The 57671-nt window shown below is 66.7% G+C and carries 50 protein-coding genes and 3 tRNA genes (2 of these 53 cut by a window edge); 26 read left to right on the forward strand and 27 right to left on the reverse strand.

The window, feature by feature from the left end:
• From IBX18_RS33940 to IBX18_RS33965, 6 genes are all read left to right on the forward strand, one after another.
• Positions 1-609 carry the 3' portion of a phosphoketolase gene (locus IBX18_RS33940; RefSeq protein ID WP_228542190.1) on the forward strand. It extends 1851 nt beyond the left edge of the window, so the window shows 609 of its 2460 coding nt (coding positions 1852-2460); its start codon lies beyond the left edge, outside the window; its stop codon occupies positions 607-609.
• A 167-nt stretch (positions 610-776) separates the two neighbouring features.
• On the forward strand, positions 777-1676 hold the full coding sequence (locus IBX18_RS33945; RefSeq protein WP_194837554.1) for a glycosyltransferase family 2 protein: 900 nt from the start codon (positions 777-779) through the stop codon (positions 1674-1676).
• A 79-nt stretch (positions 1677-1755) separates the two neighbouring features.
• Entirely contained in the window at positions 1756-3660 is a 1905-nt protein-coding gene (locus IBX18_RS33950) for a 3' terminal RNA ribose 2'-O-methyltransferase Hen1 (protein WP_194837555.1), read from the forward strand.
• On the forward strand, positions 3660-6275 hold the full coding sequence (locus IBX18_RS33955; protein ID WP_194837556.1) for a polynucleotide kinase-phosphatase: 2616 nt from the start codon (positions 3660-3662) through the stop codon (positions 6273-6275). The genes IBX18_RS33950 and IBX18_RS33955 overlap by 1 nt, the downstream gene beginning before the upstream one ends.
• Before the next feature lie 291 nt (positions 6276-6566).
• The gene (locus tag IBX18_RS33960; RefSeq protein ID WP_194837557.1) at positions 6567-6968 is read left to right on the forward strand and encodes a hypothetical protein; all 402 of its coding nucleotides are present in this window, start codon (positions 6567-6569) and stop codon (positions 6966-6968) included.
• A gap of 130 nt (positions 6969-7098) precedes the next feature.
• Positions 7099-8334, forward strand: a complete 1236-nt coding sequence (locus IBX18_RS33965) for a serine hydrolase domain-containing protein (protein ID WP_194837558.1) — start codon at positions 7099-7101, stop codon at positions 8332-8334.
• Between the two features lie 4 nt (positions 8335-8338).
• On the opposite strand, the gene IBX18_RS33970 is transcribed toward IBX18_RS33965, so the two are convergent.
• Entirely contained in the window at positions 8339-8734 is a 396-nt protein-coding gene (locus tag IBX18_RS33970; protein ID WP_194837559.1) for a DUF1801 domain-containing protein, read from the reverse strand.
• A gap of 68 nt (positions 8735-8802) precedes the next feature.
• On the opposite strand from IBX18_RS33970, the gene IBX18_RS33975 reads away from it, so the two are divergent.
• Positions 8803-9447, forward strand: coding sequence for a TetR/AcrR family transcriptional regulator (locus IBX18_RS33975; RefSeq protein WP_194837560.1), 645 nt, complete (start codon positions 8803-8805; stop codon positions 9445-9447).
• Here the strand turns inward: IBX18_RS33975 and IBX18_RS33980 are convergent.
• Both IBX18_RS33980 and IBX18_RS33985 read right to left on the reverse strand, forming a co-directional pair.
• The gene (locus IBX18_RS33980; RefSeq protein WP_194837561.1) at positions 9434-10867 is read right to left on the reverse strand and encodes an MFS transporter; all 1434 of its coding nucleotides are present in this window, start codon (positions 10865-10867) and stop codon (positions 9434-9436) included. The two genes, IBX18_RS33975 and IBX18_RS33980, sit on opposite strands and share 14 nt — an antisense overlap.
• A 42-nt stretch (positions 10868-10909) precedes the next feature.
• The gene (locus IBX18_RS33985) at positions 10910-11680 is read right to left on the reverse strand and encodes a trans-aconitate 2-methyltransferase (protein WP_194837562.1); all 771 of its coding nucleotides are present in this window, start codon (positions 11678-11680) and stop codon (positions 10910-10912) included.
• 307 nt (positions 11681-11987) lie between these two features.
• Between IBX18_RS33985 and hspQ the strand changes: the two genes are divergently transcribed.
• Both hspQ and IBX18_RS33995 read left to right on the forward strand, forming a co-directional pair.
• On the forward strand, positions 11988-12215 hold the full coding sequence (hspQ, locus tag IBX18_RS33990; RefSeq protein ID WP_194837563.1) for a heat shock protein HspQ: 228 nt from the start codon (positions 11988-11990) through the stop codon (positions 12213-12215).
• A gap of 75 nt (positions 12216-12290) precedes the next feature.
• Positions 12291-12956 carry a hypothetical protein gene (locus IBX18_RS33995; RefSeq protein WP_194837564.1) on the forward strand — a complete coding sequence of 222 codons (666 nt, stop codon included), beginning with the start codon at positions 12291-12293 and terminating at the stop codon, positions 12954-12956.
• Positions 12957-13017: 61 nt separating this feature from the next.
• Here the strand turns inward: IBX18_RS33995 and IBX18_RS34000 are convergent, their stop codons facing one another.
• Together IBX18_RS34000 and IBX18_RS34005 are read right to left on the reverse strand one after the other, a co-directional pair.
• Positions 13018-13491 carry a flavodoxin family protein gene (locus tag IBX18_RS34000; protein ID WP_194837565.1) on the reverse strand — a complete coding sequence of 158 codons (474 nt, stop codon included), beginning with the start codon at positions 13489-13491 and terminating at the stop codon, positions 13018-13020.
• Positions 13492-13598: 107 nt separating this feature from the next.
• Positions 13599-14519 carry an RNA polymerase sigma-70 factor gene (locus tag IBX18_RS34005; RefSeq protein ID WP_194837566.1) on the reverse strand — a complete coding sequence of 307 codons (921 nt, stop codon included), beginning with the start codon at positions 14517-14519 and terminating at the stop codon, positions 13599-13601.
• 1155 nt (positions 14520-15674) lie between these two features.
• Here IBX18_RS34005 and IBX18_RS34010 point away from each other — a divergent pair.
• The 3 genes from IBX18_RS34010 to IBX18_RS34020 all read left to right on the forward strand — a co-directional run bounded on the left by IBX18_RS34010 (position 15675) and on the right by IBX18_RS34020 (position 19174).
• Positions 15675-16862 (forward strand): cytochrome P450, encoded by a 1188-nt coding sequence (locus IBX18_RS34010; protein WP_306796533.1) that lies wholly within the window; start codon positions 15675-15677, stop codon positions 16860-16862.
• A gap of 18 nt (positions 16863-16880) precedes the next feature.
• The gene (locus IBX18_RS34015) at positions 16881-18107 is read left to right on the forward strand and encodes a cytochrome P450 (protein ID WP_194837567.1); all 1227 of its coding nucleotides are present in this window, start codon (positions 16881-16883) and stop codon (positions 18105-18107) included.
• A 131-nt stretch (positions 18108-18238) separates the two neighbouring features.
• Positions 18239-19174: a helix-turn-helix domain-containing protein gene (locus IBX18_RS34020; RefSeq protein ID WP_194837568.1), complete on the forward strand. Its 936-nt coding sequence runs from the start codon at positions 18239-18241 to the stop codon at positions 19172-19174.
• A gap of 197 nt (positions 19175-19371) precedes the next feature.
• Here the strand turns inward: IBX18_RS34020 and IBX18_RS34025 are convergent, their stop codons facing one another.
• On the reverse strand, positions 19372-21207 hold the full coding sequence (locus IBX18_RS34025; RefSeq protein WP_194837569.1) for an acyl-CoA dehydrogenase family protein: 1836 nt from the start codon (positions 21205-21207) through the stop codon (positions 19372-19374).
• Positions 21208-21323: 116 nt separating this feature from the next.
• Complete coding sequence (locus IBX18_RS34030) at positions 21324-22592, reverse strand: cytochrome P450 (protein WP_306796534.1); 1269 nt, start codon at positions 22590-22592, stop codon at positions 21324-21326.
• 1188 nt (positions 22593-23780) lie between these two features.
• Between IBX18_RS34030 and IBX18_RS34035 the strand changes: the two genes are divergently transcribed.
• Positions 23781-23981, forward strand: a complete 201-nt coding sequence (locus tag IBX18_RS34035) for a hypothetical protein (protein WP_194837570.1) — start codon at positions 23781-23783, stop codon at positions 23979-23981.
• 360 nt (positions 23982-24341) lie between these two features.
• On the opposite strand, the gene IBX18_RS34040 is transcribed toward IBX18_RS34035, so the two are convergent.
• A tRNA-Pro gene (locus IBX18_RS34040) sits at positions 24342-24415 on the reverse strand.
• 47 nt (positions 24416-24462) lie between these two features.
• Positions 24463-24536: transfer RNA gene (locus IBX18_RS34045), tRNA-Gly, on the reverse strand.
• Between the two features lie 913 nt (positions 24537-25449).
• On the opposite strand from IBX18_RS34045, the gene IBX18_RS34050 reads away from it, so the two are divergent.
• A complete protein-coding gene (locus IBX18_RS34050) occupies positions 25450-26400 on the forward strand; it encodes a GGDEF domain-containing protein (protein WP_107654751.1) in 951 nt (316 codons plus the stop codon).
• Between the two features lie 4 nt (positions 26401-26404).
• Here IBX18_RS34050 and IBX18_RS34055 read toward each other — a convergent pair whose 3' ends face one another.
• On the reverse strand, positions 26405-27217 hold the full coding sequence (locus tag IBX18_RS34055; protein ID WP_194837571.1) for an Fpg/Nei family DNA glycosylase: 813 nt from the start codon (positions 27215-27217) through the stop codon (positions 26405-26407).
• A 7-nt stretch (positions 27218-27224) separates the two neighbouring features.
• Positions 27225-27698 carry a ribose-5-phosphate isomerase gene (locus tag IBX18_RS34060; RefSeq protein WP_107654749.1) on the reverse strand — a complete coding sequence of 158 codons (474 nt, stop codon included), beginning with the start codon at positions 27696-27698 and terminating at the stop codon, positions 27225-27227.
• Between the two features lie 160 nt (positions 27699-27858).
• Here IBX18_RS34060 and IBX18_RS34065 point away from each other — a divergent pair, with 160 nt between their 5' ends.
• Complete coding sequence (locus tag IBX18_RS34065) at positions 27859-28920, forward strand: M48 family metallopeptidase (protein ID WP_373889247.1); 1062 nt, start codon at positions 27859-27861, stop codon at positions 28918-28920.
• Positions 28921-28965: 45 nt separating this feature from the next.
• Here the strand turns inward: IBX18_RS34065 and IBX18_RS34070 are convergent, their stop codons facing one another.
• Positions 28966-29613, reverse strand: coding sequence for a DsbA family protein (locus IBX18_RS34070; protein WP_194837572.1), 648 nt, complete (start codon positions 29611-29613; stop codon positions 28966-28968).
• Positions 29614-29826: 213 nt separating this feature from the next.
• On the opposite strand from IBX18_RS34070, the gene IBX18_RS34075 reads away from it, so the two are divergent.
• Genes IBX18_RS34075 through IBX18_RS34090 form a run of 4 tightly spaced genes read left to right on the forward strand, consistent with a single transcriptional unit; the run spans position 29827 to position 33246 of the window.
• Positions 29827-31062 (forward strand): NAD(P)/FAD-dependent oxidoreductase, encoded by a 1236-nt coding sequence (locus IBX18_RS34075; protein ID WP_194837573.1) that lies wholly within the window; start codon positions 29827-29829, stop codon positions 31060-31062.
• Positions 31062-31463, forward strand: a complete 402-nt coding sequence (locus IBX18_RS34080) for a YciI family protein (RefSeq protein ID WP_107654746.1) — start codon at positions 31062-31064, stop codon at positions 31461-31463. Before IBX18_RS34075 ends, IBX18_RS34080 begins: the two co-directional genes overlap by 1 nt.
• On the forward strand, positions 31460-32704 hold the full coding sequence (locus tag IBX18_RS34085) for an RNA polymerase sigma factor (RefSeq protein WP_194837574.1): 1245 nt from the start codon (positions 31460-31462) through the stop codon (positions 32702-32704). The genes IBX18_RS34080 and IBX18_RS34085 overlap by 4 nt, the downstream gene beginning before the upstream one ends.
• 56 nt (positions 32705-32760) lie before the next feature.
• A complete protein-coding gene (locus tag IBX18_RS34090) occupies positions 32761-33246 on the forward strand; it encodes an NUDIX domain-containing protein (RefSeq protein ID WP_194837575.1) in 486 nt (161 codons plus the stop codon).
• Between the two features lie 6 nt (positions 33247-33252).
• On the opposite strand, the gene IBX18_RS34095 is transcribed toward IBX18_RS34090, so the two are convergent.
• Positions 33253-34089, reverse strand: coding sequence for a phosphoribosylaminoimidazolesuccinocarboxamide synthase (locus IBX18_RS34095; protein ID WP_194837576.1), 837 nt, complete (start codon positions 34087-34089; stop codon positions 33253-33255).
• A 112-nt stretch (positions 34090-34201) separates the two neighbouring features.
• Between IBX18_RS34095 and pepN the strand changes: the two genes are divergently transcribed.
• A complete protein-coding gene (gene pepN / locus IBX18_RS34100; RefSeq protein WP_194837577.1) occupies positions 34202-36781 on the forward strand; it encodes an aminopeptidase N in 2580 nt (859 codons plus the stop codon).
• A 64-nt stretch (positions 36782-36845) separates the two neighbouring features.
• Here the strand turns inward: pepN and IBX18_RS34105 are convergent, their stop codons facing one another.
• The 4 genes from IBX18_RS34105 to IBX18_RS34120 all read right to left on the reverse strand — a co-directional run bounded on the left by IBX18_RS34105 (position 36846) and on the right by IBX18_RS34120 (position 39028).
• Positions 36846-37649 carry an SDR family oxidoreductase gene (locus tag IBX18_RS34105; protein ID WP_194837578.1) on the reverse strand — a complete coding sequence of 268 codons (804 nt, stop codon included), beginning with the start codon at positions 37647-37649 and terminating at the stop codon, positions 36846-36848.
• Positions 37650-37828: 179 nt separating this feature from the next.
• Positions 37829-38293 (reverse strand): DUF5130 domain-containing protein, encoded by a 465-nt coding sequence (locus IBX18_RS34110; protein ID WP_306796535.1) that lies wholly within the window; start codon positions 38291-38293, stop codon positions 37829-37831.
• Positions 38280-38585, reverse strand: coding sequence for a hypothetical protein (locus tag IBX18_RS34115; RefSeq protein WP_107660122.1), 306 nt, complete (start codon positions 38583-38585; stop codon positions 38280-38282). Before IBX18_RS34115 ends, IBX18_RS34110 begins: the two co-directional genes overlap by 14 nt.
• A gap of 71 nt (positions 38586-38656) precedes the next feature.
• Complete coding sequence (locus IBX18_RS34120) at positions 38657-39028, reverse strand: MerR family transcriptional regulator (RefSeq protein WP_194837579.1); 372 nt, start codon at positions 39026-39028, stop codon at positions 38657-38659.
• 59 nt (positions 39029-39087) lie between these two features.
• Here IBX18_RS34120 and IBX18_RS34125 point away from each other — a divergent pair, with 59 nt between their 5' ends.
• Complete coding sequence (locus IBX18_RS34125; RefSeq protein ID WP_194837580.1) at positions 39088-39858, forward strand: alpha/beta fold hydrolase; 771 nt, start codon at positions 39088-39090, stop codon at positions 39856-39858.
• On the opposite strand, the gene IBX18_RS34130 is transcribed toward IBX18_RS34125, so the two are convergent.
• On the reverse strand, positions 39855-41456 hold the full coding sequence (locus tag IBX18_RS34130; RefSeq protein ID WP_194837581.1) for a glycoside hydrolase family 13 protein: 1602 nt from the start codon (positions 41454-41456) through the stop codon (positions 39855-39857). The two genes, IBX18_RS34125 and IBX18_RS34130, sit on opposite strands and share 4 nt — an antisense overlap.
• Positions 41457-41590: 134 nt before the next feature.
• Positions 41591-42016, reverse strand: coding sequence for a globin (locus tag IBX18_RS34135; protein ID WP_194837582.1), 426 nt, complete (start codon positions 42014-42016; stop codon positions 41591-41593).
• A 232-nt stretch (positions 42017-42248) separates the two neighbouring features.
• On the opposite strand from IBX18_RS34135, the gene IBX18_RS34140 reads away from it, so the two are divergent.
• Positions 42249-42953, forward strand: coding sequence for an HNH endonuclease (locus tag IBX18_RS34140; RefSeq protein WP_228542192.1), 705 nt, complete (start codon positions 42249-42251; stop codon positions 42951-42953).
• Positions 42954-42973: 20 nt separating this feature from the next.
• On the opposite strand, the gene IBX18_RS34145 is transcribed toward IBX18_RS34140, so the two are convergent.
• Entirely contained in the window at positions 42974-43543 is a 570-nt protein-coding gene (locus tag IBX18_RS34145; protein WP_234390759.1) for a helix-turn-helix domain-containing protein, read from the reverse strand.
• Positions 43544-43622: 79 nt separating this feature from the next.
• Between IBX18_RS34145 and IBX18_RS34150 the strand changes: the two genes are divergently transcribed.
• On the forward strand, positions 43623-44357 hold the full coding sequence (locus tag IBX18_RS34150; RefSeq protein ID WP_194837583.1) for an AzlC family ABC transporter permease: 735 nt from the start codon (positions 43623-43625) through the stop codon (positions 44355-44357).
• On the forward strand, positions 44354-44665 hold the full coding sequence (locus tag IBX18_RS34155) for an AzlD domain-containing protein (RefSeq protein WP_147128886.1): 312 nt from the start codon (positions 44354-44356) through the stop codon (positions 44663-44665). The genes IBX18_RS34150 and IBX18_RS34155 overlap by 4 nt, the downstream gene beginning before the upstream one ends.
• Before the next feature lie 261 nt (positions 44666-44926).
• Here the strand turns inward: IBX18_RS34155 and IBX18_RS34160 are convergent, their stop codons facing one another.
• The 7 genes from IBX18_RS34160 to IBX18_RS34190 all read right to left on the reverse strand — a co-directional run bounded on the left by IBX18_RS34160 (position 44927) and on the right by IBX18_RS34190 (position 57118).
• Positions 44927-45592 carry a hypothetical protein gene (locus IBX18_RS34160; RefSeq protein ID WP_194837584.1) on the reverse strand — a complete coding sequence of 222 codons (666 nt, stop codon included), beginning with the start codon at positions 45590-45592 and terminating at the stop codon, positions 44927-44929.
• Between the two features lie 43 nt (positions 45593-45635).
• A complete protein-coding gene (locus IBX18_RS34165) occupies positions 45636-46103 on the reverse strand; it encodes an acyl-CoA thioesterase (protein WP_373889248.1) in 468 nt (155 codons plus the stop codon).
• Positions 46100-51049, reverse strand: coding sequence for an NAD-glutamate dehydrogenase (locus IBX18_RS34170; RefSeq protein WP_194837585.1), 4950 nt, complete (start codon positions 51047-51049; stop codon positions 46100-46102). Before IBX18_RS34170 ends, IBX18_RS34165 begins: the two co-directional genes overlap by 4 nt.
• 563 nt (positions 51050-51612) lie before the next feature.
• The gene (gene ettA, locus IBX18_RS34175; RefSeq protein ID WP_194837586.1) at positions 51613-53289 is read right to left on the reverse strand and encodes an energy-dependent translational throttle protein EttA; all 1677 of its coding nucleotides are present in this window, start codon (positions 53287-53289) and stop codon (positions 51613-51615) included.
• Positions 53290-53377: 88 nt separating this feature from the next.
• Complete coding sequence (locus tag IBX18_RS34180; RefSeq protein ID WP_194837587.1) at positions 53378-53869, reverse strand: single-stranded DNA-binding protein; 492 nt, start codon at positions 53867-53869, stop codon at positions 53378-53380.
• 177 nt (positions 53870-54046) lie between these two features.
• Positions 54047-55015, reverse strand: a complete 969-nt coding sequence (locus IBX18_RS34185) for a threonine/serine dehydratase (protein ID WP_194837588.1) — start codon at positions 55013-55015, stop codon at positions 54047-54049.
• Positions 55016-55084: 69 nt separating this feature from the next.
• Positions 55085-57118: a cytochrome c oxidase assembly protein gene (locus IBX18_RS34190; protein WP_194837589.1), complete on the reverse strand. Its 2034-nt coding sequence runs from the start codon at positions 57116-57118 to the stop codon at positions 55085-55087.
• Between the two features lie 82 nt (positions 57119-57200).
• Here IBX18_RS34190 and IBX18_RS34195 point away from each other — a divergent pair, with 82 nt between their 5' ends.
• A complete protein-coding gene (locus IBX18_RS34195; protein WP_199856568.1) occupies positions 57201-57587 on the forward strand; it encodes a DUF4345 family protein in 387 nt (128 codons plus the stop codon).
• Positions 57588-57656: 69 nt separating this feature from the next.
• Positions 57657-57671, forward strand: a tRNA-Arg gene (locus tag IBX18_RS34200); it runs 62 nt beyond the window's last position.

The following is a 57671-nucleotide window of genomic DNA, read 5'->3' on the forward strand; positions in this document are numbered from 1 at the left end:
GCGGACTGGCTTTCGGTGAACGACGCGGCGGAGCACTGCGCCCGCGGCATCGGGATCTGGGACTGGGCGGGTCACAACGACGAGCTCGGCACCGTCCCGGATGTGGTGCTGGCCTGCGCCGGTGACGTGCCGACACTGGAAACCCTTGCGGCGGCGGCGATTCTGCGGGATCGGCTGCCGACGCTGCGGGTCCGGGTGGTCAACGTGGTCGATCTGATGCGCCTGCAACCACAGGACGAGCACCCACATGGGTTGCCCGACAGCGAGTTCGACACACTGTTCACCCATGACCGGCCGGTGATCTTCGCGTTCCACGGCTACCCGTGGCTGGTGCACCGGCTCACCTATCGGCGGGCCAACCACGACGGGCTGCACGTGCGCGGCTACAAGGAACGCGGCACCACCACCACACCGTTCGACATGGTGATGCTCAACGATTTGGATCGGTACCACCTGGTGATGGACGTCATCGATCGGGTGCCGAGCCTGGGCGAGCGGGCCGCCGGGTTGCGTCAGGAAATGGTGGACGCACGCTGGGAGGCGCGGGCCTGGACCCGGGAGCACGGCGAGGACATTCCCGAAGTCGCCGACTGGAGTTGGCCGTACTGACCCCGCTGAGTGTGAACACCGGCGTATACTTCGCTGTCCGAGAACACCTTCAAAAGTGTTGCGGTGAAGGGTAGTTCGCCAACAAGTTCCTCGATGCCGTCGGGCGGGACGGTCCACGTGCTCGTTCTGCTCGATTGCGTCTTCGTCGAGGCCCAAGGGGGAAATCGATGTCGGCGTCAGCCGTACCTGCACGTAAGCCCGAGCTCGTCTCGGTCATCATCCCGGTGTTCAACGGACTGCCGGAATTGGACGAACAACTCGACGGCCTGGCCGAACAGGATTACCAGGGGCCCTACGAAGTGGTGATCAGCGACAACGGCTCCAGCGACAGCCTGGCCGAGCACATCGACGGACATCCGCTGACCGCGCGATTGCGGTTGCGCTACGTGGCCAGCTCCGCCACACCAGGTCCGTCGTACGCCCGCAACAATGGGGCGGCGCTGGCCCGCGGTGACTTCCTCGCCTTCGTCGACCAGGACGATCGCGTGCATCCCGGTTGGCTCAGCGCGATGGTGCGGACCGCCGCCGATTACGACGCGGTCAGCGGCGCCGTGGAGGTGACGACAATCAACACCCCGGAGGTGGCTCGCTGGCGACCGATGCCCGCGCCGGAGGACGGCTTCCCCACGCATTACCTGCCCTATGCGCACGGCAACAACGCCGGATACTGGCGCGCCGCCTTCGACAAGATCGGCGGATACGACGAGAGCCTCTTCGGCGGCGACGACGTGGACATCAGCTGGCGGCTACAGGAAGCTGGGTTGCGCCTGGGCCATTCGGCGGATGCTCTCGTCGCATACCGGCTACGCACGACCTACCGCGACACCTGGCGGCAAGCGCTCAACTACGGGCGCGGCGCCGTCGAGGTGTACGTCAAGCATCGGGCGGCCGGCTGCCCACGATTGCCGTTCCGGGCGACGTGGTTCTCGATTGTGCTTGTGCTGCTGCACAATCCGTTCATTCCGCTCACCAGGAACCGCGTCCCGCGCGGTTTGTGGACCCTGCACGCGGGCGTGCTCGCCGGGCGGATCCAGGCCGGCCTGCGCCACCGCACCTACTACGGATAACGGCAGCGAACCATGCCGGGGCCTGCTACGGGAATGAAACTTCCTTGCGCAGGTCCCGGCACTGGGCGACGATCGCTGCATGCTCCTGACGATCACCTGCACACCACCGGAGGACGCCGACTGGCCGGCGACCGACCTGGGGTTCTTGCTGCACAAGAATCCCGACCGGGTGCAGGCGTTCGAACAGTCCTACGGCACAGCACATGTCGTGTACCCGGAAGCGACCGCCGCCCGGTGCACGGTGGCACTGGTGCTGGAGATCGATCCGATCCGGCTGGTGCGCGGACGTTCGCGCGGGACACCGGATTTCAGTCTCGGCCAGTACGTCAACGATCGGCCGTACGCGGCATCGTCGCTGCTGTCGGTCGCGATCGGTGCGGTGTTCCGCACCGCGCTGCACGGGCGCTGCACGCTGCGCCCGGAGCTGGCGCAGACCGCGCTGCCGTTGCGCATCGAGTTGCCCGCCGTACCGTGCCGAGGCGGGGCGGAGGTGGCGGAGCGGGTATTCGCGCCACTCGGCTGGGCGGTGACCGCCACTCCCCTGCCGTTGGATCCGGCGTTCCCGGAGTGGGGTGATTCGCACTACCTGCGACTGGAGTTGTCTGGGACCGTGCGGTTGGCGGACGCGCTCTCCCACCTGTACGTGTTGCTGCCGGTCCTGGACGGGGCGAAGCACTACTGGTTGGCCGCCGACGAGGTCGACAAGCTGATCCGGGCGGGTGGTGGATGGCTGGCCGAGCATCCGGAGCGCGGATGGATCACGCGACGGTATCTGGCGCGACGGCAGTCGCTCGTGCGGACGGCGTTGGCTCGGTTGGCCGAGTTGGATGAGGTGGAGCCGGAGTTGCTGGACGCGGTGGAGGAAGTGGACGACGCGGAGGCGGTAGCGTCCAGCGACCTTGCGGCGGGTAGATCCGAAACCGGCTCCGCGCCAGCACAAGTGGCTTCCGGCGAGAGCGGATCGGCCCAGACACGGCCAGTCACCGAAGGCGATTCAACCGAAATCGACACTGCGGGTAAGGCCGCAGCCGGGCCGGGCGGACGAGTCGACACATCAGCGTCTGATCCACGGGGTGGTGGTGAAATCGCCGCGGGATACGTGGCGGACCTCGCCTCAACAGTGGCCGGTGCGCACGAAATGACCGTGGCTGGCGTAACCGACACGGACGCGGCCGGTGCGCACGACATGGCAGCCGCTGGCGTGCCTGACATGGCAGCGGCCGGTGTGCCCGACTTGGCAGCGACCGGCGGGTCCGACCTGGCAGCGACCGGCGGGTCCGACCTGGCAGCGACCGGTGCAGCCGACTTGGCTGAAACTCCCCCGGGCACAGTGTCGTTGGCCGTAGCACGGCGCGCTGCGGTGCGTGCCGCGCTGCACGAGGTCGGTGCCCGACGGGTGCTCGACCTCGGTTGCGGCGAGGGCACGCTGTTGCGAGAGCTGCTGTCGGACAGGATATTCACCGAGATCGTCGGTGTAGACGTATCGATGCGGGCGCTGCATATCGCTGAACGCAAGCTACGGCTCGAGCGCATGCCCGAACGCGTAGCGCAACGGCTGACACTGCGGCAGGGCGCGCTCACCTACACCGATGCCCGGTTGCGCGGTTATGACGCCGCGGTGCTGATGGAGGTCATCGAGCACGTGGATCCGCCGCGTCTCGGTGCGCTGGAGCATGCGGTCTTCGCGGCGGCGGCACCGGGGGCGGTGCTCGTCACGACGCCGAACGCGGAGGTCAATGTGCGCTTCGAGGGGTTGGCGGCCGGTGCTTTCCGGCATGCCGATCACCGGTTCGAGTGGACCCGTGCCGAATTCGCGGCATGGGCCGACGGCGTGGCGGCCCGGTACGGGTATTCCGTGCGGTTCGTGCCGATCGGCGTGGTGGACGCGGAGTTCGGGGCGCCCACCCAAATGGCAGTATTCAGCAAGGTCGAGTTCGACAATGCCACGGTCGCCGTGGTTTCTACTCGGGAAGGGGTGGCGTGATGGCAGAGCTCTCGGTGCCCGAGCTGTCCCTCGTGGTGTTGATCGGTAGCACCGGTTCGGGTAAATCCACGTTCGCGCGCAAGCACTTTCGGTCGACCGCGGTGGTGTCCTCCGACGCGTGCCGCGGCATCGTCAGCGACGACGAGAACGATCAGTCGGCCACCGCCGAGGCGTTCGCGCTACTGCACCACATCGCGGGCGTCCGGTTGCGGCGCGGCCTGCGCACGGTGGTCGACGCGACCAACGTGCAGGCCAAGTCGCGGCAGGAACTGATCGCGGTGGCCCGCGCACACGACGTGCTGCCGGTGGCGATCGTGCTCGACGTGCCGGATTCGGTGTGCCTGGAACGCAATTCGGCGCGCCCGGACCGGGCCTCGCTCGGCGCGCACGTGGTGGTCCGGCAGCAGCGCGAGTTGCGGCGCAGCCTGCGCGGACTGGAGCGTGAGGGCTTCCGCAAGGTGTACGTGCTGCGCGGCGTGGCCGACATCGAGGCGGCGACCATCGTCGACGAGAAGGCGTGGAACGACAAGCGCGAGCTCACCGGGCCGTTCGATGTGATCGGTGACGTGCACGGCTGCCGCAGCGAACTGGAAACGCTGCTCGGCGAGCTCGGCTATGTCCTCGAACGCGACGACGCGGGCCGGGCAATCGGCGCGCGGCACCCGGCGGGGCGTACCGCCGTGTTCGTCGGCGACCTGGTCGATCGCGGGCCGGACACCCCCGGCGTGCTGCGCCTGGTCATGGGCATGGTGGCGGCCGGAACGGCGCTGTGCGTCACCGGAAACCACGAGAACAAGCTCGTCCGCGCCCTCGACGGCAAGCAGGTGCGGGTGGCACACGGCCTCGCCGAGTCGCTGGCCCAGCTCGACGGCGAGGACGAGGTCTTCCGCAAGGCGGCCCACGAATTCTGCCGCGGGCTGGTCAGCCACTATGTGCTCGACGGCGGCAAGCTCGTCGTCGCGCACGCGGGGCTGAAGGAAGAGTTCCACGGGCGGGCGTCGGGGCGGGTGCGGTACTTCGCCATGTACGGCGAAACCACCGGGGAGACAGACGAATACGGTCTGCCGGTACGCTATCCGTGGGCCAACGACTATCGCGGCCGGGCAACCGTGCTGTACGGGCACACCCCGGTGCTGGACCTGCAATGGGTGAACAACACGCTGTGCCTGGACACCGGCGTGGTGTTCGGCGGCAGGCTGTCCGCGTTGCGCTACCCGGAGCGCGAGCCGGTTTCAGTTGCGGCGGAGGCGGTTTGGTACGAGCCGATGCGGCCGCTGGAGCCCACAGTAGCTGCGGTCGACGCGGTTGTGTCGGCTGCCGCCGGCGGCGTGGTGCACCGGGATCCCGGCGTGCTCGACCTGGAGGACGTGATCGGCCGCCGCGTCGTGGAGACCCGCTATCACGGCCGAGTCGGCGTGCAGGAGGAAAACGCCTGCGCCGCACTGGAAGTGATGAGTCGATTCGCGATCGACCCGCGCTGGCTGGTGTACTTGCCGCCGACCATGTCGCCGTGTGCGACCTCGGAGCTGGCGGGCTATCTGGAACACCCGGCGGAGGCATTCGCGTATTACCGCGCGGAGGGCGTCGACCGGCTGGTGTGCGAGGAGAAGCACATGGGGTCGCGGGCCGTGGTCCTGGTCGCCCGGTCGGCCTCCGCGGCGCGGGACCGATTCGGCGTGGACGACGGCGGCACCGGCGTGATCTACACGCGTACCGGTCGGCCGTTCTTCGATGATCCGGTGCACACCGAGACGCTGCTCGGCCGCGTGCGCGCGGCCGCCGAAACTGCCGGTCTTTTCGACGAGCTACGCAGCGAATGGCTATTGCTCGATACCGAACTCATGCCGTGGTCGGCGAAGGCGATCGGCTTGCTGCGCAACCAGTACGCCGCCGTCGGCACGGCGGCCCGGGCGGCGCTCGGTGCCACCACCGAGGTGCTTTCAGCGGTGGCGGAACGCGGACTGGATGTCGCGGCCCTGGCGGCGCGCACTGGAGCGCGCAAGGACGACGCCGCGGCTTTCACCGACGCCTACGGCCGCTACTGCTGGCCGGTCGACGGCATGGCCGGTCTGCGGCTCGCACCGTTCCAGATCCTCGCCGCCGAAGGATCGAATTACGCCGTGCGTGAGCATGATTGGCACCTCATGCTGATCGACCGGCTGGTCGCGGCCGACAGCGAACTGTTCGCGCCGACAGGGCGGATGTTCGTCGATCTGACCGATGCGGACAGCGTGGCAGCCGCCACCGATTGGTGGACCGAGCTGACCGCAGCAGGTGGCGAAGGCATGGTGGTCAAGCCGCGGCAAGCACTGGTGCGCGGGGCCAAGAAGGCCGAGGGTGCCACGGGCGACGGCAGGCTGGTCCAGCCCGGCGTGAAATGCCGTGGCCCCGAATACCTTCGGATCATCTACGGACCGGAGTACCTGCGCGAGCACAACCTGACTCGGCTGCGCACGCGCGGCCTCGGCCGCAAACGCTCGATGGCGTTGCGCGAGTACGCACTCGGACTGGAGGCATTGGACCGGCTGGCCGCGGGCGAACCACTATGGCGCGTACACGAAGCCGTCTTCGCGGTGCTCGCACTGGAGTCCGAACCGGTGGATCCGCGCCTGTAAGACGCCGTGGGCGAACCATGACCGGGTCAGCTGACAGTACGAATGCGCGGCGGACGCCCCCGCCGCGCTGGGTGGTGTCAGCACTGTCCCCCCACACGACAGACAGCCGTCATCGACAGCGCGGCGGCGATGGTGCGCGATCCATCGCTCGTCGGCCATGGTTGAAGCGCCGCCGAGTCGGGTAACCATCCTGTCGATGAGGCAGGATTCTGCCGCGGCATGGTTCCACGCCGCGATCTCTTCTGAGTGTGTTCGGCGACCTGTTCCCGCTACGCAGGAGGACGACGATCCATGGTGACTATTCGAAATTCCGCCCGCATCGCGACCGTCATCGGGGCCACCGCGTTGGCCCTCATGGCGGCCACCACGGTGGCCTCAGCCGAGAACTCCATCGACGTCAGTGGTGTCGGGCCGGTCAATATCGGGGTCGATTACACCTGTGAAGCCACGGCCGGCGTGGCAGCAATTCGGGCCATGGTGGGCGACCCGCAGGCCGACAGCCCCTCGGCCACCGGTACTCACACGGCGGTGACCTGCGACGGCAGCCGGCAAACCGCCGTTGTGCTGCTCACCGGAGCGAACGGCACGGACGCGCCGCTCTCGGCGGGACAAACCGTCCAGGTTCGCGTTGCGCTGGTCGACGGCGCAGACACCGTCGTCACTGGTCAGGCCAAGGTGGTCTCGCTGGCCTAGACCGAACTCGGGCTCCAACTGTCCCAGACCCATTGCACCCGGTAACTGATACACGTTACCGTGGGTGTTAGCAAGCTGCTTGCAACTGTTACCGCGGCGGCTTCGCAGGCGTACTGGACAAGGGAGTCTCATGCCGTTGGCGAGTTCGGACAGCACGCCCAGCACCGGGCACATGCTCATCGACGACCGCTTCACCGCCGTGGCCGCGAAGTTCTTCGCGATGTTCCGGCGCAAGCGGCAGGGCGGTGGTGCCTTCTCGGTCTACCTGCACGGCGAACCCGTGCTCGACATCTGGGCGGGCTGGGCGGACCGGGACCGGCGGTGGCGCGCCGATACGATCGCGCTGTCATACTCGACCGGCAAGGGCGTCGCAGCCACCATCGCGCACCGGCTGGCCGAGCGCGGCGTGCTGGACTTCGACGCACCCGTGGCGACGTACTGGCCGGAGTTCGCGGCAAATGGCAAGGACGCCATCACCGTTCGCGACGTGCTGAACCATCGCGCCGGGCTGCAGCGCACCCGCGGCCTGCTCGACGACCCGGCGGATCTGCTCGACCACGACGCCATGGCCGCCGCCATCGCCGCCTCCGCGCCGGATCCGCTGCGGCTGCGCGCATCTGGATATCACGGACTCACCTTCGGCACGATCGTCGCGGAGATCGCGCAGCGGGCCACCGGGCGCGAGTTCCCCGAGCTGATCCGAACCGAGCTCGCGGAACCCTTGGGCGACAACGACTTCTACTTCGGCGTTCCGCAGCACCAGCGGCATCGACTAGCCAAGCTGTCGCCGCGCCTCGGCATCGCACGCGTGCCGTTCGACCGGATGATCGCCCCGTTCGCCTCGCTGCGGGCGGTGCACTCGGCGCGCGGCGCGGTCTACGACGGCTGGGCGGACATGACGCTCGGTGACCAGCCCTACGATGCGATGATGCCCGGCTGGAACGGGGTTTTCACGGCTCGGGCGCTGGGCAAGATGTACGGCGCGATCGCCAACGACGGCATGATCGGTCATCGGCGTCTGCTCCGACCGGAGACCACCCGGCTGATCGCGCAGATGCCGCCGAACGGGCGGTTCGACTATGTACTCGGCGCCGCACCACATTTCGCGCTCGGGTATCACCGTGGCATCGTCGGCACCAGGCTGACTCGGCAAGCGTTGGGACACTTCGGCATCGGCGGATCCGGCGGCATCGCCATGCCCGCGCTCGGCCTTTCGGTCGCCTTCGTCACCAATCACCTCGGCAACCACGCCATGTCACTGGGTGATGCGCGGCTGCCGGTGCTCGCCGCACTCTCCCAGCGCGCCGCCAGAGGCGTGAAAGACACCAGCGGGCTGCCGGATACCCTCGACGTCGCGGTCGGCTGAGACGTCAGCTCTCGCGTTTCAGCTTGCGCCAGCCGCCCGCGCGGTTGTTGGCGATGATCTGCTGGAACATCGCGAGCAGCGGTGTGGCAGGGACCTTTTCGCCCTCGCGCACGGCGACGGTACGGGCGGTCTTGTTGTCGTGGCCCGCGGTGATGATGCCGTCGGGATCGGCAACAATGGCTCCGTCGTAGAGGAAGATGTTGACGTGGGTCTTCGCCGCGAGCAAGGCGCAGATATTGCCGTCGAGCACGAAGTACGGCTGCACGGTGCGCTTGATGGTCTCGACGACTTCCGGATCGGCGGCGTGCACCAGCTCGCGCACCTCCCGGCAGATTGCTTGCTGCCAGCTGGGCAGCGCGTCGATATAGGTGTCGACGCGCGGGTCGACCGCGTAGGACATGGGCCGATCCAAGCACAGATTCGGCGGTCCGATGACCGTTTCTCGCTAGCCTGAGTACGATCGACCGTATGGAAAGTGGCCCCGACTCCACGGTCCTCACCCGGCGCGAGCCGGCTGAGATCACCGATAAGCGCCTGCTCCGCGGCGCGAAGACGCGGCAGACCGTGCTGCGGCACGCGGTGGACATCGCCTCGCTCGATGGGCTGGCGGGCTTGAGCTTCGGCAGGCTCGCCACCGACGCGGGGCTGAGCAAAGCGGGCATCCAGACGCTGTTCAAGACCAAGGAAGCCTTGCAGCTGGCCGCCATCGACTACGCGCGCGACCTGTTCGTCGACGAGGTGATCGAACCGACCAGGTCCACCCCGCACGGCATTGCCAGGCTGCGGGCGCTGATCGAGAGCTGGCTCGCCTACGCCGCAACTCCCCTGTTCGCGGGCGGCTGCTTTTGGGTCGCGAACATGCCGGAGCAGGACAGCAGGCCGGGACCGTTGCGCGACGCGCTGCTGCGGGACCGGCAGGCGTGGGTGCACATCCTCGAGCGGGAGTTGCGCGAGGCGGTGCGCGCGGGCGACATCGCCGAGGTCGATCCGGAACTCGCCGCCTATCAGATCGATGCGGTGCTGTGCGCCACCAACACCGCGCTGCGCGTGGGCGAGCAGGACGCCATGAGCCGGGCTCGGCGCATCGTCGAGGGTTTCCTCACTTCGCCCTGACCGCAGGCAGTTGACGTACCAGCACCGAAATAACAATGGCGACAGCTAAATTCGCAATCGAAGACATCATGAACGCGTGCCCCGCCACCGCAGCGCCGGTGTCCGCGCCGGGCTGGAACGCGGCGAAGAAGACCGCGCCGATCACCGCGACGCCCAGCGCGCCACCGATCTGCTGGGCAGTCGACAGCGCCCCCGACGCCGTGCCGACAGCCGCCGGGCCGACCCCGGACAGCACCGTGTTGAGCAGCGGCGTGATGAGCAGGCCACCACCTGCGCATTGCAGCACGATCGTCGCAATCACCAGCGCCACAGGGAATTCCGAGCTCGACAGCAGCACCACCACGGTGCACAGATAACCGACCACCATCAAGATCGACCCGAGTTCCAGTACGCGCCGACCATATTTCGGCACGACGCGGCTCGCGACCATGCCGAAGACGAAGAACGTCGCCGCACCGGGCGCGTACACCAGACCCGCGCCGAGGGCGGACATGCCGAGGCCCTCCTGTAGCGAAATCGACAGCGCCAGATAGTAAGACGTGAGCAGCGCATACACGCACAGCACGAGCAGGATGCCCACCGTGAACGAGCGCTGAGCGAACAGAGCAAGATCCACCAGCGGGTCGCCACCCGCCTCGGCGACGCGCCGTTCGATCACCGCGAACAGCGCGAACGCGGCCGCGCTCGCCACGAAGCAGGCCCAGGTCCACCACGGCCAGCCCGCCTCGCGCCCTTGAATGAGCGGGAAGGTGAGCAGGAACAGCGCGGTACTCAACGCGAGTACGCCGGGAACATCCAGTCTGCGTGCCCCCGCCACGCGTGATTCCGGCACGAATTTCGCGGCGAGCAGGATCATCGCCACCCCGATCGGCACGTTCACCCAGAACACCGCGCGCCACGGCGCACCGAACAGATCCGCGCTGATCAGCAACCCGCCGATGAGCTGGCCGCCGATGCTGGCCATGCCGATCACCACACCCAGCACGCCGAAGACCTGATGCCTGCTGCGTTCCGGCACCAGCACAGCGATCATCGCGAAGACCTGCGGAACCAGCAGCGCGGCACCGAGTCCCTGCACGACCCGCGCCGCGATCAACGTGCCAGGGCCCGGCGCGGCGGCACACACGATCGAGGACAGCGTGAACACCGCCGCGCCGAGCAGGAAGATCCGTTTGCGCCCATACATGTCGGCGATGCGGCCGCCGGTGATCATCAGGACCGCGTAGCTCAGCTGGTAACCCGCCAGGATCCACTGGAGTTGCCCCTCGGTGGCACCGAGATCCGCGCGGATCGCGGGGCCGGCCACCACCACGATGTACGCGTCGAGGATGGCCATGAACATGCCGACCATGACCACCGACACCGCGGTCCACGGCACGACGGCCGGGCTGGTGCCGACAGATGGTTTCAACTCCGCCATATTGGGAACAATACGGTCGACCGTATGTTTATTGCAACAGCCTCAGGACGAGGGCTTGTGCGCCACCGCGAAGATCCGGCGGAACGGGAACCACGTCGTGCCGTCGGACCTCGCCGGGTAGGCCATGCGCAGGCGGGCCGCCAGCTCGGTACGGAACTCGCGCCAATCTTCGTCGTCCAGCTCGGCGCGAATCGGTCGCAGCGCGGTGCCGGTTACCCACTCCAGCACTGGATCCGGTCCCGAAAGTCGTTGCAGGTAAGTGGTTTCCCAGATATCGACGATGGTGTCGTCGGTGGCCAGTGCCGTCGCATAGTCGGCGGGCGTGGACACCGCGTCGGCGCTGCGCAGCGCGATCTCGGCCAGCTGGGCTTGCCAGCGCGCCTCGGTCGCCAGCGCGCGAATCTCCCGGTGCGACGGCGCGTCGAAGTTGCCGGGCACCTGCATGGCGAACCAGGCGCCGGACGGCAAAGCGGGCAGCCACTCCGCGAGCAGGCTCAGGTGATCCGGAACCCATTGCAGGACAGCATTACTGACGACGACATCGGTCTCGGGGTCCGGCGCCCAGTCGTGCACGTCGAGGACCCTGGCATTGATGCCCCGCTCCTGCGCTTCTTGCACCATCTCCGGCGAGGAATCGAGGGCGTCGAGTTGCGCGTCCGGCCATCGTTCGGCGAGCACACCGGTGAGATTGCCCGGCCCGCAGCCCAAATCCACTATGCGGCGCGGCTTTTCGGCGTCGATCCGGCTGATCAACTCGAAGAACGGACGGGCACGGTGATCGGCGAAATCGAGGTACTTCTTCGGATCCCACATACGAAACCCTTCTCGTAAACAGTACGAGCGTACTTAGTACGATTGTACTGTAAGGCAGTTGTCTGGATGTGGCCGACCGGAAGCAAACCGACCAGTTTCGGTGGGTCATTTCCGGGTAGTCGATACATCAACACCTACCCACAGATGTCCGCTCTCATCTTCGTTGCCGCGCAGCAAACCGATGGTTGCCGACCCGATCGCCTCCGAGCACCAGCCGCCGACGCCCCCGCCTGCCCCGACTCTCGTTCCTCAATGTTGTTGCACGCAAGACAGATACAGTGACCTGTATCGGAAAGGTGCGTGAATCATGACGGAAGCCAAATTCGCTGTCGGCGACCGAGTCCGCCACGTCTCCATCGGACGTCACGGCGTCGTAGACGCGGTCGACACGGAGTACTCGCCGGCCCACGACGAAAACGACCTCAGCCTCAACCCCTCCGTCCGTGACAGCCCGTGGTACCGGGTGACGCTCGAGGACGAGAACGGTCAGCCGGTAGAGACCTACCTATCCGAGTCCCAGCTGGATTCCGAATAACCCCTGAACCCGCGCGAAACACAGCGGGATGGTTGGTGCCCGGTTTGTGTCGGTCGGTGCCGCTAGTCTGCTGAAGTGGTCGGACCGGATTCGGCGCTGCGCCGACTGATGCGTGAGGCAGGGAAGCTGCTGCAGCCCTATGGCTTCCAGGGCTCGGATGACATGTGGGTGCGAGTCGTGCCCGGGGGTGTGGCGTCGGTCAGCCGCACCCGGGTGCTGCGCACGTGGACCGAAGGACAGCAGGTCCTGAAGTTCGGCCTGACCCTCGACGCGACACCCGCCGCCTGGTGGGAATTCCGCAACTGGCGCAATACACAGCTCGGTCGCCCACTCGTACCGCTGGAGCAGGCGACCGGCCCCGGGTTGATCAGTGACCACGGCATACCGGACGAGCTGACCCAGCCGTGGTCGCTGGGGGTCGACCCGGCAACGGCCGGCAGGCATGCGCTGGCGGCAGACGTCGACGCCATTCGTGCCGAGCTACCCAAGCGCGTGCACGCCTACGCGCGGCGCGCGCTACGACTACTGGAGCCGGACCGGTATCTGGACGAGTTGCTGGCCGACCCGGATCCGCAGGGTGATGTTTGGGAGGCGATCGTTGTGCTGCTCGCTGATCGCGGGCCTGGGCCGGAGCTGGAGGACGCGTGCGTTCAATTGCGGACGTACCTCGCGGCTCGAGACGAATCGGCGTACGCGGAGAGCCTCATCGAGTACGCGCAAGGCCGTGCCACGCTGGTCTAAGCCCTTTCGACAGCGCGATCCAGTTCTTCGAGAAGCGCCACCGTCTGCGGCGGCAGGATCCTCAACGCGTTGCGCCCAGTCGTACTCGAAGTCCCTCTGCGAACGTGTGCGCGGCCGCGAGATCGATGGCGTCGGGTCGCCCCTTCCGGATGCCGCCGACGAGCTTGAACGGTGCGTAGGTGTCGAGCGCACGGCACGAGAAGGTGTCGGCCACCTCGAAGCCCTTCTGCTCCAGCAGGCGGACCATCGGGCGGGAGAAGCGCTGCATACCGGCATCCGGAAAACCACTGCTGGCGAAGATGAATGCGGTGCTGCGCGGCTCCTGCGGGAGCGACTCGACGAACTCCCGCAGCTGGGCGTGGAAGGAGCCGAGGAAGATCCCCGAGCCGAACCCGACGAGGTCGTAGCCGGCCAGCTCGGCGGCATCGATGTGCCGCGGGTCGACAACCCGGGCTTGCAGCACCTGCCCCATGACGTCGGCGATCTTTTTCGTGTTGCCATGGGACACCGAGGTGCACACGATGAGGGCTTTCATGACGACGCTCCTTCAGGTTGCGTTGAACCGGACATGCTCTGAGACACCGCCCGATTCGCGACCGTGACATCCGGGCACCTGTGGTCTCCGCCACGCCGGGGGTTCGCTCAGATGTCCTGCGGCCGATCGAGGGGGCGCAGCACGTCGGCGGAGCGCAACTTGTCCGGGTTGCGCACCGCGTACAGGCCCGTGATGCGGTCCCCAGCGATTTCGATCATCAGCACGGTGTCGAGCTGACCGTCCCCGGACCTGAGCAGGATCGCGGGCAGCGCGTTGAAGTTGCCGAACTCGACGACCATGCCCGCCATGCTGTGCTGGGCAAGCTTGATGAGGAAGCCGGCGACCGCCGCGGCACCGGTGATCGGGCGACCGGCGACGATGGCTTTTCCGCCGCCGTCGGAGATCTGCACGACATCGGGGGCGAGCACGTCCATCAGGTTCTGCACGTCGCCGGTGCGGGCGGCGAGCAGGAACCGATCGAGCACCGCCCGATTGGTGTCGGCGTCGGCTTGGAAGCGTTTGCGGCGCGCCTGCACGTGTTCGCGGGCCCGGTGCGCGATCTGGCGCACGGTGGTGTCGGACTTGCCGATCATGTCGGCGATCTCGACCAGGCTGTGGCCGAACACCTCCGACAGCAGGAACACCGCCCGCTCCGTCGGACTCAACGTTTCCAGCACCAGCAGCATGGCCATCGACACCGATTCGGCAAGCAGCACATCGTGACTGGCGTCGTGTTCGGTGCGGATCGGTTCCGGCAGCCAGTTGCCCACATAGTCCTCGCGGCGGCGGCGCACGGACCGCAACTGGTTGAGCGATTGGCGCGTCACGATCTGCACCAGATAGGCGCGCGGATGTTCTACCTCGTCCGGGTCGATGTCGCGCCAGCGAAGATAGCTGTCCTGCAAAACATCTTCGGCGTCGGCCGCACTGCCGAGGATCTCGTAGGCGATGGTGAACAGCAGCGGCCGGAACCGGTCGAACACGTCCAGCCCGCTGGTGACTTCGGTACGCCCGTTGGGCTCGCTCATCGGGCGGCCGTCAGGATCGGCGTGTGCACCGTATCGGCGCCGTGCGCCCCCATCGGCATCCCTGCTCGGCAACTCATTCTCAGGTGCTCCCCCACAAGTAGAGGCGGTGCGACAGCGTCCCCGACACCGACGATCCGCCCATGATCAACAGACACCAACGTATCGTCGGTGCGCAACCGCTCATCGGCGGCCACCGCCAGGCCACGGCGCAACGTCAGATCGGCATCCGAGCGAGGACCGTGATCGCGGAATGTGGGCAGCGATTTACAAAGAGCTGCAGGCAAAGTTGCGTAGGTGACCTACGGCGCCGTCGACAGCCTCGAAGGATTCGTCCCCGAGGCCGGATGATGGACAGCCCTTATCGATTCGCGACTGGCGTTGAAGAAGCCTTGCTGGAGGCGAGTCGGTCGTCGTCGTGGTCCAAGGAGAACTCGAACGCTACCCTGACGCATCGACGGCCGGTCGACCTGATTGGGACGCGCGTGGGGAATAGCGACCGTCGCAGCTCCAGCTTGTGCGACCGGTGATCGGTAGCGAGTCCCCGCCGATGAACTCGACTGTCTCACTGAAGAATTCGCCTCAATGCGACCACCATCGCCCAGTCCCCAGTCCCCAGTCCCCAGTCCCCAGTCAGCGGAGACAGCTGATCGACCACCCACCCGGTTCGCGGTCAGCGGCGCACCGACGGGGCCTTGATGCGTGGCTGCGAGCTGCTCACCAGAGCCGTGGTAGCACCACGGCGACAGCCGAGTGGCGCTACCACCCTGACGCCATCTGGCCACTCCACAGCGGCAGCCAACCGCACCTACGCATTGGACCAGCAACGCGGCCGCATCAGGCAACCCATGATCGCAGGTGCAACACCGGCTCTCCCACCGGTTCGCCCGTAGGTTCCCGGCATCAGGTGACAGAAAATGACCGCGAAATGACAAGAAACAGGTAGAGCTCTGCTGACGCCGCGACCTACTGTGCAAGATGGACCTGTCAAAGGTTGGGTGGGGGCGCACGCCGCCGCCGGCCTCGCGTTCGCGTCGGACACGAGGCCGCGGCGGCGGTCGCTTCAACCTGCGACTACTCCCCTAGGACCGGCAGACGTTGACTGTTGAGAGAGAAGCCATTTCCGAAACGGCACCCAGCGGTTTCCGTGGTCGACGCGTGCGTCTGTGGTCGGAGGAATTCGCGGTAGACCCGCACCGCGCCTATCAAGAGATGCGGCGCCGTTTCGGCGCGCTGGCGCCCGTGGAGCTGGCGCCGGGCGTCCCGGCCACTTTGGTCATCGGCTATCACGTCGCCCTGCGAATCCTCAACGATCCGGATCATTTCCCCGCAGATCCGCGCACTTGGGAACGCGAAATCCCCTCCGACTGCCCGATCCTGCCCATGATGGAATGGCGTCCCAACCCCATTCGCAGCGCCGGCCACGACCACACGCGCTACCGGTCGGCCGCGGCTGCGGCACTCGACCAGGTCGATCTGCACAGCTTGCACGCCATCATCGAGAAGATCGCCGTCGCGCAGATCAACTCGTTCTGCCTGGATGGGCGCTGCGATGTGGTCCACCAGTATGCGTTACCCGTCGTCTTCGGCACTCTCAATGTCATTCTTGGCTGCACCCCTGAGATCAGCCAACGCGCGGCGACCGGGATGGCGGCGATGTTCGACACCACTGCCGATGCCACCGAAGGCAACAGGATTCTGACTGAGGCGCTGCTGGAACTCATCGCGGCCAAACGCCGCACACCGGGCGCCGACGTCACGAGCTGGCTTGCTCAGCACCCTGCCGGGCTAGACGATGAGGAAATGCTGCACCAGCTGGTGTTGCTGTATGCCGCCGGCATCGAACCTCCACAGAACCTGATATTGAACACGTTGTTGCTGATGATGACCGATGACAGGTTCGCAGGCAGCGTCCACGGGGGGAGTCTTTCGACTCGCGACACAATCGACGAGGTGTTGTTCAGCGACCCTCCGATGGCCAATTACTGCATCACCTATCCGCGGCAGCCGATCCTCATCGATGATGTCTGGCTGCCGGCACACCAGCCGGTGTTGATCAGTATGGCCGCCTGCAACAACGATCCGGCAATCCGCACCGACGACATCACCGGCAACCGGTCGCATCTGGCGTTCAGCGCGGGCCAGCACGCCTGCCCCGCGCGAGAGCTGGGATATCTGATCGTGCAGGACGCGCTCGATCAACTGTTGGACGCATTGCCGGAAATGACATTGGCGGTGCCCTCATCCGAGTTGCTGTGGCGGCCGGGACCATTCCATCGGGCATTGTCCTCGCTACCGGTTACGTTCCCCAAGAGCCCACCGATCGATCTGGCCGACAATCCATAGTGCAGACAGGAGTTCTCGATGGATATCCACTCCGACCCAATCGTCCTCGATCCCGAGGGTTCGGACATCCAGGGCGAAATCACCCGCATTCGTAAGCAGGGCCCGGTTACCCTGGTTGAGCTCCCGGGCGGGGTCCGAGCATGGTCTGTCGTCGACGCGGCGCTCCTCAAGAAGATTTTATCCGGCGATGAGGTTTCGAAGGATCCGCGGCGTCACTGGCCGGCGTTCCAGAACGGGGAGATCCCCGCAGACTGGGAATTGGGCAACTGGGTGCAGGTCCCCAGCATGTTTACCGCATATGGCGACGATCACCGCAGGCTGCGCAAAGCCGTCGCGCAGGCATTCACCCATCGACGCACAGCTGCACTGGAACCTCGCATCAAGGAGATAGTCGAGGAGTTGCTGGCAAGTTTGGAGGCCAAGGCACCTGGTCAGGTGGTTGATCTGCGCGAAGAGTTCGCTTACCCGCTTCCGATTCGGGTGATCAGTGAATTACTGGGTGTACCTGAACGTCTGAACCAGCCTCTTCGGACGTGCGTGGACAGCGTCTTCGACACCGGCGTCAGCAAAGAGACAGCAATGGCAACGCAAGAACAGATGATCACGCTGCTTCAGGAGTTGGTCGCGTACCGACGCGCGAACCCCGATCAGGACATGACCACTGCCCTGATCCAAGCGGCCGACGACCCCGAAACCAACTTCAGCGAATACGAGCTCATCGGGACGCTCTACCTGACCGTCAACGCCGGACACGAGACGACGGTCAGCCTGCTCGACCAAGCGATATACCTGCTGTTGACGCACCAGCAGTACCTCACCGCTGCGTCCGACGGCAGGCTGAATTGGGACCAGGTAATCGAGGAAGTACTGCGATTCGAGTCCCCCGCAGCACACGTGCCGCTTCGCTACGCGGTCAAAGATATCAATCTGGGCGTTGCGTCTATTGCCACCGGTGATCCGATCCTCGTCTGCTATGCCGCGGCCAGCCGAGACCCTGAGGTCCACGGTGAGACCGCAGACAGATTCGATCCAACACGCGCGAGCGTCCGAGACCATATGGCGTTCGGGCATGGCGCCCACCACTGCTTGGGCGCGCCCCTCGCACGGCTGGAGGCGCGGGTAGCCCTTCCGGCGATCTTCGCGCGCTTCCCGACCATGGAGCTCGAATCCGAGGGGCTCGGGACAACACCGGGGTTCATTTCGAATGGGCATCGCCGGCTTCCAGTGCTGCTGAACTGCGCGTGAACGGCCGCGGTGTCGGATGCGGCGTCAGCTTACCGCGCACACTACGGGATGCTCGACACGACCCCTCGGCCGTCTTCTTTTAGTCTTGTGCTTAGTTGTAGCTTGCAACAGTAGTTGAATGGGGCGTCCATATGACCGGCGTGGAATATGAGAAAGAGGAATTCAAGTCCGATGCCACAGATCCAGCAGGGTCCTGGGATACATATCTGAAGGAAAGGCAGGGATCGGTAGGTTTGGCTTTCCGGGCCGACGACTTCCGTTCAACCGCATTTGCTCAGAGTGTCGGGAAATTGCAGATCGTCAAATTCACCACCAGCCCCCTCGACTATCGCCGTACCGCACGCAATATACGAGCCGACGGCGATGATCACAGCTATCGACTCCTCGTCCCGCTGCGTGGGCTCTTCAGGTTCGAGCAAGGTGATTCCAGGGAAATCTTCTACCCGGGCAAAGTCGGATTCTTCCGGTGGAACGAGCCCCTGTTCATGACACACGAGCAAGATATCAGTTGCCTCATCCTTACTGTTCCCGAAAATTCGGTCGACGACAAACAAGCCGCCGACGCACCGCTCGCACTGGATGAGAGACGTCCCTTGGTGCGAGCGCTGGACACACAAGTTCGATTACTTGTCGAGACCACGGGCTGGACGGCCGCAGACTACAGCGTCCAATTCTCCAGCGCGCTCATGCAACTCAACGGGGTACTCAACCCGTACCCGGAGGTCAAGTTCAGTGCGCGCGCGACAGAAGCTGAACGCGCACGACGTCTGATCGAACAGCACGCGCACGACTCCAGCGTAACCCCGGAAGTTATCGCCGAGATACTGGGCATCAGCGTCAGCACGCTGTACCGAGCATTGAAAAGAGCCGGCTACCCCTCGCCCGGTGCGATTCTGCGCACGGTCCGCGTCGAACGCGCACACCGGCGACTATCCGTTGCATTGCCAGTCGATATGGACAGAATCGCCTTCGACGAAGGGTTCAGCTGTACGCGCAGCTTCCGAGAAGCATATCGAGCGCACTACGGGCAAAGTCCGGCTCAGGCGCGCGAACAGCTGTTCGGCTGATGCGCTGACAGATAGCCTATCCGGCGGAAGCCGTACTCGTCACCAACTAGTTCGGCCGCCGACCTGCACGGGTGCCGCGTGCCAGTACTTGCACGGATGCCTCCGACACCCCGACCCCGTACCTCCTTCGTGGCCCTGCACCCCCGGATAGCATCAGCCAGGAAGCTGTCACGGAGCAGGGTGGCAGTGACGCGAGGTTACCGGAAGGTCGTATCGTCCCAGCCGGCGTACGCCTTCCACGCCTCGATGTAGTCAGCGGCGAACATCGGCGCGCCGGATAGGTGTGGTGTGTTGAAAGCCTCGATCAACAGCGGCGCACCGCCGACCAGAATTCTGTATTGGCCCACCAGCTCGTGCATGACGGTACCCGCCATCCGGGGCGACAGAAGCTGCTGCGCGTTGTACCAGTTACCGCGCGCTTCGATACAGCCCAGTGCGTAAGCTGCCGCCATTGACTCGATGAGCCCCTTTGCCACGGGGTCCGTGGCCGCGGCGGCTTCGGCGAGCAGAGCGGTCGCGGCGAGGCGCTCCGCGGTCGCCGAAGCCAGTTCGATGGCCGCGGAGTCCCGGCCCAGGACTACACCAGCCGGCTCATAGCAGCGGCTGCGGAGAGCCACGGCGATCACGTCTTCGCGTTTGATGAGCAGTTTGAGGTACCAGGGCAGCAACGCTGGTGTGTCAGGCAGCTGCAATGCGGTCAGGTCCAGCTTCGACTTCCCTGCGGTGACCTGCATGATTTGGTTCTCGCCTTCGGCGGTAATGATCGCCTCGAGGTTCTCGATCCAGTCAACAAGGTAGTTCGCGCGGAATGCGCCTTGGGCGGCCGCACGTTCGCGCATGACGCTGAGTACCTGTTTGGCTGCGTTGGATAGCAGGGGCTTCACCAGCATCGACCACAACGATTGCACGGCATCGGGTTCGACAGACTCCGCACGCATCTGGCGAACACGCCGGCCGAGCACGGTGGCAGCGTATGTCGCGGGCAAAGTGCGGACGAGGTCGAGCTGGACTGCGTCGCGCTCGCTCATCCGCTTGTCGCCCGGCTGGCGTTGGCGTGAGTAGTTAGCCAGTCCCGCTATAGCGGCTCTCGCGCTGGCGATTGCGGCAGTGGCCAGGTCCAAACGTCCGTTACCCAAGACACTGATCGCGGCGTGGAAGCGTTGGCGGGGCTCGAGTTCGCAGTGCAGCCGGCCATCCTCGCTCATGCGGGCCCACGTGCCACCCAACAGGGCCTCGCGCGGCAGCCAAACGCGGTCGTTGTCTTTGTCCCGGAACCGGATCATGGCGTGATCCATCGGGGCGCCGGGTTTGTCGGGTAGTCGCACGATTTCGACGCCGTCGGCCACCGCGCCGTCCGCTGTTCGCAGCCATACCAGGAAGGGCAACACTCCTTCGTCGCGGCCGTCGACGATGAGACGGGCGGTGACGACGGCGATCTTGGGAGTGCGGCTGTCAGCGACGTTGGGCATGAATTTCGCGCTCTGCGCCGATGGCGTTGTCAGTACGAAACCTCCGGTAGCGCTGTCCCAGGTGGCGCGAGTTTGTTGGTCGGCACCGTTGGTGCCCCCGAGTTCGGTCAACGCCAGGACCCCCAGCGCGGCGCCGGTGTCCAGCTCAGCCAAGCATCGCTGCTGGTATTCGGAGCCGTTACCGAGCGCGAGGATAGCGCCGATGGCAAGATCGAAATGCCCGGTCAGCACCAGTAGTAGTCGCGGCGAGGCGACTTGGGCCCAGTCGCACAACGCACCACGCAGCCAGGTGTCGGCTGCGATCTCGTGGCCCGGGCGGCCCAGCCCGGCGATCGCCGCTCGCAACAAGTCGGGGGCGAGCTCCGTTTCTTCACGGTAGGTTCTTTCTGAGCCTGGCAGATCGGCGAGGGCGACCACGACATCCCGGACCCGGGCGTAGAGCGCGGAGTGGGGGCCGAAGATCACCGTCTGCAGTCCCTCGACAGTCACTCGAGTGGAGGTGGATTCGGTTGCTGCCAGGGACAATTCGGTGGCGGACTGGGCGGGAAAATCTGCGATGGTCATGCGGCACCCTTCGAAACTGATCCAGAGAATCTCGACCCGGGACTGCCGACATTCGCGGACCCCCGGGTTTCATAGGCTCACAGTCCCCCCGGCCCACCTCGCTTTCTCTATTTCTCTTACGTTGAACTCGGCGGCGCCGACGCAGGGAAGACGACCGGCAGCGCGACCAGCGACCGGTGAAATCCGCCAGGGCGCCACTGCAGATCTTGTGCGGGCACCGCCAAGCGCAGTTCTGGCACGGCGTCGAGAAGCTGGTCGATGGCATCAACCGCGATGCGATAGGCGGCTGAGCGGGCATGCTGGGGGCATTGATGCGGGCCGGCGCCCCAACCCAGGTTCCAGCCGTTGCGGGAGTAGTCGCCGGTGTTGATCTGCGGATCGTTGCTGCACGCGGCCATGCTCGTGATCACGGGCTGATCGGCGGGCAGCCACACGCCGTCGACAAGGATCGGCTGCAGCGGATAAGTGATGCAGTAGTTGGCCAGCGGTGGGTCCATGGCCAAGATCTCATCCACCGCCGTACCGGTCGGGATGAACCCAGTTCCGCTGCCGTCGAAACGACTGTCGGTCAGGATGAGCACCAGCGTGTTGGTGATGAGGTTCTGCCCCGGTTCCATCCCCGCCGAGAAGCATGTCACGAACTGGTGGATCAGCTCGTAGTCCGACAAGCCCGCCGAGTGCTGGACCAGCCGGGTAGCGACATCGTCGCTGGGCTGGGCGCGTTTGAGCTGTACGAGTTTGAGGAACGCGTCATCGAACATGGCGTTGACGGTCTGGGTGTCGGTCGAATCGAACAGCGCCGCGCTCGCCGCGGCGATGTCCGCGCCGATTTCTGGTGGGCACCCGAGTATTTCGTTGAGCACCATGAAAACGAGCGGCTGGATGTAGGTGCTGATCAGATCAGCGGTCCGCTCCGATTCGGATCCGGACGACGGGAACGCGGCAACAAGCGACGCCGCTGCACGCTCGACCATGTCGTGCAGATCGTGCTGGTCGACGCCTTCGAGCGCATCGTTGGTGGCTGCCCGGTAGCGATGGTGCTCGACACCGTCGCTCCGCAACGCGTTGGGGCGCCATTCCACCATTGGCAGGATCGGGCAGTCACTGGGAACCGAGGTTTGCCAGCGCCGAGGATCGGCCGAGAAGCGATTGTTCTTGTCCTGCAGAATGGAAATCGCCGTGTGGTAGCCGATGACCAAGGTCGCGGAGACTCCTGGATAGATCTCGACTGGGACCAGCGAGCCGTAACGCTTGCGCATCTCGCGATAGGCACCATGCGGATCAGCGGCGAATTCCGCGCTGTAGAGCTGGACGCGGGAGTCCTGGGTGTCACCCAAGGACCTGTTGGCGCCGGGGCGGGGTTGTGTGTCCTGAGGGAACGTCACAGAGGGTTCCTCCTAGAGGCAAGAGCAAGTTGATGAGGTACCTCGCCTTCACGGCGACAGCACTCGACAGGCAAAGCAGAAGGGAGAGAGCTGAGTTGGACATTGGCCCGATGGCCGATGCCGGCTACTGCGCGTCAGGGAAGCGTAGGAGACGGCGCGCCGCCGGCAGTAATCTCGGGTCCGCTGGGGAAGCGATGAGTCCCGGCGAAATGTCTGCCCCGTGCAACCTAGTCACGTCGAACTCCCTGCTCATGCCCGTCAGTGGGGTGACAGGACAGACCGGTACGTCAAACATACTAATCCTCAGCATATTTCGATGGCAGCGTTTCTGCAGTGCAGTCCTCAGTCCAGCCAACCCAAGTGAATGCTTGTGGGCCATCCCGTGTCTGATGCCTCGTTGGCGGCCGGTGATCGCCGTTGCGTCGATCTCAACCCAGATAGCTAATGGTTTACTGAGGTTCGCTGTCGCAGGGTGGTCGATACCGAACCGCGTTCCTTCGTTGTGCGATCCAGTAGCCGGCACGGTAGCCAGACGGCGGAACCAGTCGGCGAAACTGGACCAGTACCCGCTGACATTCGACATACCCCGTCATGCGAGCCGCCGCAGCGCAATTGAGCTGAGCTGGACGTCGATGCCGATCCTGGCTTCTCGCGTCTACCGCTATACCTTTTCCGCACTTGTGGGCGCGGGGGCCAGAACGGCGCGGGTTCGGCGGTAGATCGCCGTTGCGGTATTCGCGCTGACAGAAAACGACCGAGAATTGACAAGAAGCTGGTAGAGCACCAGCGGCGATGCGACTTAGTGTGCGAGGCACCGAAAGACCGTTCGATCCGGCCAACGAGGGAGCGACTTCCCGAACCCAATCGCGGCACCGGATCGCTACCACGCGCGCTATCAGTCGACAGCTGCACGAATGGAAGTCTGCCAGCCATGATGAATCGTCCTTACGCCGGTGTTCTCGGCCACATGAGACGTCGGCGAACTGCTCGCCGCGGTCGAGATGGCGCGCGTGGCCGCGCCAAGGCGGCCCGGCTTGCGCGTGCTCGTACTCTGTCGGCTCGGCCTGTGGCGAGGGTTGCTCGCACACAGCCACCGCGCATATGGCAGCACCTGATGGGCGCTCGGGGATTGCTGACTCAATCCAACCCGGACCGAGCTGAACCTGACGAGATTCGTAGGTGATCAGGATGGAGCGTCACATCGCTGTCGAGTTCGGAGTTCAGGGGCTACCAGTGCAACACTATCGCGCCGAGGAGTCGGCGGCGGAGGCGTTCGCCGACGCCGTGCGGCGCCAGGGTCTCGCCCTGCGTGTCGAGATCGACGATCGGGTTACGGACACACTGAAAGAGCTTCCTTACCAACGACTTTTTCGGACCATGAGCAGATGACCGAGAGACGAGGTGTAGCCATGAGAACGATGCACCAAGCGGGTAGTGTCCGGACTGAATGCTCCCGATCGACCAGAGCACCACTTTCGCTACGACCCTGCGAAATCGGATGCCTACGTAGCCACCACACTGGCGTGGCTCGGTGACCCAGCAGCAGGGTCCTATGTCCGGCACGTGCTCACGACGCTGCGACTTCGCCGTGCTCATCCCGCGGTTGATTCAGCAGAAGCGGGCTGACGGTTGGCCACGGACCGGGGATGATTCGGCACGGGTCAGGCACGCACCCGAACTTTGGATCGGCACAAAGACCCTCAGCCTGTTTGAGCAGGCTGAGGGCCGGTTCGTGTCTCAACCAACACGTCGGGGTGACAGGATTTGAACCTGCGACCCTCCGCTCCCAAAGCGGATGCGCTACCAAGCTGCGCTACACCCCGTTGTTCCTCGCGGCGGGTGTCGGCCGCCGCCGAGGCTGAATTCCGTGTGGAGCGGGTGACGGGAATCGAACCCGCACCATCAGCTTGGAAGGCTGAGGTTCTACCATTGAACTACACCCGCAGGCATACGACATCGATGGGATCGCCACGATGTCGTGTGCGTTCCGACTGTACCGAACCCTGCTTTGTAATTGCCAATCAGCCCCCCGCGCAGCGGGTTAGCGCGGGGGTGTGTGCGGGTGTCGCCGCGCTGCCGCTGGTGCGTGCCGGATGGCAGCCGCCCCGGTCAGGGCGTGGCGCACCGGGGCAGAACTAAATGAAATTAAAAGGCTTCTGTTCCTGGAAACTCGGGCGTGTCGGATGGGAAGCGGGGAGCATATGGGACGCGTGACGACTCCTGTCGGGGGGAGCCGTGGCCCACGGGGTGGCCAGCAGTCACGCCCGACCGGTCGCGGAGAGGATGCCACCCTTGGGGACATCACGACTCGCCGATATCGCACTAGCAGTAAATTGCGCCGTGCGACCGACCGCCGGGTGTGCTGTGGGCAGGAAAAACCGGCTCCACACCTCCAGTGGGCAGAAGACCCGCAGACTCTCGGCTACTCATACCGCTACTTCGGCACCACGACCAGGCGGGCGGCCCGGCAGGCCGACCGCACGGCCCCAGGGCGCCGAGGCATCGCGAGTGGCCGAGGGGACCCGCCTGACGCACCGCTACAGCGTGTCGTCAGCGTGTCACGGCGCGACTTCTCAGCGAACGAAATCCAGGTGTAACGCCGACGCGTCTGTAGCGATCACATACCCGATCGCCATTCGCGAGGCATCGAGAACACGTTGCAAAACAGCGTATTTTGATGCCGAGTGGCTTGCTAGGATCCTTTTTGCCGGACGGGGGTATCTGGAAAGGGGGCGGTGAGCGTGCGCCGAGCGAGGTGGACACAACCGCGTAGCAGTGCGAACGATCGGGGTGACGTCGGCACCTGTGTCAGCACAGGGCCTCTGGGTACCGACGCCACCTGCGTCGGGTGAGTTCGATGTCGATCGATATCGAGCCCCCCGTCGCCGCGATGGCCCGCGCCTGGGCCCGTGCGGTGTGCGCCGAGCCGGGTACCGGCGCGGCGCCCCAACAGCTGGAACCGGTACTGATCGACATCGTCGAGCGCCTGCTCAGGCTGGCCAGGTCCGAGCCGTTCCCGGTGCCGGAGGCCCGGGTGCTCGGGTCCAAGCTGGCCGAGGCACCGTTCGACCGGATACGCATGCTCGCGCAAGCCTCCCGGTGGCTACTCGGCTTTCCCTCCGGCGCGCCGGGCTCACTCGTCGCCACCCGCTGGCCGCTCGTCGCCAGCCAGGCCATCGACAGCTACGCCCAAGCGCTGCAGGAACGCGCGCTGGCGCAGCAAGAACAAAACCTCTCCGCCAAGGTCTCGCTGCGCGTACAGGAAATCGCCGCACTGCAGCACCGGCTGCGGCACGAGGCGACCCACGACGCCCTCACCGACCTGGCCAACCGGACCCTGCTGCAGGACCGAGTGCGGCTGATGGCGACCGACCCGAACCGCGGCGTCGGACTGCTGCTGATCGACCTGGACCGGTTCAAGCAGATCAACGACGGCTACGGCCACGCCATCGGCGACGAGGTACTGGTCGAGTTGGCCAACCGCCTGCGCGAGGTGTGCCCGCCGGACACGGTGATCTGCCGGTACGGCGGCGACGAATTCGTGCTCGCCGTCAACCCGCCGCACAACACCCTCGGCGACCTCGCCCACCGGATCGTGTCCGCGCTACGCGACCCGGTGTGGTCGACGGCGGGTCCGGTGCCGGTCTCGGCGAGCGTCGGCACCGCGTTCTGTCCGCCCGGAAGTCCCTGCGATTTCAGCGATCTGCTGCGCCGGGCCGACCGCGCGATGTACTCGGCGAAGACGGCGGGCGGGCGGCGGTTCGCACTGGCCGACGAGCCGGTCATCGACGAGGCCGTCGCCGGTTGAGGGACTAATCCACCTGACAGGTGGGACACCAGAAGAGATTCCGGGCCTCCATGACCGCGTGCGCGACCGGCGTGCCGCACACGCGGCACGGCGCGCCCTGGCGGCGATAGACGTAGGTGCGCGGCCGGTCCGGGGCGTAGGACGGCTCCCCGTGGTCGTCCTCGGGCCGGACCACGACCATCTTGCCGACCCGCACGCCCACCTTCATCAACGCGACCAGGTCGACCCACATCGCGTCCCACTCGTCGGCGGACAACGCGGTGCCCGGCCGATACGGCGAAACATGGTGCCGGAACAGCAGTTCCGCCCGGTAGACGTTGCCGACGCCGGCCACCACCTGCTGATCCATCAGCAACGCGCCGATCGGCCTGCGCGAGCGGTGGATGCGCTGCCAGGCGCGGTCGCGGTCGGCGCCGCGGCGCAGCGGATCGGGGCCGAGCCGATCGGTCAGCGCGGAAACCTCTGGGGCGAGCAGGACTTCGCACGCGGTCGGCCCGCGCAGATCGGTGCCGAAGCCCGGCTGTCCGTCCGGCGCGCCGAGCATGCGCATCCGCACCTGCCCGATCGGCTCCCCCATCGGCAGCTCGGATTCGGTGAACTTTCCGTACAACCCGAGGTGCACGTGCACGACCAAGCCCGAGTCGTAGTGGTGCAGTAGATGTTTGCCCCACGCCTCGGCCCGCGTCAGCAGGTGACCGTCGACCCGGGCGGCACCCGCCGCGAACTTTCCCTGCGGGCTCGACACGCGCACCACACCACCCGCGAGGCGCTGGTGATGCAGCCTCGCGAGCCGGTGCAGCGTATGACCTTCCGGCACAGCGTGTTCAGTACGCGGGAACCGCGGGGGCCTCGCCGGACTTCTCGTACTCGGCCAGGATGTCGATGCGCCGCTGGTGGCGATCCTCGCCCGACCACGGGGTGGTGACGAACGCGTCGACGATGGCCAGCGCCTCCTCGGTGGAGTGCATGCGGCCGCCGATGCCTGCCAGCTGGGCGTTGTTGTGCTGGCGGGCCAGCTGGGCGGTCTCCACGCTCCAGGTCAGCGCGCAGCGGGCGCCGGGCACCTTGTTCGCGGCGATCTGCTCGCCGTTGCCGCTGCCGCCGAAGACCAGCCCGAGGCTGCCCGGGTCGGCGACGGTGCGGCGGGCCGCCTCGATGCAGAAGGCCGGGTAGTCATCGAGCGCGTCGTATTCGAGGGCGCCGCAGTCGACCACCTCGTGGCCCGCCTTTTCCAGATGATCCTTGACGTGGTTCTTGAGTTCGAAACCGGCATGGTCGGCACCGAGGTATACGCGCATGGCAGGCATTCTGTCAGGCCCGGCCGCGGCTCGTTACGAAGGGGCACACGGCCCGATTAACACCGGCGACCGCAACGGCGAATCGAGAGATACGTCCGGCGTGTCCGCGAACACCCCGAGGTTCCGCTCCCGCTCCCAGCAACTGAATAGAGTTCATTCCATGCAGCCGCACGAACCCCAGCCCCCTCAGACGGGCCCGCACGCCGACCCGTATGCCCCGGCCGGGTGGGCGCAGGCGCAGGACGCGCCCTACGGCTCGCCGCCGCCCTACCCCGTTCCGCCCGCCTACGGCCCCTACCCCGGTGTTCCCGTCCCGCCCAACATGCCGCCACAGCAGCAGCCGCGTGGACTGTCCCCGTTCGGCATGCCTGCCCGGCACAGCTGGGAGATCCCGATGCTCATCGTGGTGGTCACGCTGACCGTCGTGGCCTACGCGATCGCGGTGCTGTTGCTGGTGACCGGCAGTGTCGATCAGTACGTGCTGCTGCTGGTGTTCGCGCCGCTGCTCATCTGGTTCGGCCGCGGCATTCTCTATTCGACCCAGCGCGTGAACGGCGTCAAGATGTCGCCGACCCAGTTCCCCGAAGGTCACCGGCTGGTGCTCGAGGCGGCCGCGCGATTCGGCATGGCCAAGGCGCCGGACGCCTACGTGGTGCTCGGCAACGGCCAGATCAACGCGTTCGCCAGCGGGCACGGGTTCCGCCGCTTCGTGGTGGTGTACAGCGACCTGTTCGAGATCGGCGGCGCCGCACGGGAACCCGACGCGCTGGCCTTCATCATCGGTCACGAGGTGGGCCATATCGCGGCGGGCCACGTCTCGTACTGGCGCCAGCTGGGTATGTTCCTGGTGCCGTTCCTGCCGATCATCGGCAACTCGCTGATCCGCGCGCAGGAGTTCACCGCCGACAATCACGGCTATTGCAACCGGCACGTCGGCGCGCCCGGGGCGATGAGCACGCTGGCCGCGGGCAAGTACCTGAACAAGCTGGTCGGCTTCGACGAGATGGCCGACCGGGCGGCGCTGGAGAAGGGCTTCTTCGTCTGGATGGTCAACGCCATGTCCTCGCACCCGGTGCTGACCTGGCGCATGTGGGCGCTGCGCGACCGGAGCCGGCACGGCAAGCTCTGGTTGCGGCCCACCCCGCCCGCGGGCGCGGTGCCCCCGGCATACCCGAGCTCCTTCGGCCAGACACCCGCGCTGCCGCCGAAACCCGTTCCGTAGCAAGCAGGTGCGAGTGCCACACGTACGCGGCACTCGCACGATCGCTCAGTCGAACTCGGGGTCTTCGGTGCGGGTGCGCTTGAGCTCGAAGAAGTGCGGGTAGTCCGCCAGCGTCACCGCGGCGTCCCACAACTTGCCCGCCTGCTCGCCGCGCGGGATCCGGGACAGCACCGGACCGAAGAACGCGGTGCCGTTGATGTGGATCGTCGGCGTGCCCACGTCGGTGCCGACCTTGTCCATGCCCTCGTGGTGGCTCTTGCGCAGCGCCTCGTCGTAGTCGGTGCTGTCGGCGGCCTTCGCCAGTTCGGCGGGCAGGCCCACCTCGGCCAGCGAATCGGCGATCACCGCGGCGAGGGAGTCCTTGCGCGAGTCCCGCTCGTACTCGGCGCGACGGTTGTGGATACGCGTGCCCATCGCGGTGTAGAGCGGCGACAGCACCTTGTCGCCGTGCGCCTGTGCGGCGGCGATGGCGACGCGGACCGGGCCCCAGCCGGAGGCCAGCAGTTCCCTGTACTGGTCGGGCAGGCCCTCCCGGTTCTCGTTGAGTACCGCCAGGCTCATCACGTGGAATCGGGCCTCGATGTCGCGGACCTGCTCGACCTCGAGGATCCAGCGCGAGGTGATCCAGCACCAGGGGCACAACGGGTCGAACCAGAAATCGGCAACGTCTTTCGCGGAGCCTTGATCACTCACGGCGGGTCCTCTCGAATCGGATATTCGACGGCGGTGGCTGTGTCCGATGATGTCGCTCGCTGCGCGCGCGCTGGTGCCCCGCCGCTATACCGAACCAACCACACCGGTGCCCGATTCGTTCCCAAGCGGTGCCCGCGTTTTCGGGAGATGCCGCCGCCCACCCCAGTAGGGTCTATTCGCAGGAGTCCGGTTCCCTCTCGACAAGGAGTCCGAATGACCTCGGATGAGCATTTCGTCATCGTCGGCGGCGGACTGGCTGCGGCCAAACTGGCGGAGGCCTTGCGCGCCAACGACTTTCCCGGCTCGGTGACGCTCATCGGCGCGGAGGAATGGCTGCCCTACGAGCGACCACCGCTGTCCAAGGACCATATGGCGGGCAAGAAACAGCTCGCCGAATTCACCTGTGAACCGCGTCAGTGGTACCGCGACCATCGCGTCGAGGTCCGGGTCGGCACGACCGTCGAAGGCCTCGATCGCGACGCGAAGACGGTCTCGCTGCCGGACGGTTCGACGGTGTCCTACGACAAGCTGGCGCTCGCCACCGGTTCGTCCCCGCGCACCCTGTCCATCCCCGGTGCCGACGCGCCCAACGTGTACACGCTGCGCACCATCGAGGACTCCGACACCCTGATCGAGCTCTTCGCGAGCGCCGCACAGCGCATCGTGATCATCGGGGCAGGCTGGATCGGCTTGGAGGTCGCCGCGGCGGCCCGCGCCGCCGACCTCGAGGTGTCCGTCGTCGAGAGCGCGGAGCAGCCGCTGCTCGGGGCCCTCGGACCGGAAATGGGCGAGGTCTTCGCCGAGCTGCATCGGTCGCACGGGGTCGACCTACGCCTCGGGGTTCAGGTCAGCGAGATCACCACGAAGGAAGGGATCGGGACCAGGCTGGCGAGCGGGGTGAAACTCGCCGACGACACCGTGCTCGATGCCGAGGCCGTGCTGGTCGCTGTCGGTGCCAAGCCGAACATCGACTTGGCCGCCGAGGCGGGACTCGACGTCGACGGGGGTGTGCTGGTCGACGAACACCTGGCGACCAGCGACCCGGACATCGTCGCCGTCGGTGACATCGCCGAACAACAGCATCCGATACTCAACCGCCGAATTCGCGTGGAGCACTGGGCAAACGCGCTCAACCAGCCCGCCGTGGCCGCCGCGACCATGCTCGGCAAGGAAGCCAGTTACGACCGGCTGCCCTACTTCTTCACCGACCAGTACGACCTGGGCATGGAGTACACCGGCTACGCCGCCCCCGGTGACTACGACCGGGTGGTGACGCGCGGCGATGTCGGCAAACGCGAGTTCGTCGCGTTCTGGCTCGACTCGGACAACCGGATCCTCGCGGGCATGAACGTGAACGTCTGGGACGTGACCGACCGGATCAAGGAACTGATCCTCGCCGGCGAACCGGTCGACCCGGACGCGCTGGCCGACACCTCGAAGCCCTTGTGATGAAGTACATGCTGCTGAAGACCTACACCGCCCCCGCGTTCTGCGACACACCGATCAACGAATGGTCCCCCGAAGAAATCCAGGCGCACATAGACTTTCAGCGCGCCCTCGGCGAGCAATTGGCCAAGTCGGGTGAGCTGGTAGATGCGCAAGGGCTCGCCGGCCCGACCGAGGCCCGCATCGTCAGCTCCGACGGCCGCTCGGCGCCGGTGGTGACCGACGGACCGTTCCCGGAAACGAAGGAATTCCTGGCCGGGTACTGGATCGTCGACGTGGACAGCCCGGAACGGGCCTACGAGATCGCCGCGAAAGCCTCGGCGGCACCGGGGCCGGGTGGCAAACCGATCGGCGAATACATCGAGGTGCGGCCGGTGCTGAGCGCCCCGGCCAGCGACCTGTGACCAACCGGCGAGTGGTGCCCGACGACACACCGCTCCCGGCGAGGGCCGAGGACCTGTTGCGCGAGTTGGCGCCACAGGTCCTCGGTGCGTTGGTCCGTCGATTCGGTGATTTCGACACCGCGGAGGACGCGCTGCAGGAGGCCATGCTCGCGGCCGCGACCCAGTGGCCGGTGGACGGTCTTCCGGACAATCCGCGCGGCTGGCTGATCCAGGTGGCGCAGCGCCGGATGGCCGACGCGGTGCGGGCCGAGGTGGCCCGGCGGCGCAGGGAGACAACGGCCTTCGACCGCGACGTGCCCGACGCGATGCCGGTCGAGCACGACGACACCCTCGCGATGTTCTTCCTCTGCTGCCATCCCGCGCTGTCCTCGGCCAGCGCCATCGCGCTCACGCTGCGGGCGGTGGGCGGGCTCGGCACGGCGGAGATCGCGCATGCGTTCCTGTTGCCGGAAGCGACCATGGCGCAACGGATCACGCGGGCGAAGAAGAAGCTGGCGACATTGGACCGGCCGTTCGCGCAGCCTGGGGGTGCCGAATGGCATGCTCGGCTCGGCACCGTCCTGCACGTGCTGTATCTGATCTTCAACGAAGGCAGTACCAGTACGTCCGGCCCGGAGTTGCAGCGCGCGGACCTGTCAGCTGAGGCGATTCGGCTCACCCGCGCCGTGCATCGAATGCTGCCCGACGATACCGAGGTCACCGGCCTGCTCGCGCTCATGCTGCTCACCGACGCCCGGCGTGCCGCCCGCACCGGCGCCAAGGGCGAGCTGATTCCGCTCGCCGAGCAGAACCGCGCGCTGTGGGATCGCACGCAGATCACCGAGGGCGTCACGTTGGCGACGAGCACACTCGCGCAAGGACTTTCCGGGCCGTATCAGATCCAGGCGGCCATCGCGGTACTGCACGCGCAGGCCGCTAGCGCCGAGGAACCCGACTGGACCAAGATCCTCGCGCTGTACGGCCTGCTCGAAAAGCTTTCGGACAACCCGATGGTCACGCTCAACCGGGCCGTCGCGATCGCGATGGTGCACGGGCCCGCAGCCGGGCTGGACCTCGCCGCGACCCTCGACGATCGGCTGGCAGGCAACCACCGGCTCGACGCTGTCCGCGGCCACCTGCACGAAATGGCGGGCAATCCCGACGCCGCCATCGCCTGCTACACCGCCGCGGCGGGCCGCACCCCCAGCGCGCCGGAGAACCACTACCTCACCCTTCGCGCCGCCCAGCTCCGGCATCGCTGAGCGGCTCGCTCGACGGTTGCCGCAGCCATTGCGACTCGTACGGCAGACTGCATGGGGTGACGGATAAGACCAGTGCGGGCGTTTTGGTGTTCCGGCGGCGCGACGGCGCGGACGTCGAGGTGCTGATCGGGCATATGGGTGGGCCGTTCTTCGCGCGCAAGGACAGCGGCGCGTGGTCCATTCCGAAGGGCGAGTACGAGCCGGAGCTGGAGGACGCGCGGGCGGCGGCCAGTCGCGAGTTCCACGAGGAGCTCGGCCTGTTCGTGCCGCCCGGCGACTGGATTCCGCTCGGCGACGTGCGGTACGGCAGCGGTAAAGGCAAGAAGACGGTCACCGTCTGGGCTGTCGAGGGCGATCTGGACCCGGCCGACGTGGTGCCGGGCACCTTCGAGATGGAGTGGCCGCCGCGGTCCGGTCGGATGGCGAGCTTCCCGGAGATCGACCGCGCCGACTGGTTCGACCTGGCCACCGCGCACGACAAGCTCGGCACCGGCCAGCGACCGTTCCTCGACCGGCTGAAGGACTACCTCAGCGAGGCCTGAGTTCGCCTACTGCGACACACCCGTCCAGGCGCGGCCGGTGACGAGTTCGTATGCCTCCCGGTACTTCTGGCGGGTGACCTCGACGATGTCGGCGGGGATCTCCGGGCCGGGCGGCTCCTTGTCCCAGCCGGTGGAGGTGGCCCAGTCACGGACGAACTGCTTGTCGAAGGAGCGTTGCGCGCGGCCGGGTTCCCATTCGGCGGCGGGCCAGAAGCGCGACGAGTCGGAGGTCAAGACCTCGTCGCCGAGGGTGAGAGTGTCACTGTCCCAGCCGAATTCAACCTTGGTGTCGGCGACGATGACGCCGCGCTCGGCAGCGTGCGCCGCACCGCGAGAGTAGATGTGCAGGGTCAGGTCGCGGAGTTTTTCGGCGACCTCGCGGCCCTCCTGGTTCACCACATCCGCGAAGGTGATGGACTCGTCGTGCCCCTCGGACGCCTTGGTGGTCGGCGTGAAGATCGGCTCGGGCAGCTTGTCGCCCTCGCGCAGGCCTGGCGGCAGCGCGACGCCGGACACCGAGCCTTCCCGCTGGTACTCCTTCAGTCCCGAGCCGACCAGGTAACCGCGGGCGATGCACTCGACCTGCACCATCTTCAGCGGCTTGACCCGGATCGCGCGACCGGCGAACTCGGCGGGCACCTCGGTGGCGGAGACCACGTGGTTGGGCACGTCGGTGAAGTAGTCGAACCACCAGTTGGACAGCTGGGTCAGCAGCGCGCCCTTGTCCGGGATCGGCGTCGGCAGCACCACGTCGTAGACCGAGACCCGGTCGGACGCGACGAGCAGCAGGGTGTCGCCGTCCTCGTAGAGGTCGCGCACCTTGCCGGCGTGCACATGCTTCACTCCGCAGCTCCGATCCTGGATAGGGTTCAGTAAAAAGTCCCGCGCGGGCAACCTTACCCAGGTGGCATCGTGGGGAACGCCCGAGCTAGTTCTTCGAACCCGAAGGAGCCCTATGTCCGCACCGAACCTGACTCGCGACCAGGCGATCGAACGCGCGTCGACAGTGACGGTCGATAACTACCGCATCGACCTGGACCTGACCGACGGTGCGGGCAAACCGGGCGAGCAGACCTTCCGCTCCCGGACCACGGTCACCTTCGCCGCGACGCCGGGCGCGAGCACCTTCATCGACCTGGTGGCCCGCGGCGTGCGGTCGGCGGTGCTCAACGGCACCGCGCTCGACGTCTCCGGCTACGACGAGTCCACCGGGATCACGCTGCCCGACCTGGCCGAGCGCAACGAGCTGGTGGTGGAGGCCGACTGCGAGTACTCGAACACCGGCGAGGGGCTGCACCGCTTCGTCGACCCGACCGACGACTCGGTCTACCTGTACTCACAGTTCGAAACCGCCGATGCCAAGCGGATGTTCGCCTGCTTCGACCAGCCGGACCTGAAGGCCACGTTCGACGTCAGTGTGACGGCGGCGCCGGAGTGGAAGGTCATCTCCAACGGCGCGGTCGTGGAAACCCTTGCGGCGGAACCGGGTAGGCACGTCTTCCGTACCACTCCGAAGATGAGCACCTACTTGGTCGCGCTCATCGCGGGCCCGTACGCGCAGTGGACCGACGTCTACACCGACGAGCACGGCAGCATCCCGCTCGGGATCTACTGCCGCGCTTCACTGGCCGAGTTCATGGACGAGGAGCGGCTGTTCACCGAGACCAAGCAGGGATTCGGCTTCTACCACAACAACTTCGGCGTTCCCTACGCGTTCGGCAAGTACGACCAGCTGTTCGTGCCGGAGTTCAACGCGGGCGCGATGGAGAACGCGGGAGCGGTGACTTTCCTGGAGGACTACGTCTTCCGCTCCAAGGTGACCCGCGCGTCCTACGAGCGGCGCGCCGAGACGGTGCTGCACGAGATGGCGCACATGTGGTTCGGCGACCTGGTCACCATGAAGTGGTGGGACGACCTGTGGCTGAACGAGTCGTTCGCCACCTTCGCGTCGGTGCTGTGCCAGGCCGAGGCGACCGAATACACCAGTGCCTGGACGACTTTCGCGAATGTGGAGAAGTCCTGGGCCTACCAGCAGGACCAGCTGCCCTCGACCCACCCGATCGCGGCGGACATCCCCGACCTGGCCGCCGTCGAGGTCAACTTCGACGGCATCACCTACGCCAAGGGCGCGAGCGTGCTGAAGCAGCTGGTCGCCTACGTGGGGCTGGAGCCGTTCCTCGCGGGTCTGCGGGCCTACTTCGCCGATCACGCCTACGGCAACGCCACCTTCGACGATCTGCTCGCGGCGCTGGAGAAGTCTTCCGGCCGTGACCTTTCCGGCTGGGGCGCGCAGTGGCTCAAGACCACCGGCCTGAACACGCTGCGCCCCGACTTCACGGTCGACGGCGACGGCAACTTCACCTCGTTCGCCGTCCTGCAGGGCGGCGCGGAGCCCGGCGCCGGTGAGCGGCGCGTGCACCGGCTCGCCATCGGCGTCTACGACGACCAGGACGGAAAGCTGGTGCGCACCAAGCGCGTCGAGCTCGATGTCCAGGCGGCCGAGCGCACCGAGGTGCCCGAGCTGGTCGGCGTGGCGAGCGGTCAGTTCGTGCTGATCAACGACGACGACCTGACCTACTGCTCGGTGCGCCTCGACGCCGGGTCGCTGGACGTGCTCGTCAACCGGATCGCCGATATCGCCGAGCCGCTGCCGCGCACCCTCGCCTGGTCGGCGGCCTGGGAGATGACCCGCCAGGCCGAGTTCCGGGCCCGCGACTTCCTCGCACTGGTCCAGCGTGGCGTCGGCGCGGAATCGGAAATCGGTGTGGTGCAACGACTCCTGATGCAGGCGAACCTGGCACTGCGCAGCTACGCCGACCCGGAGTGGTCGGCGAGCACCGGCTGGACCGTGTACGCGGACCGGCTGCTCGAGCTGGCTCGCGAGGCCGAGGGTGGCTCGGATCATCAGCTGGCCTTCGTCAACGCGCTCGCCGCGGCCAAGCTGTCCGCCTGGCACACCGAGGTGTTGCAGGAGCTGCTCGACGGTGACCCGGCGAAGGTCGGTCTGGCCGGGCTGGTCATCGATACCGACCTGCGCTGGCGTCTGGTGATCGCGCTGGCGGCGGCGGGCGAGATCGACGCCGACGGCCTCGACACCCCGTTCATCGACCAGGTGCTGGCCAAGGATCCGACCGCGGCGGGCAAGCGGCATGCCGCCACCGCGGCGACCGCACGCCCGATCGCGGCGGTGAAGGAGCAGGCCTGGACCAAGGTGGTGGAGGACGACACCATCTCCAACATCACCGCCCGCGCGATCGCCGCGGGCTTCGCACCGGCCGGTCAGGCCGAGCTGCTCGCGCCTTACGTGGATCGGTACTTCGCGGCGATCCCCGGCGTGTGGGAGCGGCGCTCCAGCGAGGTCGCCCAGACCGTGGTGGTCAACCTCTACCCGAGCTGGGCGATCAGTGACGACGCGGTCGCGGCAGCCGACAAGTTCCTCGCCGGTGAGCACCCGCCCGCCCTGCGCCGTTTGGTGATCGAAGGCAAGGCAGGCGTCGAACGCGCCCTGCGCGCACGGGTATTCGACAGCCGGTAGCGAACCATGATCAACGGGACATGACGGCTCGAAGCTTGCCGACATGTCCCGTTGATCATGAATGTCACTGGAACAGAGCAGTATTGGCGGTGGCCCACTGGGCGAAGGTGGTGGCGGGGGCGCCGGTGAGGTCGGCGATGATGGTGTTCGCCTGCTGCGGGTGCTCGACCATGGTGGCGAGGCCGTCCACATACCATTCGGCGTATTCGCCCATGGCCGGTGTCAGCTGTTGAATCGCTTCCTCACGTGACACTTTCACCATCGTGAGGGGACGGCCCAGTGCCGCGCCGATCTGGTTGATCTTCTCGGCTCTGGTAAGTGTTTCCGGTCCGGTGAGTTCGTAGGTTTTGCCCGCGTGCCCCTCGGACAGCAGGACGGTCGCGGCGACGCGGGCGATGTCGTCCATCACCAGCGGTGCGTTTGCGGCCTCCGGGTAGGCGTCCGGCAGCACGTCACCGGCCCGGATCTGGTCGGACCAGATGGTGGCGTTCTCGGTGAATTCGCCGGCATAAAGATGCGTCCAGTCGATTCCCGAGTTCTCCACAGCCTGCGCGATCGGCTGCCAGTCGGTGTACTCGTTGCCGGACAGGTCGACGATGTGCCGGACGCCCGCGGCTTTCGCCGCCGCGACGACCTCGTCGATGGTTTCCAGGACCGGGGCGAGATACATCCGATCCACCCCCTCGAAGGCTGCGGGCAACGACGACACCCGCTTCAGGTAACCCTTGACGACCTCCACTCCGGCCGGAAAGTTCGTCCGCTCCGGATGATTCGACAGCGCCCGTACGTCCTGTGCCCCCGCCGCGAGCAGGTGGTCGACCACCATCCGTCCGATATTTCCGGTAGCTCCTGTCACAAGAATTTTCATCTCACCACCCTGCGCGGCGGGCGCACCGAGCGGCAACCCCCAATTCTGGTACTAGCGAAGAGAAAAATTTCCGCGTCTGGGCTTGTGGTGAAGTGCCCGCAAACGCCACCGGCGCGCTCACCCAATGGGTGAGCGCGCCGGAAGCAGCACTCGTGACTCCGCCGCAAGGGCGGGATGGTTCAGCGGCCGATCGCGGCAGCCATCACGCGAACCGCGGAAACCAGGCCGTCGATCAGCTGGCCCTGCCGGAACGAGCTGGATGCGGCGGTGACGCCGAGCTGGCAGACCCGGTCGTTCGCGCGGTCGGCGACGTCGCGGCCGGAGCGGACCTCGATCGCCTTGTCGTTGGGCGAGACCGCGATGAGCACCGAACGGGTCGCCTCGGGGGTGGAGGGGAAGATCGCGTCCGCACCAGCGGCCGGATCGGCACCGAGATCGCCGATGTAGACGTTGAAGCGCACCTTGGTCGCGCGGGTCGCCTCGGTGAGCACGTTGTCCATGGCCAGCCGCTCTTCGTCGCTGAACGGGGCCTCCTTGAACACGTCACCCGCCTCGTGCACGCCGGAGACGCGTCCGCTGGTGGTCACCACATACCCGTGCGGCAGGTCGGACTCGACCACCGCGGGCCACTTAGAATTTGCCACTTGCCCGGCCTCCGATCAGCTCCGCCTTGGGGGCTTCGAGCGCCGCATGATGACCATGCGCCGACTCCGCGTGGTGGCCGTGCGACTCCTCGGCCCTTTCGTGGTGAAATGCGTTCGTCACCTCGTCGGTCGCACTCCACAGCACCGGCGCCGCCGTCCACTGCTGACCGAGGTCGTAGTGAGAAGGCTTCTCGCCGGGGAGTGGCTTACCGAGATACGACAATCCGGCAATCGCGCCGTAGACCACCAGCGGGATGCCGAGGAAGATCAGCACTGTCTCGAGAATGCTCACGGTCCAACGGTAGACGATGCTCTGTAGTAGTTCCTCTTCTGGTCGCACTGTAACTGTTTCGTGTCGGGTCGCTACCCGGCCGAGGAAGCCGCTTTCGCGCGGGTCGCGTTCAGATAGCAGGTGAGGATGTCCCTGGTCTCCGCGAGACAGTCGATCTTCGCCTCGACGGCGGCCAGTTCGCGGCCGAGCACCGCGAGCATGTCCGGGTGCGGCTCCAGCTCCGGGGCGGGGCCGTGCGCACACGGCAGGATGTCGCGGATCACCTCGGTGGACAGTCCTGCGCCGAGCAGCGCGCGGATCTGGGTGACCACGCCGGGCACGTCAGTGCCGTAGTTGCGATAGCCGTTGGCGTCGCGGTCCGCCGAAATCAGGCCCTGCTCTTCGTAATAGCGCAGCAGCCGCGGCTTCACGCCGGTCCGCGTCGCCAGTTCTCCGATCCGCACGAGATCCGCCTCACACAACGATTGACCTTCTCATCCATGTGAGACTTTAGCGTCGCGGCATGACCACTTCCCTCTCCACCCTCGTCCGCGGCACCGGCCCCGGTCTGCTGCTCGCGCACGGGGCGAGCAGCGATATCCAGGACAGTTTCGGACCGCTGATCGACCTGCTTTCCCGTGAATACACCGTCGTCGGCCCGGACTATCCCGGCTCCGGCGCGACGCCGCGGGCCGAAAAGCCGCTCACCGCAGACGAACTCGCGGACCAGCTGGTTGCCGCAGCCGACCGGGCCGGGCTGGAAAGCTTTGCGGTGCTCGGCTTCTCCACCGGCTCAGCGATCGCGGTGCGGGTCGCGACCAGGCACCCGGATCGGGTGCGCGCCCTCATCCTGTCCGCCGGTCTGGCTCGGCCCAACCCGCGGCTGCAGCTGATCGTCCAGACCTGGCGTGACCTGGCTGCTTCGGGTGACATGCGTTCCCTCGCAGCGTATCTGGCACTGATCGGCTGGAGCGCGCGGTCGCTCGACGAGCGGTCGGCCGAGGAGCTGGGCATGCTGACCGAGGCGATCGCGACCGGGCTACCCGACGGCGCCGACGACCAGCTCGAGCTGCTCAGCCGGATCGATGTCCGGGCCGATCTCGGACAGCTCGCGGTGCCGACGCTGGTTGTCGCGGGCGCCCACGATCAGGTGGTCTCCCCCGCGCACGCGCGAGAACTGGTGTCGGGCATCGTGGGTGCGCGATATGTCGAACTCGACGCCGGGCACGCACTCGCCGATGAACGACCGGACGAGTGGGCGCGGGCCATGCTCGATTTCCTCGCGAGCTGCTAGACCAACCAGGCGGCCGTGTTCGGCGGCAGCTGGCCACCGTCGAGCGCGGCGCTGGCCAGCAGCACGTCGCCTGGTGGCAACTGGGTGGGTGTGTTCGACGCGTTCAGCACACAGACCAGGCCACCCTCGCGGCGGAAGGCGAGGCACCCGGGCGGGCTGCCGTACCACTCGATCCGGTCACCGCTGAATTCCGGTCGCAGGCCACGTAATTCGATGGCCATCCGGTAGAGCGAGAGGGTGGAGCCGAGTTCCTCGAGCTGCGCTTCCACGGTGCGTCCGGCCCAGTCGGCCGGCATCGGCAGCCAGGGTGTGCCGGTGGTGAAACCGAATGGGGGTGTGGTGCCCTCCCATGGGATCGGCACCCGGCAGCCGTCGCGGCCGCGTTCGGTGTGCCCCGACCGTTCCCACGCCGGGTCTTGCAGTACCTCGTCGGGTAGGTCGTCCACGTTCGGCAAACCGAGTTCGGCGCCGTTGTAGATGAAGACCGTGCCGGGCAGCGCGAGCTCGACCAGCAGCATCGCGCGGGCCCGCGCTTCACCTACCGCGCCGCCGCCGTAGCGGGTGACTTCCCTGGCGATGTCGTGGTTGGACAGCGTCCAGGTGGGTGCGGCCGCGACCGGCGCGACCGCGGCGAGCGAATTGTCGATCGCCGCACGCACGTGGTCGGCGTCGAAGTCGGTCTTGGCCAGCCGGAAGTTGAAGGCCAGGTGTAGCTCGTCGGGGCGTAGGTACTCGCCGAATCGAGTGTTGTCGTTCACCCAGACCTCGCCGATCGACACCGCGTCCGGGTAGTCGTCGAGCACCTTGCGGATGCGGCGGTGGATCTCGTGCACGGCGGGGTTGTTGAAGCGCGGATCGTCGTCGTCGTTGGACAGCATGCTGGACTTGGCCACCGCCATGTCGGGCAGTCCGACCGGTTTCGCCATGCCGTGCGCCACGTCGAGGCGGAAGCCGTCGACGCCGCGGTCGAGCCAGAACCGCAGGGTCTTCTCGAAATCGGCGGCGACCTCCGGGTTCTCCCAGTTCAGATCGGGCTGCTCGGGCGCGAAGATGTGCAGGTACCACTGGCCGGGCGTGCCGTCGGGCTCGGTAACTCGGGTCCAGGCGGGGCCGCCGAAGATGCTCGGCCAGTTGTTCGGTGGGGCGTCGCCGCCGGGGCCGCGCCCGTCCCGGAAGAGGTAGCGAGCTCGTTCCGGGCTGCCTGGTCCGGCTTCCAGTGCCGCGAGGAACCAGGGATGTTCGTTGCTGGTGTGGTTCGGCACCAGGTCCATCGTGATCTTGATGTGGCGCAGGTGCGCCTCGGCGATCAGCTCGTCCATCGCGGCGAGGCCGCCGAACAGGGGATCGATATCGCGCGGGTCGGCCACGTCGTAGCCGCCGTCGGCCATCGGCGAGGTCATCACCGGACACACCCAGAGCGCGTCGATGCCGAGCAGTTCGAGGTAGCCGAGTTTCTCCCGGACGCCACCGAGGTCACCGACCCCGTCGCCATCGAAGTCCGCGAATGATCGGGGATATACCTGGTAGAAAACGGCCGACCGCCACCATGGTTGCTTGGTGCGATCCACCGGCACCGGCACGGCGGGTGTATCAGTCACACCTGTAATAGTGCCAAAGTTTTGCGGCAAAAACCCTTAGGCGGAGCACCGATCTCAACTTCCGGCAAATCTCCAGCGTCTGCCGCGACGCGCCGAAAACCCTCGGCCCGTCTCGGCTCTGACGCCAAACGCCCTCACCAGGGGGCGTTCATCAGCGAATTCGCCGCCATCTCCAGGTAGTCCAGCAGCGCCTTGCGGTGCTCGTCATCGAGTAGCTCGGGTTCGATCTCGGCTACGGCGATTCGCATGCACCGCAACCACGCGTCGCGCTCCAGCGGACCGATCGTGAACGGCTGATGCCGCATCCGCAGCCGAGGGTGCCCGCGCTCCTCGCCGTAGGTCCGCGGCCCACCCCAGTACTGCTCCAGGAACATGCGCAGTCGGCGCTCGGCCGGGCCGAGATCTTCCTCGGGATAGAGCGGGCGCAGCACCTCGTCGGTCGCCACCTCGCGGTAGAACGCCGCGACGATGCGCCGGAACGTTTCCGCCCCGCCGACCGCGTCGTAGAACGACGTCGCCTGTTCTGCCGAAGCCGATGCTGTCTGCTCGCCCGAAGTCATAGACCCTCTCGATTCGCTGGATGCGCCGACGTCCATTGTGCCCGCGCTCGGCATCGGCAGCCCACACCGCGGTTTCTCGGGGCGGTAAATCGCGGGCCGGCGGCTCTTCAGCCACAGTTAACCGGACATTGTTGAAAATCACCGTGCAATAGCCGACGTTCCATGGTCAACTGGGTGGCAATCTCTGCCGAGCTAACAGCATGATCCTGCCAATCATGAAATTGAGGTCCAGATGAAGCAGCGGCACAGCGCCCGATCACACGAGGCGCGGACACACCGACAACTCCAGCCCGCCGACGTCCACAATCGTGGGTCGGGGGCTACTCCGCTGCACATCTTGTCCGATCATTATCCGGGCGCGCATCACGGTCACGCCGATCATGCGCACCGCTCCGCACCGCCGCACAGTGAGAGTCCGAGCTGGTTGAAGCGCCGGGTGCTGCTTCTCAACGCCACCTACGAGCCGCTCACCGCACTGTCCGCGCGCCGCGCGATCGTCTTACTCATCTGCGATAAAGCCGACACCGTCCATCATGACGTCGAAGGTCCGGTCGTCCATTCCGCCGAATCCGCCGTCACGATTCCCTCGGTGATCCGCCTGCGCACCTACGTCCACGTGCCGTATCGGGCCCGCGTCCCGATGACCCGCGCCGCGCTCATGCACCGCGACCGTTATCGCTGCGGGTACTGCGGCGGCAAAGCCGAAACCATCGACCACGTCATCCCGCGCAGCCGGGGCGGGGAACACTCCTGGGAGAACTGCGTCGCCAGCTGTGCGCCGTGCAATCACCGTAAGGCCGACAAGATGCTGAGCGAACTGGGCTGGACCCTGCGCTCACCGCTGGTCTCGCCGAAGGGACCGCACTGGCGGCTGCTGTCCACGACAGCCGATCTGGATCCGGTGTGGTTGCAGTACCTGGGTGAAGGCGCCGCCTAGCCCCGGTTCGATACAGGGGCCTAGGTGTATTCGATCACGAGGGTTGCCCAGGTGGCGGGCTCCAGTGCTTCGAAGACGTGTGGGAGATCGCCCGGGTAGGAGATGTAGTCGCCCGGGGACAGATCGACGGGTTCGTCGATCAAGCCGACTTTGGCGCGGCCGCTCGCGAGTAGTACGTGCTCGACCACACCGGGGATGTGTGGCTCGGAGCGGCGTGCGTGGCCCGGTTCGGCGGTGATCCGGAACAGGTCGCGGCGGGAGTTGGGTGGGCTCGCGGCCAGCAGGGTCGCGCGGTAGTCGGATTCCGCGGCGGCGACCACCGGCCCCTCCCCCGCGCGGATCACCTGAACGGTGGGGCGTGGCGGATCGAGCAGGCCGGAGAAGGGCATGTCGAGTGCAACGCACAGTGCCCACAGGGTTTCCAGGCTCGGATTGCCGGTGCCCGATTCCAGTTGGGAGAGGGTGGATTTCGCGATGCCCGCGCGGTTCGCCACCTCGGTGAGGGACAGGCCGGCCCGGGTGCGTTCACGGCGCAAAGCGGCAGCGATCACCGCCTGGGGTGTCTGCGCTGGTGAGTCCCGCTGTGCCACTTGCCCTCCCATCGTGTGATCGAACACTCAACAGGAAACCATATTGACGGATCGGTTTGCCGTGTTCACTATAAGCTACATGCGTTCGATATGGCGAACACTCGGGCGGGATACGTTCTCCGGGATCGCGGCGGTGTGCCTGGCCGTCGCGGTGATCGGGGTGTCCTACGGTGCGACCGCGGTGACCACAGGCCTGCCTGCGTGGCTGCCCATTGTGCTCGGGATCGTGGTGCTCGCCGGGGGTGCGGAGTTTCTGTTCATCGGGATTGTCGCGGCCGGCGGCAGTCCGATCGCGGCTGTGCTGGCCGGGCTGGTGGTCAATGCTCGGCATCTGCCGTATGGGTTGTCGGTGCCCGATGTGGTCGGCACCGGGTGGCGGCGGTTCCTGGGTGTGCACCTGATGAACGACGAGTCGGTGGCGATGTCGCTCGCCCAACCCGACGCCGAGCGGAAGCGGGCTGCCTACTGGGCGTGCGGTTTCGGTGTGCTGCTGGCGTGGCCCGTTGGTGCCGCGCTCGGTGCGCTGATCGGGTCGTTCGTGCCGGACACTGCGGCGTTCGGATTGGACGCGGTGTTTCCCGCGGTGCTGCTCGCGTTGATCGTTCCGGCGTTGCGGGACATAGCGACTCGGCGCGCGGCATTGGTGGGGGCGGTGGCGGCGGTGGCCAGTGCGCCGTTCTTGCCTGCGGGAATGCCTGTGCTAGTGGCGCTTTCGGGGTTGTTCTTCGTGGGGCCTTGGGGTGGCAAGGGAACTACTGCTGCATCGGACGCTGCTGATTGCGAGCGGACCACGTGTGAATCAGGTGTCGAATGATGCTGATCGCAGGCATGATTGCCCTCGCCCTCGGCACCTACGCCTTCCGCTGGTCCGGTCCAGCGCTGCGCGACCGTATCCGCTTCCCTGCCCGCACAATTCAGCTGCTGGAGGTCGGCGCGGTCGTCCTACTCGCCGCTCTGGTGGCGGTCACCGCGCTGCCCACCGCCTCCGGTCACTTCGGATTCGCACTCCCCGCAGGCGTTCTCGTGGCCGCCCTACTGGCCTGGCGCAAACAACCCATCCTGCTGGTGATCCTCGCCGCCGCAACAACCACCGCCCTCCTACGCCTACTCGGCCTCCCCTGACCGCTGCGGGCAACCGCCGCACCCGTTCTCGGGAGACGCACCGGCTGTGGGTGCTCCTAGCGAGTGCGAATCCCAAGAGAGGGTGCGGATCTCGATGTGCCGCAGGCGGGGCGATCCGCTGGCCTGCTGAACGGTTCGCGAAGGCGCCGGCCTTCGCGTGGCCCGGGGAACCCGTCGATACGCCGCCCGCAGCATCGGTTCGGAGGCGGCCTTTGTGCCGAGGTGTGCGATCCGTTGCCCGGCTGGGCAGCCGACGCCGGGTTAGCTCGGGGAGAGGGAGATGCCGCTGCCTCGACGGCGGGCCACCGAACCGTACCGGGCGTCTATGCGCAGCCAGGTGTTGGTGGCGCGGACGCGGACGATCTCGGTGGGGAGGATGCGGGCGGGATCGGCCTTGTCACCGGAGTGCGGGATGAAATCCATTGCGGTGAGGGCGAAGACGACGCGCATCGGGACCTCCACCTCGATGTCGCCGCCGGAGACGGTCAGCACGGGCTGATCGAGCAGCGAGGCGGGCGGGCCGTGACTGCTGCCGTGTTCCTTGGCCAACCGCGCGCCCTGCTCGGCGAGTTCGACCAGGGTGCGGGCCGGGACATCGTCGACGTGGGTGAAGCCGTCCATCGGGGGCAAAGCGCCACGCCAGGCGGAGTCCATCGAAAAGCCGAGGTCGATGGGCAGGCCGGAGCTGAGCCCGGCCAGCACCATGTCGGCGCCCACGGTGACATCGTCGACGCTGAGCTCACCGACGATGGTGCGGACCGCGAGCGCCTCGAAACCCGTTGCCACCCAGGCCGAGACGTGCTGCTCCCCGCGGCGGCGGATACGTACCACCACCGCGGGGTCCAGCCGCAGTGCCCGAGTCAGGAACGTCGCGAGGTTCTCTCGCTCCGCCGGATCGGGCACGTGCAGCACGCGCTGTTCCGGCATCACGGCTGTGCTGCCGTTCGCTTTACGTGACTACCGATGTGGATCAGTCCAGCCACTCGGCGAGATAGTCGCGTTCGGCATCGGTGAGCCTGCGCAACCGCTGCGCGGACATATCGAACGCGGCGATCTGGGTGGACGCGATCACCGCGGCCGGCGAGTCCGGCGCCGCACTGGCGGCGCGCACCTCGTAGCCGATGGTGAAGTCGACCGCCCGCAGCTGCTCGATCCACATGGCGATATCGAGCGGCGTGTCCTCGTGCCGCAGCTGACCGCGGTAGCGCACCCGCAGGTCGGCCAGCACACAGCCGGTGCCGAGCGCGGCGGTCGGCCTACCGGGCTCGAGCAGCCACGGGATCCGCGCCTCCTCCAGCAGAGTCACCATCCGGGCATGGTTCACATGCTGGAAAGCATCCATGTCCGACCATCTGACCTCTACCTGGGTATGAAAACGCTTGGGCAGCACGACGTTGCCGCCCTGTGCCTTCCCGTTACCGTTCAACGAGCTCGTCAACGTGGTACCTCCGATTGGGCGCCCACCCCGCTCACCATGCTTCGCACTTGCCGCGCCGCAACCGACAGCGTGGCGAGATCGTGGGTTCCGGACTCGAACAACTCCGACAGTGCCGCTCGGGCGCGCCCGAGCCGGGACTGGTTCTTCGACTCCCAGTATGCAATCTTCTCGTCGGCGCTCTCTTCCGGGTCACCGGCGGAGAGCACATCGAGGGTCAGCGAGCGCAGCGACGAGTACATATCGTCGCGCAGCGCGAGCCTGGCCAGCGAGTGCCAGCGGTCACCGCGTTCGAGGTGGCTGACCGCCTGGAGCAACCAGTCGATCTTGAGGTGCTCGTTGAGCGCGTAGTAGAGCGCACCGACCTCGTCGCCGTCGCGATCGGTGATGTCGGCGATGTCCACGATGTCGAGCAGCGGGAACAGGTTGAGCAGCCCGAACACCTCGGTGGCCAGGTCGGTCGGCGCACCGCGGGCGATGAGCTCGGCCGACTGATCGGTGAGCGTCGCGACATGGTGTCCGCGCAGCCAGCCCGGCACCTTCGGCGCCAGCGCCTGCACGTCCTGGCAGTACCGGTTGATCTCCGCGCCGACCGCGATCGGCTGCGGCCGGTTGCTCAGGAACCAGCGCGACGCCCGGTCCAGCGTCCGCTTGGTCTCCAGTTCCAGCAGATCACGCACCGCGGTGGTGGCGTCGGCCGCCCGGATCCTGGCCCACATCTCCGGCAGGCCGAATATCTCGGTGGCCGCGGCGAACGCGCGCACCGAGTCGGTGGCCGTGGCGCCGGTTTCCTCGCTCAACCGGTGCGCGTAGGTGATGCCGCCGTAGTCGACCATCTCGTTCACGATCATCGTGGTGAGGATCTCCCGGCGCAGCCGGTGCTTCTTGATCGCGGCGCCGAACCGGTCGCGCAGCGGCGTCGGGAAGTAGTCCGGCAGCCGGGTGACGAAGAACGGGCTGTCCGGCAGATCCGTGTCGAGCAGGTCTGCCTTGAGCGAAAGCTTCACGTGCGCCATGAGATTGGCGAGTTCCGGCGACGTCAGGCCGGTGCCCTCCTCCAGCATGCGCTTGAGCTGCGCCTTCGACGGCAGCGCCTCCAGCTCCCGGTCCAGCCCGCGGCGCTCTTCGAGATCCTCGATCAGGCGCATGTGCACGTTCAGCATCTCCGATGCGTCGGTGCGTGACATGCCCATCAGGAAGTTCTGCGCCACATTGTCTTCCAGCACCATCCGCGCGACCTCGTCGGTCATCGAGGCGAGCAGCGGGTTGCGTTCCGGCGCGGACAGCTGGCCCGCACTGACCACACCGTCGAGCAGCACCTTGATGTTGACCTCGTGGTCGGAGCAGTCGACGCCGGCCGAGTTGTCCAGCGCGTCGGTGTTCATCTTGCCGCCGTGGCGGCAGAACTCGATGCGGCCGAGCGCTGTCGCACCCAGGTTGCCGCCTTCGCCGATCACCTTGACGCGCAACTCGTTTCCGTTGACCCGGACGAGATCGTTGGACTTGTCGCCCACGTCGGCGTTGGACTCGGTGCTCGCCTTGATGTAGGTGCCGATGCCGCCGTTCCACAGCAGCTGGGCCGGCGCGAGCAGGATGGCGCGCACCAGCTCGGGCGGGGACAGCGACTCCACATCGTCGGCCAGCCCCAACGCCTTGCGCGCCTGCGGGCTGATCGGCACCGACTTCACCGTGCGGTCCCACACGCCGCCGCCCTTGCTGATGAGCGAGGCGTCGTAGTCGGCCCACGACGAGCGGGGCAGCTTGAACATCCGCTGCCGCTCGGCGTAGGAGGCGGCGGTGTCCGGGTTCGGATCCAGGAAGATGTGCCGGTGGTCGAACGCCGCGAGCAGGCGGATGTGCTCGGACAGCAGCATGCCGTTGCCGAAGACGTCACCGCTCATGTCGCCGATGCCGACGACGGTGAAATCCTCGGTCTGAGTATCGATGTCCATCTCTTGGAAGTGGCGCTTGACGCTCTCCCAGGCACCCTTGGCGGTGATGCCCATGGCCTTGTGGTCGTAGCCCACCGAGCCGCCCGAGGCAAACGCGTCGCCGAGCCAGAAGCCGTAGCGCTTGGCCACATCGTTGGCGATGTCGGAGAAGGTGGCGGTGCCCTTGTCGGCGGCCACCACCAGGTAGGTGTCGTCGCCGTCGCGGCGCACCACCCGGGCGGGCGGCACCACGTTGCCGGTCGCGCGATCGACATTGTCGGTGACGTCGAGCAGGCCGGAGATGAAGGTGCGGTAGCAGCTGACGCCTTCGGCGCCGAGCGCCTGCCGGTCCGCGACGGGGTCACCGGTGGCGGCAGGCGGCTGCTTCACGACGAAGCCGCCCTTCGCGCCGACCGGGACGATCACCGCGTTCTTCACCGCCTGGGCCTTCACCAGGCCCAGCACCTCGGTGCGGAAGTCCTCCAGCCGGTCCGACCAGCGCAACCCACCACGGGCTACCGAGCCGAACCGCAGGTGCACACCTTCGACCCGCGGCGAGTACACGAAGATCTCGAATTGCGGTCTGGGCTTGGGCAATTCGCTGATCTCACGCGGCTCGACCTTCATCGAGATGTAGTCCCGCGCCATGCCCTCGGCGTCGGTGACGTAGTAGTTGGTGCGCAGCGTCGCCCTGATCAGGTTCAGGATGGCACGCAGGATGCGGTCGGCGTCGAGGCTGACCACGTCGTCGATCCGGCCACGGACCTGGATCTCCAACTCGGCGGCGTGCTCGGCCGAGAAGTTGTCCGGGTCGAAACGCGCCCCGAACAGGTCCACGAACAGCCGGGCCACGTCCGGGTAGGTGAGCAGCACCCGGCAAATATTGGCCTGGCTGTACGGAAAACCGGCCTGCTGCAAGTACTTCGCGTAAGCGCGCAGGATCGACACCGCACGCCACGGCAGGCGTGCGCGCAGCACCAGTTCGTTGAGTCCGTCCGCTTCCGCGCGGCCGTACCAGGCCGCCTCGAAGGCCTCGGTGAACCGCTCGCGCAGACCACGGACCTCCGCCTCCAGCACGGCGGCCCGCTTGGACGACTCGAGCAGTTCCGCATCCAGGTCGCGGTCGAGCGCGCTGCGCAGCAACTCGGCGCGGGCCAGCAGACCGAAGTCGTAGATCCAGCGTTCGCCGCCGGTGCTCGGGTCACCGCCGGGCTGTGGCTCCAGTTCGAGCTGGTACGGACGCTCGTCGACCACTTCCACACCGAGGCTCTGCAGGACCGGAAGCACCTGGCTCAGTGAGATGCCGGGGCCTGCGACGTAGAGCGAGAACCGCCAGGTGCCGGGATCGGAATCCGCGTTGCGGTACAGGTATTGGTCGATGCCACCCTCGCGCAGCCGCTCCAGGCGGACGATGTCGGCGAGCGCACGGCCTGCCTCGAAGTCTTCCTTGTACGCGTCCGGAAACGCCTCGGCGTAGCGCTGCACGACCGCCGGGTCGAGCATGGTGGAGGTGCTGACCTCGTCGTTCAGGTGGTCTTCCCAGGTCCGGCTCGCCTCGGCGAGCAGGCCCTGGATGCGCAACCGGTTCGCCTCGGAGGTGTCCGCGGGCGGTGCCGCGTAGCGCGGGGCACCGAACTCGACTTCGGGCATGCGCACCGTGAAATACACACTGGCCAGGTCACTTTCGCCGACCCGCGCCGAGTAGTCGATGGAGACGCCGCCCAGTTCGCGGACCAGGATCTCCTGCATCTCCAGTCGCACCCGGGTGGTGTAGCGGTCGCGCGGCAGGTAGACCATGCACGCGACGAAGCGGCCGTAGCCGTCGGCGCGCAGGAACAGCCGGACCTGCCTGCGCAAGCCGATGTTCAGCACCGCGAGGGCGGTCCGGCGCATCGTCTCGGCGTCGGAGGAGAACAGCTCGGTGCGCGGGAAGGACTGGATGACCTCGAGCATCGCCTGCCCGGAGAACGACTCCAGGTCGAAGCCGCTCTCCTCGATCACCGAGCGCACCCGGCGCTCGATCACCGGGATGTCGAGCACGTTCTCGTGCACCGCGGTGACCGTGAAGACGCCGATGAACAGGTGCTCGCCGACGATGGTGCCTGCCTCGTCGAAGTCGGCGACACCGATGAAGTACGGGTACACCGAGCGGTGCACGGTGGCGGGCACCAGACCCTGGGTCAGCATCAGCAGCGGCCGGTCGGTGGCGTTGATCGGCACCCGGAAATCGGTGCCGACGTCGGGCCGGAGCACGCCCAGGCAGGTGCCCGGCATCGGGTTGGACGACTCGCGTCCCTGCTCGGAGCTCAGCTGGTAGCGGGCGTAGCCGAGCACGGTGAAGTTGCCGCTGGCCAGCCAGCGCAGCAGGTTCGCGGTGTCGGACAGGTCGGTTTCCGCGAACGGCGCGGTACCAGACTTGGCGGCCAGCTCCAGGTCGTCGGCCAACCTGCTCTGTACATCCTTGATCGCCTCGGTGTCACCGATGACCTGGCGGACATCGGCGATCACGTTCGGCATGCCGGATTCGATCCGGCTGAGCAGCGCCCGGCTGGTGGCCGGGTGCAGTTGCAGGTGCATCCATGATTCGCGCAGTGCGGTCGCACCATTGGTGCCGTCGACTTCGTGCGGGGCGGCGTGCTGCAGGCGTCCCTCCGCATCGCGCTCAACTTCGAAGATCGGGTGGATAACCTCGCTCACGCTGACGCCGAGCCTGTTCAGCGACGAGGTGATCGATTCGACAAGCAGCGGCATGTCGTCGGTGACCAGCTGCACCGCCGCGCCGAGGCCGGAGCCGTCGTCGGGGTGATACACCCGGACCAACGCCCGGCCCGCCGGGCGGTGCATGGCCAACTCCATGTGCCGCCGGAAGATCTGGGTGATGCCGGTGATCGCGCAGTCCACATCGCCAGCGTCGACGTGGCGGAAATACGCCTCCTCGAGGGTCGCCAGTTCGCCGCGCAGTACCTGCGGCAAACTCGCGGCCCACGCCGCACTGGACAATTCGGACGAGACCGTCATTTTTTCGCCAACTCCTCGGATTCGGTTCCGTAACAAAGCGACGCCGGTCCGAGAGTAGCTGTGCGTTGCAGGCGAGGGGGTGAAATCCCTTCCAATCCTGGGGTGTTCACCATCACCGCGGTGTTCGCCACGCGATTGCCCAGCTCGGATGAAGGATCCAGGCACAGCATCGTTCGGACTCGCGAACGTCAGGTGTGCGCGACAGGGTCTTTCTGCGGCGGCAGCGGGGCCGAAGCACCTCGGATCAGCTCGGCCACCATGTCGACGGTGGGAACCGCCGATTGCTCGAACTGTGCCTGCGCATTCACGTGTCCCACACTAGCGAGATTCGAACTGGCTGTGGGCGCCGGTGGGGGTGCGGTTGTACCGGATCCGAGACATAACGGACGTCCTTCATCGTGGCGCGACGAACTCGTCGGTCCGGGCCCGACATTTGTCGGCTCGGTGGGAGCCGGGATCGAGTCGTGACCGCGTGGCAACGGCACGAATGGATCCCGGAGCAAAGTCAGCTATGCCGAGGCACCGCGGGCCGACCCGAGGGGTTGGCCGGCCCGCGGTCGCGATCAGTCGCGGGTCAGCTTGCGGTGCGTAACCCGGTGCGGGCGGGCCGCTTCCAGGCCGAGGCGCTCGATCTTGTTGGCCTCGTAGGCCTCGAAGTTGCCCTCGAACCAGAACCACTTGGCGTCGTTGTCGGCGTCGCCCTCCCACGCCAGGATGTGGGTGCAGGTGCGGTCGAGGAACCAGCGATCGTGGGAGATGACCACGGCGCAACCCGGGAACTGCTCGAGCGCGTTCTCCAGCGAACCCAGCGTTTCCACGTCGAGGTCGTTGGTCGGCTCGTCGAGCAGGATCAGGTTTCCACCCTGCTTGAGGGTGAGCGCCAGGTTCAGCCGGTTCCGCTCACCACCGGAGAGCACGCCGGCCGGCTTCTGCTGGTCCGGGCCCTTGAAGCCGAACGCGCTGACGTACGCGCGCGACGGCATTTCCTGGTTACCGACCTGGATGAAGTCCAGGCCCTCGGACACGACCTGCCAGACGTTCTTCTTCGGGTCGATGCCCGCCCGGTTCTGGTCGACGTAGCTCAGCTTGACCGTCTCGCCGACCTTCACCTCGCCGCTGTCGGGGGATTCGAGCCCGACGATGGTCTTGAACAGCGTGGTCTTACCGACACCGTTCGGGCCGATGACGCCGACAATGCCGTTGCGCGGCAACGTGAACGACAGATCCTTGATGAGCTGGCGGTCGCCGTAGCCCTTGTCCAGGTGCGCGACCTCGACCACCACGTTGCCGAGGCGCGGGCCGGCCGGAATCTGGATCTCTTCGAAGTCCAACTTCCTGTGCTTGTCGGCCTCGGCCGCCATCTCCTCGTATCGGCCGAGGCGGGCCTTGTTCTTGGCCTGGCGGGCCTTGGCGCCGGAGCGCACCCAGGCCAGCTCGTCCTTGAGCCGCTTCTGCAGCTTCTGGTCCTTCTTGCCCTGGACCTCGAGTCGCTGAGCCTTCTTCTCCAGGTAGGTGGAGTAGTTGCCCTCGTAGGGGTAGGCGCGGCCGCGGTCGAGTTCGAGAATCCACTCGGCGACGTTGTCCAGGAAGTACCGGTCGTGAGTAACCGCGAGCACAGCGCCCGCATACGCGGCCAGGTGCTGCTCGAGCCACAGCACGCTCTCGGCGTCGAGGTGGTTGGTCGGCTCGTCGAGCAGCAGCAGGTCGGGCTTGCTCAGCAGCAGCTTGCACAGCGCGACGCGGCGGCGCTCACCACCGGAGAGCTGGGTGACCGGCTCGTCCGGCGGCGGGCAGCGCAGCGCATCCATGGCCTGCTCCAGCTGGGAGTCCACGTCCCACGCGTCGGCGTGGTCCAGGTCCTCCTGCAGCTTGCCCATTTCTTCCATGAGCTCGTCGGAGTAGTCGGTGGCCATCAGCTCGGCGATCTCGTTGAAGCGATCCAGCTTCACCTTGATCTCGCCGAGGCCCTCCTCGACGTTGCCGCGAACCGTCTTCTCTTCGTTCAGCGGCGGCTCCTGCTGCAGGATGCCGACCGTCGCGCCGTTGGCGAGAAAGGCGTCGCCGTTGTTCGGCTGGTCCAGTCCGGCCATGATCTTGAGCACGCTGGATTTACCGGCGCCGTTCGGGCCGACGACACCGATCTTGGCGCCGGGAAGGAAGTTCAAGGTGACATCGTCGAGCACGACTTTGTCGCCGTGCGCCTTGCGAACCTTCTTCATCGTGTAGATGTACTCAGCCATAAGGAGGAAGCCTATCGGTGTCGGAAACGGTGAGTTGAACCGGCGGATACCCCTCGCAACGCGCGGCCGGAACTGCGCCGCGCCGGGGTCAGGCGTCGGCGTGCTCGGGGTGGGTTGTCCGGGGTGGCGCCGCAACTGCGGCAGCGACATTCTCCCCCGGCCCATCGCCTGCCGGCCCTGGTTGTTCAGCGCCGAAGCCATCTCCAGTATTCCGCATCTCCGACCACCGGGTCACCTGGGCGACGCAACGGCCGAGGTCGGGGCCGACGGCGCTGGCCCGCATCTCCAGGTCGCGCCGTTCCGAGCCGTCCTTGCTGCGATATTCCAGCGAACGCAACTGACCGTGGGCAATGACCGGATCGCCGCGGCGCAACGAGCCGTCGACCCCCGCCACCAGCCTGCGCCAGCAGTTCACGGTGAGGAACAAGGTGCCGTTGTCCACCCACTCCCCCGTCGTGTGGTCCAGCCGGCGCGAGTTGCTCGCCATCCGGAAGCTCAGCACCTGCTCACCGTTGGACAGGTCCCGCTTCACCGGATTGTTGACGATGGTGCCGATCACGGTCGCGTTCGCCTCGTACATGATGACGCCCCTTCGCATTCGACCCGTGGCGGTTGCCCGGGGACTTCCTCCCCTCGAGGAGTGTCTCCAGCCTCACCGATTGGGCGGGCGGCCGGGCGCCTCGATCCGAGAATGTGGACAACTTTCTCGGATGTGGATATCCCGCGCTTCTTTCAGGGCAAAGGGATGCGAAAATGACTACAGCACTGAGAGATCGGTGTTGGCACCGCAGAGGACGATCACCGGACGCTCATCGTCGGCAGGCACGTATGCGCCGCTCTGCACGGCCGCCAACGCCGCCGCACCCGCGAATTCCACCACGACGCGGAACTCGCGCCACAGGTAGTCGCGGGCCGTCGCGATCGCGTCGTCGGTCACCAGCAGCGAACGCACCTGATAACGCCGCGCGATATCCATCGCGATATCGCCGATTCTGGTGGCGCCCAGGGATTCCGCCGCAATGCTGGACACCCCGACCTCGACCGGCCGGTTCGCGGACAACGCCGCATGCAGGGTCGGAATACCTTCCGGCTCGACGCCGATCACCTGCTGCCGACGACCGATCGCAGCCGCAATGCCCGCGACCAGCCCGCCGCCGCCCACCGCGGCGAGCACCGACGGCCGCCCGCGCACCTGTTCCTCGATTTCCAAGCCGACCACACCCGCGCCCGCGACGATCGCAGGCAGGTCATAGGCATGCAGCTGCAGCGCGTTGCGTTCCGCGGCGAGCTCGTTCGCGTAATCGAGCGCCTCGGCGTATGTCGTGCCGTGCCAGAGCACCTCGGCACCGTGCGACCACATCGCCGCGACCTTGGTATGCGGCGCCGACTCCGGAACCACCACGGTGCAGGACTTTCCGAGCTGCGCGGCCGCCAACGCGGCGGCGATGCCCGCGTTGCCGCCGGACGCGATGACCACCTGGTCGACGCTCGCCGCGGATGCCAGCAGCGCGTTGAGGCTGCCGCGGACCTTGAAAGTGCCGCCGTGCTGCAGGTATTCGAGCTTCATGGTGACCGGTATCGGACCGTTCGGCCCGGTCACGGTGGTGTGGAAAACCGGTGTCTTGCGGATCCGTCCGGCCAGCCGCTTACGCGCGGCCCGCACATCGGATCGGTAGATCCGATCGATCGGTCTGTGTTCGGAGACAGCTACGGACCGTTCGTTCACAACCACACCTTGACCACGCTCGACGCCACCATGACCTGAGATCTCATGCCCGCAGGCATGGTCCTACCCCTACTTGTGTACCCCTCCATCGCGTTTGGCCAGCTCGGCGAACATCGCGTTGTGCGCGGAGAGGGCGGCGTCATGGTCGCGGTCGGCGGCTCGATCGGTGCGCTGCGCCAGCTTTCGATCGCTGCGCGACCACTGGATCAGCAGGGCGAGCATCACCACGACGAGCGGCACCTCACCGCTGGCCCAGGCCAGGCTACCGCCGGTGCGCTGATCACCGAGCAGGTCGCCGTTCCAGTCGAGGCCGAGACTGCGGTAGAACCAGCCGCCGAGCACGGTGGTCATGCTCATCAGCGCGATACCGAAGAACGCATGGAAAGGCAGCGAACCGAACACCATGCCGAGTTTGGTCAGCGGTTCCACCTGGCGCGGTTTGGGATCAATGCCGATGACAACCCAGTAGAAGAGGTAGCCGCTGAGCAGGAAGTGCAGGTTCATCAGCAGGTGTGCCGCATGCGAATCCGCATAGGTGTTGAAGATCCCGCCGAGGTACAGCGCGTAGAACCCGCCTACGAAGATGACCGAGGCCACGATCGGATGGGTCAGGAAGCGTGACACCGGATTGTGCACCGCGGCGAGAATCCACTCGCGTGGTCCGGGAGCGCCGGTACGGCCGGCGGGCGGCAGGGCTCGCAACGCGAGCGTCACCGCCCCGCCCAGTGCGAACAAGATCGGCGCGAGCATGGACAGCGCCATGTGCGCGCCCATGTGCACGCTGAACATCGCGGGCGCGTACCGACCGACACCGGACGAAGTGGCGATCAGCAGGACAACGCAGCCGGACAACCAGGCGATGGTCCGCCCGACCGGCCACACGTCGCCGCGGGCCCGCAGTCGGCGCACGCCGAGCAGGTAGACCACCGCGAGCACGATCGCCAGCGTCCCGAAGATCAGGTCGAAGCGCCAGTCGAACAGCAGTCGCCCGACGGTCGGCGGCCCGGCCAGGTTGTAGCCGAGTTCCACCTCGGCCGCCGTCGGGATCGCGGTCGGCGGTGGTGGCGGGGTCCGGCCGAGGCCGACCGCGAGCCCCATGGTCGCCGCGAAGATCAGCACCTCGACACCGGCGAACCGGATCAGCGCGCCACGGTCGGCCGGGTTGGCGGCGAGTGCGGGCAGTGCGGCGCGCCGCTGCGCGAAGCCGATCACACCGAGGATCAGCAGCGCGGCGGCCTTGGCGAGCACCAGCTTGCCGTAGGTGGTGGTGAACAGTTCGTCCCACGGCACCCGAACCCAGGAGTTGATCACTCCGCTGACCCCGATGGTGACGAACGCGAGGGTGGCGGTCAGCGAGAACCGCCGCGCGGCCAGGTCGGTGTGCGCGCCACCGCGGCGTGCATGCGCCAGTAGCGCGAAAAGGCCGCCGACCCAGACCGCAGCCGAAACCAGGTGCAGTATCAGGCTGTTGGTGGCGACGTCGTGCGCGCCGCCCGAGGACGAGTGACCGGTCAACGCCAGCGGCATCATCGTCACGATCGACCCCGCGAACAGCACCGGCGTCCACCCCCAGCGCAACGCGAGCCTGGCGCCGACCGCCACGATCAGCGCGAAGATCACCGTGGTCCGCCAGGCGCCTGCCAACTCGATCTGATCGATGGCGCGCCACAGGCCGTCCGGTCGCAGCGTGTCACCGACCGGCTGCCCCGTGGTGTCCGACACTGTCAACGGAACGAGCAGAGCGGCGCACCCAGCCCAGATGAGCGCGAAATTCGAGGCGCGCCGAATCGCGCGATAACCACCGACGTCGAGCAGGCCGCTCGCTTGCGGCGGCACCAGGAACGCGGCGAACAACAGCGACCCGACGGTCAGCGCCGCCGACAGATCGGCGAGCGCGCGCACCGCGGGCAGGCCGTACGTGGTCAGCGGACCCGGATCCGGGATGCCGAGCAGACTCAACGCATGCGCTGCGGACAACGCGACCACCAGCGCGGCAACCACCGCCGCGATCGCCCCCGCCAGCGCGATGATCACCGCGTATGTCGCCGCCGACCGAGTCACCTCCAGACCTGATGAAGCGGACGGATCCTGCGCTGACGACATACGACACAGCGTAGTTCGATTGTTATCGCGTGGCCGCGTCGGGTTTGTGCCGATAGGGTGGTCGGCGAATCACGGAGGTGCAATGTCGATCGTGTCGATCGTGTTGATTGCCTTGGTGGCGTTGTTCTTCGCCGCCATGGGCGTTTACGGGCTACTGCGGCCCAGCCAACTCGTCGACCCACTCGGGCTGCTCGCTGACCGCGCGGATGCTCGCGCCGAGGTGCGAGCCGTCTACGGCGGTTTCGGCATCGCCATCGCGGTGATTCTCGGGTTGGCCGCCGCCGATGTCGGCAACCTCAGATTCGGGGCCTGTGTCGCAGTCGCCGCCGCGCTCGGCGGCATGGCGGTCGGCCGGATCTGGTCGGGTTTCGTCGAAAGCCCGTCCGCTTTCTTCCCCGTCTGGTTCTACCTGGTGCTCGAGGTGATCATGGCCGCAATGCTCGTACTCGCCGTCACGCTCGACCCCTAGCCATCTGGTCGGTCGCTATAATTGGCGCGCTGGACAGCACGACCAATGTCGGCCATGGTGGAACCCACTGCCTCCGTAGCTCAG

This window comes from Nocardia sp. XZ_19_369 (assembly GCF_015355715.1).
GTDB lineage: Bacteria > Actinomycetota > Actinomycetes > Mycobacteriales > Mycobacteriaceae > Nocardia.

Coding starts and splice junctions, on each gene's coding strand:
- IBX18_RS34035 (WP_194837570.1), top strand. CDS start 23,781: ATGGAGCGTCACATCGCTGTCGAGTTCGGAGTTCAGGGGCTACCAGTG.
- IBX18_RS34190 (WP_194837589.1), bottom strand. CDS start 57,118: ATGTCGTCAGCGCAGGATCCGTCCGCTTCATCAGGTCTGGAGGTGACT.
- ettA (WP_194837586.1), bottom strand. CDS start 53,289: ATGGCTGAGTACATCTACACGATGAAGAAGGTTCGCAAGGCGCACGGC.
- IBX18_RS34050 (WP_107654751.1), top strand. CDS start 25,450: ATGTCGATCGATATCGAGCCCCCCGTCGCCGCGATGGCCCGCGCCTGG.
- IBX18_RS34080 (WP_107654746.1), top strand. CDS start 31,062: ATGAAGTACATGCTGCTGAAGACCTACACCGCCCCCGCGTTCTGCGAC.
- IBX18_RS33945 (WP_194837554.1), top strand. CDS start 777: ATGTCGGCGTCAGCCGTACCTGCACGTAAGCCCGAGCTCGTCTCGGTC.
- IBX18_RS34025 (WP_194837569.1), bottom strand. CDS start 21,207: ATGACCATCGCAGATTTTCCCGCCCAGTCCGCCACCGAATTGTCCCTG.
- IBX18_RS34000 (WP_194837565.1), bottom strand. CDS start 13,491: ATGAAAGCCCTCATCGTGTGCACCTCGGTGTCCCATGGCAACACGAAA.
- IBX18_RS34170 (WP_194837585.1), bottom strand. CDS start 51,049: ATGACGGTCTCGTCCGAATTGTCCAGTGCGGCGTGGGCCGCGAGTTTG.
- IBX18_RS33960 (WP_194837557.1), top strand. CDS start 6,567: ATGGTGACTATTCGAAATTCCGCCCGCATCGCGACCGTCATCGGGGCC.
- IBX18_RS33950 (WP_194837555.1), top strand. CDS start 1,756: ATGCTCCTGACGATCACCTGCACACCACCGGAGGACGCCGACTGGCCG.
- IBX18_RS34020 (WP_194837568.1), top strand. CDS start 18,239: ATGACCGGCGTGGAATATGAGAAAGAGGAATTCAAGTCCGATGCCACA.
- IBX18_RS34160 (WP_194837584.1), bottom strand. CDS start 45,592: ATGCCGGAACAGCGCGTGCTGCACGTGCCCGATCCGGCGGAGCGAGAG.
- IBX18_RS34140 (WP_228542192.1), top strand. CDS start 42,249: ATGAAGCAGCGGCACAGCGCCCGATCACACGAGGCGCGGACACACCGA.
- IBX18_RS33955 (WP_194837556.1), top strand. CDS start 3,660: ATGGCAGAGCTCTCGGTGCCCGAGCTGTCCCTCGTGGTGTTGATCGGT.
- IBX18_RS34125 (WP_194837580.1), top strand. CDS start 39,088: ATGACCACTTCCCTCTCCACCCTCGTCCGCGGCACCGGCCCCGGTCTG.
- IBX18_RS34195 (WP_199856568.1), top strand. CDS start 57,201: ATGTCGATCGTGTCGATCGTGTTGATTGCCTTGGTGGCGTTGTTCTTC.
- IBX18_RS34105 (WP_194837578.1), bottom strand. CDS start 37,649: ATGAAAATTCTTGTGACAGGAGCTACCGGAAATATCGGACGGATGGTG.
- IBX18_RS33970 (WP_194837559.1), bottom strand. CDS start 8,734: ATGTCCTACGCGGTCGACCCGCGCGTCGACACCTATATCGACGCGCTG.
- IBX18_RS34015 (WP_194837567.1), top strand. CDS start 16,881: ATGGATATCCACTCCGACCCAATCGTCCTCGATCCCGAGGGTTCGGAC.
- IBX18_RS34180 (WP_194837587.1), bottom strand. CDS start 53,869: ATGTACGAGGCGAACGCGACCGTGATCGGCACCATCGTCAACAATCCG.
- IBX18_RS34065 (WP_373889247.1), top strand. CDS start 27,859: ATGCAGCCGCACGAACCCCAGCCCCCTCAGACGGGCCCGCACGCCGAC.
- IBX18_RS33985 (WP_194837562.1), bottom strand. CDS start 11,680: ATGTGGGATCCGAAGAAGTACCTCGATTTCGCCGATCACCGTGCCCGT.
- IBX18_RS33980 (WP_194837561.1), bottom strand. CDS start 10,867: ATGGCGGAGTTGAAACCATCTGTCGGCACCAGCCCGGCCGTCGTGCCG.
- IBX18_RS34060 (WP_107654749.1), bottom strand. CDS start 27,698: ATGCGCGTATACCTCGGTGCCGACCATGCCGGTTTCGAACTCAAGAAC.
- IBX18_RS34005 (WP_194837566.1), bottom strand. CDS start 14,519: ATGAGCGAGCCCAACGGGCGTACCGAAGTCACCAGCGGGCTGGACGTG.
- hspQ (WP_194837563.1), top strand. CDS start 11,988: ATGACGGAAGCCAAATTCGCTGTCGGCGACCGAGTCCGCCACGTCTCC.
- IBX18_RS33965 (WP_194837558.1), top strand. CDS start 7,099: ATGCCGTTGGCGAGTTCGGACAGCACGCCCAGCACCGGGCACATGCTC.
- IBX18_RS33975 (WP_194837560.1), top strand. CDS start 8,803: ATGGAAAGTGGCCCCGACTCCACGGTCCTCACCCGGCGCGAGCCGGCT.
- IBX18_RS34075 (WP_194837573.1), top strand. CDS start 29,827: ATGACCTCGGATGAGCATTTCGTCATCGTCGGCGGCGGACTGGCTGCG.
- IBX18_RS34155 (WP_147128886.1), top strand. CDS start 44,354: ATGATGCTGATCGCAGGCATGATTGCCCTCGCCCTCGGCACCTACGCC.
- IBX18_RS34135 (WP_194837582.1), bottom strand. CDS start 42,016: ATGACTTCGGGCGAGCAGACAGCATCGGCTTCGGCAGAACAGGCGACG.
- IBX18_RS34150 (WP_194837583.1), top strand. CDS start 43,623: ATGCGTTCGATATGGCGAACACTCGGGCGGGATACGTTCTCCGGGATC.
- pepN (WP_194837577.1), top strand. CDS start 34,202: ATGTCCGCACCGAACCTGACTCGCGACCAGGCGATCGAACGCGCGTCG.